The following is a 57,671-nucleotide window of genomic DNA, read 5'->3' as shown; positions in this document are numbered from 1 at the left end:
TTGCAAATGCTTCTAAAAATCCCACGCTATGATCAATAATTCTCCATGCCTCATCAACAATTAAGACAAATCTCTTGCTTCTATCTCCGCATAAAAATTGCATTGTTATTTGCATTAATATGATCCCTAAGATTACCGACAAAAATACCTCATCACCCTTGACTTCTTCAAATTCAAATACGGTTAGCGGCGAGTTGAATTTAGCATTCTTGCCTTGCTTAAAATACCGACCATGTACTCCGTTTGATGTATATGGATATAAAGATATTGCAAGATCTCTTCCGATGCCATTGTCCATCTCTTCTAAAACTTTGGCATATCTGTCTAAGTTTAACCCCTCTCCGTACTGCTTAATTCCTTCATTTAAACCTTTTTCAATAATGGCTTCTTTTGTATTATCTCCGCTAACTCCACACATCGTGCTAATAGTAGTTTTTGCATAAATAATCGCATCCTTTGTTACAAAATGCTCGCCAATCTTTAAAACCTCAATAGTCTCATTCTCTGCTATCTCTCTTGTCTCCTGATTCCCGGAAAATAATATTTCTAATCCTTCAGGAGTTAAGCCCGTACGCTGCATTATTTCTTCCCTGCTTCTACCTTCCCTCTTTAGCTTTTGTGCCTCTAAATATACCGCACCACTACCTATAATCCCGTGGAATGGATTAAGTGATAGATCATTAAGTGCATTGAATCTTAAAAATTCACTATTATCCATAGCTTCCGCAATATTTTGATAAGACGCACCTATATCAAGCACAAATACTTGTACATTCTGCACTACTAAACTTGTTGCCAGCTCCTGCAAGAAAAACGACTTTCCACTACCCGATGGTGCCATTACACATACATTATAGTTACCAGCTCCACCTACTCTATAAAATGGATGCCAGTTAAACATCTCACCTTTGCGACCAAGAAGTAATACTCCGCTCTTACTTATACCTTTCCACTCTCCATGAATCGGTAATTTTGCAACTACCTCACTTGCAGGCACATTTTTTACTAATTGAAAGAATTTTAAAGATTTCCAAAATGCCGCTTGCTGCATTGGAAAAATAGATAAAAGACCTACAAGATGTAGCTTGTCATTTCTGGCTAGCTGAAAATCTAAACTATTATAGTGGCTAAGTAATTTTTCTTCTGCTATTTCCATCGATACTCGCTTAGTTGTAATAAATACTTGGAAATTCTCAGTTAAAAATCTCTCGCCATTTTTGTTGCGATCAATTAATACTCTCCACCATTTAGCTTCATGCTGAAGACTCAAATCATGCCTTGTGTACCATTTCTCAGATGCATGAATACTGCGTAATCCTTCCGCAATAATTTTACCTTCATCTGCCTTGTTAATATTATTTGCTATGCTATAACTAATAACTAACCTTGCCGGAAAGCCTCCCTCAAGATCAGGTCCAAGAAGTGATACCATGTCGTTAATTGCAAAACTCTCAGGTAATCTTTTGATATAATATCCTCTTGTCACAAGATCAGTTTTTAAATGTTTAATCTCTTCTTCAGTGATACTTGCCTCATTAATCCCTTCAAGTACTTGATCTGATAATCGCTCTAATAAATCATGTTTGTTAGAGCTTTTTTGCGTATGACTTCCGCTATCTAAGCCCTTTGTGCCTACTTGTTCTTGCGGCGATAAAGGCGTTAACTGCATATTAATTAAGTCATTTGCAAGATACTTTAAATCAGCAGCATCACAGCTACGAGCATTGAGCTTAATTGATGCAAATTTCTTAAGCAGCTTTTCCTTAAACTTAACCAAAAGCTCTAATTTACTGTTATTGCCATCTACCCCTTTCATGCTACAGCTCACAAATGTTCGCCAGTCCCGGCATGTTCGTCCATCACTGCTACCTATATCCCTTGCCCTTTCTCTTAAAAAAGCTTCTCGATATTTTGTGATCCGCTCTAACATTCTATCATTATGTGATTTTCTGCCTTCCCGCCATAACCTTAATTTCTCTTCAATATTGTTACTGCCAACTACTAAAAACTGCATGTAAATACCTTCCGGTATCTCATTATTGAAAAATAAATTTAAGTTCTTCTCAAGTGACTCACTACTGCCTACTCTCATTGAGATTTCTGTTAAAAAGCCAGCAATACCATCATCATTAAAAAATATACCAATCCCCGGCACATAACTTTTATAATGCAGATAGTCCCGCAGTGGCACTGCTCCTAAAAAATTATTCTCGAGATGTGCATTTAAGCGTTTTCTTGATGTTTCTTTCATCTCACCTGATGCAAAACCGCAATAATCTTCTACTATCTCTATTAATCTTCCAAGCACCATCTCTTACCTTAAATTCTCTAACTTCAATTCCGGCTTCATATCATTTTGTCGCACATAACATTTACCGCCTCTACATCTCTTCTTTTGGTTTGTAACACTTTCAATCCTGCCACTATCTATTTGCTCGTTAACCATGCTTACCGGCATGCAGTTTAATCCTTTGCTATCCGGACAACCAAAATGACTACTATATGTACTGCATCCACTAATACTTACAGCGATAAGTAACATTGAACCTAGCTTGAATTGCTTTAAGAGTTTTTTAATATTCTTCATAATCCTCTTTTTGCACCTGCTTATTAATCTTGCGAGCTCTTGCAATCTTCTTTTGCATTCCAACTTCACCTAAGAAAAAACCTTTGGTAAACATCACATCCACCTTAACGCCGCCAGGCACAGTTAGTACCGGCGACATCTGCTCAGCAAGCCTTAAATAATAATCAGCTATCTTCTCACCAGCATTACTACTACCATTTAACAATCCCTGACCTGTTAAATCTTTAAAACCTTGGCGTTTTGTATTTACTGCTCCAAGAGATGTAAGAGTTAACCCTTCCACGCCTTTACTACTTGAGGCAAGACCACTTAACATACTGCCGATAAATGCATTTTTAATATGTCTATTACTTGTGGCAATGACCTTACCTTTGATACCATTCATACCATCATCACCGTGTACTACTCCAATCACATCACTTGTGGTGACTAGCTCCGTCTTTGGATCAATACAGATTAATTTCTCAGCCCGAATAATAACTCTTTCACTAGAGAGATCCCCGTAACTACTACCTTGTACCCTGCATTTACTAATATCTACATTGATATTTTTTGGTAAGTTACCTCTACTGCTTAATCTTATTACCACCGGCGTTGCATTCTCACTTGCCGTATTAATCCCAGTAGAGGTTACAATTCCACCTAAAGTATAACCACTCACAAAACTAGTCTCAGGGATAAACTCTCTTATATCTTTTGGTTTGTCCCACTGAACAAGGCTACCAAGCTTTATTGAGTTAATCTCCCCCCTTCTAATTACTGCTTCTTGTTCATATCTGTTACTTTCGGCAATATCACTAACTCTCTTGAGTTCAAGCGTAGCACTTCTTAATTCATCCTGGGCAAATTTTAATTGCTCAGCCATTTTTTGCAGTTCTTGCTCTCTATGCTTTCTTTCCTCTTCTTCTTTTGCCCGCATATCACGCATTAATACTGCTACCTTCTCTTGTAACTCCTGCTGATTGCTTCTTAGCTTGTCTTCAAAATGATTCTGCCATATTTTGTTCCCATCCGTATTATCAAATTGATAATGCTATATTACGCCCTTCATCAGTCACTGCTTCCTCATGCTTGATCTTGCTGCTGCCACCTTGTAACTTAATAACGATACCAAGCATTCCTAAAATAAACAGACAGACATATAACCATCTTCTCTCCTGTACTTTCCGAAACGTACTAACACTTGTGCTGGGGGTTGCCTCACCCTTAGGTGCTACTGCACCCGTTCTATTTTTTCTGATATTTTTAAATATTTCTTTTAAATTAATCATGCTCCACCTCCTTCAAGGCGATCCACACATTGCAATTACGTCCAGGACGTAATATGCTACAATCCTTCCTGATAATTATATTCTCGCCTTCAAATATCTGCTTTAAAATACAATCAGTAAGCTCTATATTTTTACCCTTTTTAAATATTCCTGATGAGATGTTAGCTATAGTTAATTTGGCTCCTATATAAGGACCATATCTATAAGATAACTCTTGCTTTATACTAAGACCTTGACCCTCTAATGTATTAATCTTTCTTTTATTTACATTTACAATATATTTATCAGACCTTCCTGAATGCATATATCTCATTAGTCTTGCTATTTCCTGATCATCTTGTACTAAAGAAGCATAATAATCTTTCTTCTCTTCTATGAAAATCAGCTGCCCTGGACTCCCTGCTACTCTTAAACTTAAATCAATTGTGTGACCGCCAGCTTCTATGACCGCCATCTCTATATCTTCACCAATAGCTGCCAGTGGAGTTACAAACAAATTCATAGAAGATGAGTCTTGCAGTATCTTGTATTTTGTACTATCGCCTATTACTTCAATAATAGCTTTGCCTGAAAACCATATTCTATTTAAATGATCTTTGCTAACGACCGCTTTAATTTTTTGTCCTTGCTTATAACAATATATCTGCTCTGCAAATGAGCCTTGGCTTATCAAAATAATGAATGCATATATACTAAATACTACTACCTTAATTATTCTCATAATTAGCTTTCCTCTTATTTAATTTCTCCTCTATCTTCTGCATCTTCTCCTCTTCAACCTTCAATTCTTCTTCTTTTTTCTTAATATCTGCCTCACTTTCAATATGACGAAACTCCTTTAATCTCAAGTTACTACCTGCTAAGTCAAAACTCATAAAATATGATACCTCTTTAACGTCAATTCCGTGATCTCCAAACTTCGTAGTTAGTATTCCTTTGGCAATCACGCTATTATCTGATGTATTAACTTCTAAAGACTTAACTGAAAAATATGTAGATAAACCAAACTTCTTATATTGCTCCTTCGCATGCGAAAAATACTGTCTAATCGCTTTCATATATTTGGCACTACTATGACTGATATATTTGCTGATTAATGCTTCCTTGTAACCTATGACATCTTTATTTAAATCAAGCAGCATTGATAGATACATTAAACTTATCTCCTCTATATAACTCTCTGATACTTTGCCCTGGCTTAACCATACTTCTTGAGCAAGTCCCGGTACTAATATTGTCTTATCCCGAGTAGTTATTAACTTTAATGTTAAACCGCAACAAATAAACCCAAACATTAGAGTTAAAATTAAAAATAAACCTCTTTGCTTAGTTAATATCTTCACTTGATCACTTAATATTTTTTCCTGCATGATATTATTTGTTTGCTTATTACTTTTACTGTTAATATTTTTTTATTTACTCTTAGCTCTTAAGCTTTTTTAAAATATTCTTCGCTGGTATGATGAAGGTATATGCCCCCCAAGCAAAAAACTTGCTCCTAGCCATTTCCAATATAAATTCTTTTGAATATTACCCCCCATATACTCCTTCATCAAAAAACTTCCCAATACCGCACCCACAACGCTCGCTGCCACACCAAAAAGTAAATTCTTTAATACCCAAACAGTAACACCTGTCACACAACTACCAAGAATTACGCCAATCGAGATGTTGAAAAATCTCATCTCTTTGTTTAAACATTCATTAAATCTTACTTTTGTCATAGCTTATGCTCCTTCATATTGTCATATCATCTCTATATGCCGCTCATGGCTTTGATGACTTCGATTACACCGTAACCACCTAAGAAACCAATGCCTGCTACTTTTGATCTCTCTCTTAAATCTCCTTGTGTGCCGAGTGCTAAACCTCCTCCTGCTGCCATCCCGATAATAACAGATACCCAGTCTTTAAATGCTTTAGCTACAGGAGTTACTATACTATCTCCAAGCTGCTTACTTAAATCCCATGCCGCATTTGCATCAAAAGAGACTAATGCTATAAAACCTACAAATATTATATATTTTGCTATTTTCGTTGTTCTTTCTTCGCTACTTAACAATAATGCTCTATTATTTTCTTTTTTTAGCTTTACACACATAGATTATCCTCTTTTAATTGTATTTTATTAATTTAATAAGTATTAATATGTTAGATATACATACTTACTAATGTCAATAGTAATATCTATTATATTAATAATTATTGCTAATTAAATTAAACTATCATGACCTTACCTAAAAAAATACAACAATTTTTGTATAAAAAACTTTTTCAACTTAAATTAACACGCAAAGCTTTTGCTCAAGAATGTGGATTACCCTATACCTCACTTATTAATCTTATAAATGCTACACAAACTAATCCTGCTCTTAATTCTTTATTAAAAATTGCTAATTACCTTAATTGCTCTATTGATGAAATAGTGGGAAGAAAAAAATATGTGCTTAAAAAAGCTAATGAAATAATCCAATTCCAAAATTTAACTATTGATGATTACAATACAAATTTAAGAAACTTTATTTATAATAAAATGCAACAACATAATTTACCTGCCTATAAATTAGGTCTTAACATTGGATTTAGTGCTGCCGTTATTGATAATTTTGTTAACCAAAATCGCAAAAATATACAAACAAACTTAGGTATTGCTCCTATCGTAGCTCTTGCTGACTATTTTGCAATCTCAGTTGATGAAATGATTGGTAGAATATCCAGAAAACCCTAATTTGATACTTGCTATAGTACAAAATTATAGCTGATTCCACACAAAATACCCTGCAAAATATAAAATCACCTGAACAAGTTTCTGATCTACTCAAATCATACCCCAAATCTAATGTTGCAGATATTGACCAAGTTACCTCTAAAATTCCTAAAAAACCATAATACAGAACTTCTAACAGGCAATTTGCATTATCGTTTGAATAGCTAAATCTCGATTAACATAATATACTTCCTCACTAGGTTCTAACTTAATTGCTTGTACAAAATCTTTTAATGCTTCCTTATATCTTCCAAGATCATACAAAGCTAAACCACGATAGTGCAAAACCTTAGCATTACTCGCATTAAGTGCTATCGATATATCATACGACATCACAGCTTCCTCAAGCCTTCTCATGGTAGATAAAATATCACCTCGTCCACTATAAAAATCTGCATTCGTTGCATCTATTGCAATTGCTTTATTAAATGATTCTAATGCCTCCTTATATTTCCCAAGATCATCTAATAAATATCCTCGATAGTAATAAACATAACCATTATCCGGCATTAAATTTATTAACTTGCTGCATATAACAAGTCCCATATTTTGCTCCCGACATTGTGCGTGTTCTTGCAATAAGCTTTGAATTCCCTTACTAATCCCATCAACTATTCTTGGGTTAATATTGCTTTTTTGACTCTTCATGCCTTGCCTCCTACTTAAATCAAACTTCTCATTCTTATAATTTTATTACTTGTTAACTTATCTCACTTATTTTGATAGTTCTGTTTTGAATTGTTGCACATCTAATAATTTCTTTAATAAACACTTATTATCCTCCTTTTGTAGCTCTTTATATATTAATCTTACATACATTTGTGTCTCCTCTGCATGAAACTTCATATGCAAGATATAATTCTCTTTCTTACTACTTATCTCCGATAATTCCCTAATCTCCTGAAATAATTTCTTTACCTCTTCTCTGCTACTGCTAAATATTTCTGCAAATTCTTTACTAATCACATTGCTCCGGTGTAAATATTTTAGGGATATCAATACAACTACCAACTCTAAACTCATTAGTAAGGCTAGTATTATTTTGTATAACATTGTTCAATCTCTCTTTACCTTATTATTTGTATAAATCCTGTCTTTTGTTTTAGAGCGCTACTGCTAGCACTCCCAAGTAAATCCGGTATTGCTGGAGCAACAGGTGGCATTAAGAATGGGGCTGATGGTACTGGCGGATTTGATGGTATTAGATCAGGTAATGGAAACTGTGGCACTCCATCAGGTAGAGCATTACTTAAGCTAATTGTTTCAAATGCAGCTTCTTTCTTCCTACCTGATGAGGCTTTGCTTTTCGGTCTCTTGTCTCCTGCAAATACCTCTCCTGTAATCATTGATATTTTTATCAATGATACAGTAACCATTTGTTTGATCCTTGATTTGAACGATTTGTGACTAGAAAAATTAGTGCAATTCTTAGCAGTATTGCTTTGTACAGACGATACTACTTTGTTGCGGATATTATAAATATGTGTTAATGTCATTGTACTATAACCTCATCGTTTAGGTTTGGTAAGAAAAATAAACCGGTAAATACTCAAACTATTTTGCGATACTTTTTAGTATTTACTGGTTTTAATTTAAATAATATGAATCTATGTTCATATTCAAATCTAAAGAATATAATTCTTAGTGTCAAGTAAAATATTATCGATTTCGATAATATTTTTTATTAAAAAACTTGTAATGAAGGCATCCGAATAAAATATGGACGTAGCAAATAATATAAAAATTTTTCTTACAGAAAAGTTGCATCAATTCAAAATTAATAGAAAAGAATTTGCCGGATTAGTCGGAATTTCATATCATACTATTTGTCAGATTTTTCACAATCGTACTAACCCTAGTATTGTAACGATTATAAAAATAGCTAATTATTTTAATTGTTCTATTGATGAAATCATTGGTAGAAAAAATTATATATCACAAAATGAATATAGGACAATTGACGTGGTATTAGATAGTTGGAATATTTACCTCAAAGATTTTATCCAAAAAAAACTCAGTAATGATAATATAAATCCTTATAAATTTTCTGAGAATATTGGATTTGATCATGAGACTATTGTTAAATTTATAAATGATACTAGTCCTACTAGGACTTTAAATACAGCTATAATTATTGCAATATCTGATTATTTTAATATTTCTATGGATCAACTCATTGGTAGAACAAAATAAATGAGTATATGTCTATTTACTTATATACTCATTTATCCATATGAGTATTAACTCAGACATAGTAATATTATTTTGAACTGTCTTCAGTTTAAATTGTTTTAGTAGTGTATTAGGTAAGTTGACATTGAGTCTTACAATCTTGTCAGAAGTTACATCTTTGATTGCTTTTTCTTTATTAGTATTTAACCTATTACCAATCTTAATTTTTAATACCATTTAATAACTCTATTAACTCATTGATAATGTTATTAATTTCTGCTGACGCACTGTTCGGATGATTTGAGAATACAGTTAATCCATCACTTGCTGTACTAGGATATATTACTTTTTGTGTAGTATAAGAATTTAAAATAGGTAAATTATATTGTTGTAATGCATTTATTACTTCTTTACTTAATTTTGTATTCTTAATTGATCTGCTAATGATAAAAGCAGCTTTAGGTATACCATTAGTTACTTCTTGTCTTGCTTTTATTATATCAACTAGATCCTGTGTTGCCCAAATATCCCAAGGAGATGGTTGTACGGGAATTAATACAAGATCTGATATTTTTACAGCTGCAACAGATAATTTAGCTATTGACGGTGCACCGTCAATAATAATTATATCATAACCATTTTTTACTGCGTCAATATCTTTTGGTAAAGATTCACGATCCAGTCCTACTACAGGTAATATATGTCCATCATTAACCTCATTCCAATCACGTGCAGAGCCTTGAGGATCACTATCTACTAATAATACTTTATATCCCTGCTGCTGAAAAGCATGTGCAATATTTATAGAGATAGTAGTTTTCCCACAACCACCTTTTTGATTTAAGATTGCGATGATATGCATATTTTATTTAATCATATACTTATATGAGTATAAGTATACATATTCATATAAAGTTGTCAAAAGAATTTGTTGATATTGAAATGAAATGATATTGAAAAGATAACATGATCAGTTTGATCGAAATCGATAATATTTTACTTGACACTAAGAATTATATTCTTTAGATTTGAATATGAACATAGATTCATATTATTTAAATTAAAACCAGTAAATACTAAAAAGTATCGCAAAATAGTTTGAGTATTTACCGGTTTATTTTTCTTACCAAACCTAAACGACGAGGTTATAGTACAATGACACTAACACATGTCCCTCATAAAATCAAGCCCCTGTTATCTTTTAGGCATACAAAAATCTCAATAAATCACCTATTTCAGCAAAATTCAGACAATTTAGCATCTTTTACATCTAAATTACGTTCTTACTTACCATTGTTGCCTTTCATTTATCCTTTCGTTTGCTTGTGGCATTCTTTTCCGTTTCAAAGAGCAGGAGGGTATTAATATGAACTTTCCTGAAATCAACACCAAGTTACAGAATATAGAAAGCAGTATCCGTGCATTATCAGGTATGATGATGTCCTCCATGACTAGCAATGCTAATGATAACAGACGCTTTGAGACTTACTTAAGAATGATTGCTAAAACACAAATGGATATGAAAAAAGATATTGGACTCCTTTTAGCTAATATTGAGATCAGAAAAGCTTGGGATGAGGAAGAAGGATTGGATGATTTCTTTAACAATTTTAACAAGGAGTTCAAATAATGAACTTATTAAGTACTCAATTACCCATTTTACCAAATCATCCTGAAGCTTTTAGCAGTTTAGAGCAAAATAGCAAAAAGTTAACTACTCTCGATCATAAACAATATATCTCTATAATTCCTTGTTTATTTGAAGTGATCTTAAGGAAATACTCCAAAGAGCTCTCACCTCGGGACATAGTATTTTTCTCTCAAGTGTTAGCTTTGTATCAGTCGGCTTTAAGCAAAGGTAAAGAATCAATCGTCTATTCTTCAGAGAAAATAGCAGGACTTCTTGGATACAAAGCCAAGAATAAAAACAATATGCGTAGTATTGCTTTAAGAATAATAAAAAAACTTGAACAAATAGGACTTTTGCAAGTTACTAGAGGTAAGACCAAAAAAGGTACAGATAAAATCAACGAAATAATCCCAATGCTGCCTGATGATCTATATGAGTACATCAAATATGAACCTGATAAGCATAACGGAGACAGTAGCAGACTTGCTAATGAATCTAATCTTGAGCATATCCTGCGCACTAAACTTTATGTACCTATTACCATAGAATTTGCTAAATCTTTATTTAATAATCCAATGTCAAATAAATATAAACTCTTCTTCTTTAACTGCGTAATTACTGCTTATAAGAATTATAGGATTAATGGTAATTTATCTTTTGCTGCTACATCTTGCGAATTAATGCAAAAAAATAATATCAGTAAGCGTACTCTATTTAACATATTGCAATATATCAAAAACCAAGCTCCTGATTTTTTTATAACAGCAGAACACAAATATATAAATTCAGATGATATTGATAGCAATAGATATGATAAATCTATATTTACTATCTCTATTAATCCACTTGTAATACCTAATTGCCAAATTGAAGCTGCAGATTCTAAAAAATCTACTGAAAAACCTTATACTTATATAGGTTCTGAGACGGGAGTGCAAATTTGTAATCCTAGTAGTGCAAATTTGTACGCCATAATAAAAAAGAATAAAGAAAAAAGAATTAGTATTAAGAATATAGATAATATAAATGAGCAAATTGGTACAAATAATCTTAATAATCTAATCTTAATAATCCACCTACGCTAGAGCAAACATCAAATATTTGGCATTTAGAAAATGAGCAAAGCTCATTTTCATCTAAATTTTATAAAAATTCTATTAAGGATATTATAGATGCTTCACCTTCTTCATCCAACATTTACTCTGAGCCTGGTTCTAGAACCACCAATGATGACCCAGCAAAAGAAAGGAATAAAAGAAACAGAGTTTTCTACAATGATACAGACAAAACAAGAGACACAGCAATACGTACAGCAACAGAACCGGTTGGTACAGAAACAAATACCACAATAAAAAAAACCGCTACAGAAAGTAATGCAAAGGCAAATAGGGTAAAACGTTACGATCCAAATAGAATCCTGAAATGTTACTATCCTCTAACCAAAGGAGAAGTATGTTCTATTAATTGGGATTCTGGTAGGGAATTCTCTACCAATTTTGCTAACCAATTAATGCTGAAGCTTATCTCAAAATTCCCAGAGAATAAATTCCCAACGAGAACTCATATGAAAAAATACATGACCAAAGCTTTTAAATATGAATTACATCAAGGACCACTTGTTAACCACGAAACATTCAGACTTAGCTATAATTTGAATAATAATGCAACGAAAAGCAACAATGAGCCTGATCTTAAAACTATAGAAAAATTCCTAACTGAAGTAGAAAATAATTATGACACAAGTTATGAAATGCAACTAAAACGTAAAATAGCTGGTTTATTTGAAAATAGAAAAGCTTATGAAATTTTACTAAATAGTGGTTTTAGCTATTTAAACGGTGTTTTTAGCATTGAATTTCGTAACAAGCTAGTCCTTATAATAAGAGAAGAAGAAATACTTAAAAATGCTATCAAATCAGTTTATGGAGACGATATTGATATTCAGATTATACTAAGTAACGCGAGTATCTGTAATAAATCTAAAGCAGATCGGGTTCATAATAACTACTTTAAGCCCAAAAAAGAGTTAAGTGTAGGTGCAGAAGGGTATAAGTCATTAAGTAGTATAAATGAAACTACCTCCTGGTATTTTATAAGACAAGGATTAATAAAGGAGTTAGGTTATGAGATAGATAAGGCCTGGTTTTCTAAAGCAAGAGTTAAAGAGGATAAAGAGATGAAAACATTAACCCTCTCTATGCCCACTAAGTTTATGGCTGATTGGCTCAATAGTAGGTATGGTCATATAATTTACAGATTTGCAACTAGCTTAGGTTTTAAGTTTATAGAATATACTGATTAAAGGAGGATAGGGAGTATGACAGGGAGTAACGAGATGGAAGAGCAAGCACAGGAAGAGGAGATACTAAATGCTATTGATGTAGCTAAGTATTTCTCAATTTTAGTGGATAGAGAAGCAGGTGATTTAGTGACAGCAAAAAAGTTATATAAGCTAATGTATTTAGCCCAAGGCATTCATCTTGCGTTGTACGATAAACCACTTTTTAAGGAAGAAATAGAAGCATCTGAAGATGGACCAGTAGTAAAAGGATTAGATTTTGTAACAACCTAGTTGTTACAGTAAAAACATAATTAAATAGTGAATCACTCAAGCTAATAATAAATGTTACAAATTTTTATAGGTCTGTTAGACATTTTATGTAAGTATGATTTCTCCATTTGCTCTGTATAGACCTCCCCAATAATTTAAGAAAAAAATAACCTAAGGCATATTTTTAAAATTCTGAATTTTACTACCAATACCAAAAAAAGTAATGCATATCTAGTTGAAGCGGTGCAATTTTTGCAACATAATCTAAATAGTAATCATTACATAATAAAAAAACTCTTTAGCTAATAATGAAATTAGTTAATTGTTGCATAATTTCCTCAGTTACAAAAAATTAACAGTAATTTAATTAGTAACATTGTAATAAGGAAAATTATATGATTTACTTTCAGTAAATGAGTAAAAAAATAATTATTTACAACAAGTTGATATCGTTTTTAATGTAGGTATTTACAAATTAAAAGATAATTAAACTTAAGAATTTTATATTTATTAAATAAAACTAGGAGAATGCGAATGAAGAGAATAAGTATAGAGGATTTGAAAAAAGAACAAACAGCAAATAAGTTATACAAAGAAGCCAAACAGATATCGCGTGAAGCATGGGAATTTGCAAAGACTAAAAGTAAGTATAATAAGGAAGTTGAAGCAAAGTTTCAAGAATTTAGAAGTAAATTAGCTGAAGCAAATGCACTTATTCCTAGTAATAGCGAATATCAGAAGTGGACTATAGTCGAAAGGTTTTTAGCTAGTTCTGTAGCAGAGGATGATCCACATTGTGATGTAAAACGTTTTGAAATTAAAAAATGGTTTGAATATCATGCACGTTTTCTTAATAAACAAATCACACATCCAAGTGATTATAGGATTGAAACTATCTACAACATACTATCTGACAGTGAATGTTGGCATGGTTCTGAGCTTAATAGAACTGCTGTGGCAAAAAAATTAATGACATCTAAAATGTTAGATGGTAGAGAATTGGATAGTATTGAGCGTTACCACATTGCTTGTCAGTTTTGCTTAGAAGATGACATTAATAGTATATTTGATAGCAGAAAAGAAATAGGAACTATAGAAAGATTTGTACAAATTGTCCTTGGTTCTAATAAATTATTAGCTTTTTGGTGCTATTATGCAAATATTATTAATGTTGAAAACCCTAATCCAGAGATGGTTAGTAAGTTTAAGAAACTAGCAGGTGATATAGAAGATAAGCAAGTTTTGTATAGATATGGGATTGATTGTGCAGTAGCACGAGGCAGTAAGGAAGCGGTAGAATTTTTTTGGAATAAACTACCTAATAAGAATCTAGAGATTCTAATAGAGACAGCAATAAATACTAAAAGCAGTAGTTATGCCCCTAGTCATTCTTACATTGCAGCTTTTTGTGTTGAGCAACTAGATTCTTGTGGACAACCAGATATCTTTAGGAAACTTATGAAAGACGATTTGGTAAAGAATACTATATATCATGATAATTATTCTCATGTTATGGCTAGTTTAGAACAAAATTATTTTTATAAACATATAGAAAAAGTAATGAAGCATTTAAAGCCGAGTGATTTTCCTAAGAAAGAGTATGAGGAATTAACTTGGTTTACATGTAAGAATATAGTTTCTGGTCCTAGGGCTGTATTTGATCAAGCAGTACAGTTTTTAACTTGGCTGTGGGATTTACCAGGTTATGAAAGTCATCAACAACATTTTTATGACACTGTAGAGACAACATCTAGTATATTAGGTGATCTTATAAAAATTGGGGTATTAGAACCTGTTCATAAAATCCTTAATTCAATGGATAGTTTTCATACTAAATTATTTACTCTAACGTGCCAAGAAGGAAATAATGTTTGTTACAGTTTATACACTCAAAATGAAGGAAAGTTATTACAAAAACTTTTAAGTTCTATTAAAACTACTGTTAAAAAACCTACTAAAAAGTTTTTAGAAAAATTAGACCAAGATGTACTGCAAAAATTAGAGGGTGTGTTTGATAAGAAACTAGCTTCTTATAAAGGAGAAGGTGATAGTTGTGCAAGTGATGATGTTTCAGTTTCTTTGCAAGCATTTAATTTTTACAAGCAGTATGATAGGCAATCACTAGAAAAGCTATTATGTGATATACTTGGTGATGCTAAGGGAGGGAAAATTTTATATAAAATAGATCAGGCAATGTCAAATAAATTAAGTAATATGATTGCTAATACGCAGAAATCATATAAAGAGTCCCTATTTTATAACTCTAGTGATAGCGATCACCATGATGCTTCACAAGATGATAGTGGTTCATTGGATACTGAAGTATTAGTGATGGGAGAAGGATATAGTGCTGAATTTACTAACAGTTAATAGTTAATAGTAAATAGTTTTAATAATAAGCTTAGCACTGTTATCTCTTTTTTAAGTAGGTTGTGATTTTGTTTTCTTAACTTTAGTAAATATTTTTTTCTTAAAAAATTAAGTTGTACTTTTATAAAATTTATGTGACACTCTCATTAACAAGCAAAATTATTTTTGTTGCATAAAGGTGTGGAGGTAGTTATGAAGACCATGGAGAGTAGTAGCTGGAACAAAAAGTGGCATCTAAAGGAAGGAAACATTGTCAATGATAATAGGAAGTTATCATTAAATCCCACCACAAAAAATAATCTCAATAATGACTTAGAGTTTGCTGAGTCTCCGACACAAGAAAATCCACAAAATCTTATAAGGTATCGCCGTGCCAATGGTGATAACAATCAACCACCAAGCACATTTGTGCCTGTTGATGTACCAGGGGATGGTAGTTGTTTGTTCTGGGCTACTACTTTAGCTTATTTACTGCCAGTTGAAGATAATTCTACTGCTTTTTCAGAGAGGTTTAAAAGATTATTTGGAGAAGAAGAATCTGGGAACATAAAACATATAAGGGAGTTAATTAAAGAATATGATCCATTTTCAAATAATGTTCGTAGTGATAGAATTTTTAATAGGTTAGTGACAAGAGTATTACGTACTAGAATAGTTAATTATATATCGTCCCATGAAAATGATTTCAGAGCTTTTGTTGAAGGTGAAAGTGAACGTAGCTTTAATGAGTACCTGAATTATATGAGGGATCAAAACTCTTGGGGTGGTGAGCCTGAAATAGAAGCAATGGGTCGTATGTTTGGTGCAACCATTGAGGTAGATGCCGGTGGAACAACACATACTCGTGGGAATGGTGACATTCCAATAAGATTATATCATGTAAATGCAGCAAGAAGTGCGAGTCAAGGTAATGAACGTAATCATTATAATTTTGGTTTAGAAAGAAATCTTTATCAACAAATTACTAATGATGTTGTGCCTGAATTAGTGGATCACCTCTTTCAAATAGACGAAAATAATAATTTCAAACAAAGGTTTCAATCATTTTTAGATCAAATACCAAGACCAAGTGGTGTAGGTGCAGCACCAGCAAAGAAAGGATTTTATGTGAATTTTTTTGCTGGGATGTTTACTACTTTAAAAAATACAGAACTTTTTGATAGGTTAGGATTAGCGGAGCTTCATTTTAAGCTTTGTACTATAAGTGATGCTGATGAAGTGCCATTTTTAAAAGTTGTGGCTATTACTGAAGAACCTACTACTAAAAAATTAGAAGAATATGTTTTTGTTATTTCTGAGAAGAGATATAGCAGACAAATTATGGGAGCAATATTTAGTAGAGATGATAGGAGGTGGTTAGAAGAAAGTAGATTACTATTTAGTGAAGGAGATGATACGTATCATCTAAGATCCAGAGCTCACACAAGAGCTGATGAGATAGAATTTAAATCTGGTGCTGTAATAATAATCAGTAAAAGAAATAACAGAGATAGAGTGAATGTAAGAGCAGAACAACTGACAGATCAAGCACTTCCTGAAAGAATGAGAGTTAAATTTAGAAGAATAGAGAAACATCAAAAGCATAAAACAGGTGAGTATAAATCAAATCTTTTAGAAGATGTTATAAAGAATCTTAGTAAAGAGACTGTAAATAATCCTGTTAAAGATATAAAGATTGTACAAGCAATGGAAAGAGATGCTAAGAAACTGTTTGAGTATATATATGATATTAATAGAAAATATCACACAAGATTACCGAATATTCAAGGAGCATTAGAAGCAGCTGATCATGGGTTTACAGCTGGTGCTTTAATAAACTTTAAATATCGCTATAATTTAGAGTTATATTTAGAATTATTATTAGGAATAGAAGGATATATTGATATAGCTTTATTAGTACGTGGAAGTCAGCGTGTTAAGAAGGCTATGCCAATTCTTATGGAAATAAAAACTGGGCAGGAACAAGGTGGTAGGACAAATCCTCAGCAGGCGTTAAGAGAGGCTGAAAGCTATACGCAAGGTTTACGGCAGAATAATAGACCTTTTGTTACACTTGCTGATCGAGTAGTACGTGTTGGTTTTAATATGGATTATGCTAATCCTATTGAAATAAGCATGGCTGAGTTACAACCCCCAGCTCCTATTATTAGGACTATCTTTGAGAGCATCAATAATGGTGATGCTGATGTCATAAGAACGACTATCACAAATCAATTAAAGAAAATTTATAAATTATCACCAGGTGTGCAAGGTTCAAGCGAACCACAATATTTAAGTAGATTGTTTATTGGACATTCAATTCTAAACACGATTGAGAATGATGAAACTAGAATAGATAAGCATGTACTGACCTATAAGAAATTACAGCAAATAACTAGGGGAACACGTCGTAGCCATGATATTACTACATCCGTATTTGTTGAAAGAACAATAGCAGGAAGTAATACAGGAGATAGTAGAGTATTAGTTGTACATTTTCATGAAGGAGGACGTAGTAACGTTGATATTAATGATCCAACACTAAGAGTTCCTCTTAATGGAATAATAAACCAAGCTAATTGTAAGGAAGTAATAGAATTATATGTTGATGCTAGATCTGGCAATGATGGTTCTTTGAATTTTCTAACAGAGGATAATGGTGTAATAATTCAAGATTTTACTAATTCTGTAAATGATTATTTCCAGGCAAATGTTGCTAATCATTGGGAAATACACAATATGCCGGATTTTAATCAAGCTGGCAATCTAAAGAAAGCACTTGATGCAGGCATGAGTTATCAACCTCAAAGAGATCAGAACAATAAAGTAGATTTAGGGTCTTATGGTGATATGTTTGCTAATATAGGAAAAAATCTATTCTCTGTTAAGTCTTTAATTACAAGTGAAGCGTATTTTGCAGCAGTTTTATCTGGATTGCTTAACAGTTACAGTGATATTGAATTTGATCAAGGGGACTTTAAAATTAACGTAAGACCTGAATTTCAAGTAGGGGGTGGTGAGAGAATTGATTTATTCATCAATGTGATGAGCAAGAATCCTGTTGATAGTGATGTGTTAATTGGTTTAGAATTAAAATATGGTGACGGTAGAGCCACTGTAGATAGTATGGAGAGAACACTTGAAAAAGCTGAAAAAGTGCAACTAAGAAGATATGGGATAAGTCGTAATATAAGAGCGATAACTGAAGGAGCCAATTTTTTTATAACGTTACCTGTTGGCTTTGTTAGTCGTGCCGAAACTCCTAATGTTTTAGTAATGACAAGGGAACAATTTGTTGCTTATGATATTGAACGTAGTTTCATTGGTCAGGTTCATCAACTAGGCAGAAGCGTACAGCGAAGTAAACAAACTCTTGAAAGTGTGACGTTACAACAGAATCCTGATTACAGATATTGGTTATCAGATCAAGACATTAGAAGAATTGCTAATTTAGATAATACATATAGCAATATGTTTGATGTACATGCTATGAATAATAACTATGACACTAGTGGCAGAGGACTTGTTGTAGTTACAGATCGTGATCATGACATAAACACTGGAGAATTACGTGAACAGATACGTCAATTTATAGACAATGTTGCTAATAACAGAATAGCACAGCAACAAGGAACAACAGCAACACGAACATTTATTATTAACCAAGGTGGTGACCATTGGACTACTTTAGTTATTGCTCAGCAAAATGGACAATATCATGGATATTATGTGGACTCATTAGGTAGCCAGATACCAGATAATATTCGTCAAATTTTGCAACAAATCCAAGTATCTGATAATAATATCCATGATATTCGTATTCGTCAACAAATAGATGGTTACAATTGTGGTCTTTGGGCACTTGAGAATGCTAGAGACATTAACACTATGTTACGGGAGAATAGGGATTTAGTTTGGCTTAGAGCACAACTAGCTCCTGAAAGACTTAGTAGGAATAGTGAACAATATTTTATAGATAAGAGAAAAGGATTTTCACAAGTTCTACATGATAATCAAGCACAAATAGATAGTTCTCAGAGTAGAAGTACAGATTCTACATCAGACTCACAAGTATCTTCATCGCAATGCTTACATGGAAGCAGGGGTAAAAGAAGTGTTAATGGTTGTCTGTATTCATGGGATGATATAGATGAGTTTAATGTAGCAGAGCAGGAAGATAGGAGAAATAGAGGTAAGATTAAGATTAACAGTGAAAAATTCTTGAATCACATAAAAAATACAGAAGATAATGATAAACGCACTCAATTGGTTCAGTTTGCTGATGAAATAATTCATTCATCAAGTCATGGTGAAGAGAAAGTTGTAGGTAAATTCCAAAATTTAGTTAATAAACTAATTAATAATCATAAGGTTATCAATCATTTAGATAAAGTGGGAAGAATCTCAGGAATGACTATGTATGGAATGATGGGTAAACACGCTCTAGCTGATTTCTTTCAGGGAGACTATAAGGGAGTAGCGATTAACATAGGTTTTATTGCTGGTGGTCAAGGTTTAACTAAAGTTTCTGAAATTGTATCTATGCAAGGGTTAAAGTTAGTTTCAGGAGGAAAATTAATACTTGGAAAATCTCTAGGAGCAGCTGCACCATTTCTTGCTCGAGGAGCTTCAGCCTTTGTTGTATATGATTTAGTGAATCAAGTTAAAGAACTAAAAGCCGGTAGTAAAGATGCATTAGTTGGAGTAATAGGAGATAGTATTTACTTAACCATTGATGTAGCTGAAGTAGGAATAGAACTTGCTGAAGTCTTTGGAACATTAGAAGGACTTTCATCAGTTACTGGTCCTGCTGGAGCTGCAATAGGAGCTATAGTATTTGTTGGAACTGATATTTATCTTGCTGTGAAAAAAGTGGATAAGATTGATCAAGTAATCCATTTAACTGGATGGGAAAAAATTAAAGAAGGATGGCGTGCCTTTTTAGGTATGAATCCTGAAGGATATTTAGAAGAATTAATAGAAGAAAAAGAGGTAAATAACCGGCTTGTTAGACAAAAAATTGAATTTTTAAAACAACATCCTGATATTCAAAGGTACGTTTTCCCCACTGGAAAGTCAGTTACTGATTCTTGTCATGAAGTAACAGAAACAGAGAGACGTAGTGTATGCACTCGTGCAGCTTATTTACCTATTTGTGTTTCAAAAGAAGTAAAAGTTACACATGAAAAATGTACGACCAAGATTCAGGAATACTTAGATAATACAGTTTTATTTGATGAAAAAAGAACTGATATAAAGTGGAGTAGATCAAAACCTGATAATCCAAGTGGAGGGGAAATATTCTGTTATCCTGAAGGAGATTATGAACAAGTACCAAGTGCTGGTGCTTATAAATGCAAAAATGCTATTGGGGTAGCTTATTCAGAGAACAGAACAGGAAATTATACCCTTATTGATTTAGGAAAAGGTCATGATAGAGTAATAGGATTCCCAGATAGTCCTAATGTTTTTTTAGTGGAAGATGGATACAAACACTATACAGGAGGTTATAAAGATGACCTATTTGTCGTGGAATGTGATTATATAACTAGTACTCTTAATGGACGTAAAGGTTTTGATGCTATTCAGTTATCGGAAGAATCTTTTTCTAGCATAACTCCTCACATTAGTACGAGTGTTGGTATAGATAATTATCATTATGGATATATAACACCCGGATTTAATAATTTTACAATAGTTTTAACAATACGAGAAATAGAACATATTATTGGTCGGACTAAACCAGAGATAATAGACTGGTATGGAGGAGACGTCATAATAGATAGTAATGGAGGATGGCTTGATCAACCAGATAACATTACATTGCAAGCAGGGCAAGACAAAGATAGAGTAACTATAGTGATAAATGGATATACTAATGTATTGAATAAGGCATCGAGTGGCACTTTTGACTATAAGATCCTCAACAAGAGATTGGATGCTAGTGCTTTAGTCGACTTATCAGATAGTAATTTGTATAACACTAATCATACATTTTATTTTGGTTATGGGATCTTTGATGTTCAATATATTGAATTAAGAGTTAATAACCCTAATACAACAATAAAATTTGATTTGATAGAAATGGACTTTAGTATATCAGTTAATACTGATAGTGTTTTTAACAACCGCATCTTTTATTACTTAAATGATAGTACTGAGGTAAGGATAAATGGTACAAATTTATATGCAACACAAAGCAGCAATAAATCCATAGAGGAGATTATTCAAGAATATCCGGCTATAGCACATAGGTTAGAGATGTTTATGGTTGTAAGATCTTCTGTAAGTAATGAGACTGTGTCTATAGGACACGGAAACCATGAAGTAATTTCTAATGATGCTTTTCACAAAAGTCACTTAGTTGGTGGTAAAGGTGAAGATATATATGTTATTACTTCAGGTTATGGAAAACTTAATAGTACTGATGAACTAAGAATTCCTGAAACAACTATATATAGTTTTAATGGATCAAATCAAACAGATATCATAGATTTACGCCAACTGTCACAGCAAATAGAAAGAGATCTGGGAGATGAGTTATTACTAGAGGGTGTGCGTAAAGATGGAAGAGATGTACTAATAGAACTATTTATACCAGGCAATGATCTTCAAGATATGAAGTATGTGACAGCAATTAGATTAAAGGATGCATTTGAAAGCAAGTGGTATGAAAAATTACAAGTAATTTTGAATAGTGCACCTATGAAGATAAATTATAGTGAAGATAAATTATCTTTAATACCAGAACCTATAGTTTTTGGCAATGATACACAAATTATTGTTATTACAGAAAGAGACATAGATAGAAACACGGAATTAGTAATACCAAAGAAAATAGGTCAATATAGTTTTTTTTATATTGAAGATAATTCACATAATTTTGAGAATGATTTGGTTGTAACTAATGTTTTTGATTCTAATATAGAAAAAGAAAACTGGTACACTATCTTATTAAGTAATTTTTATGAGAAACCTGATAAGATGCAGACGCTGTACGTTAAATTTGTAGACAAAAGAATAGCATTAAAAGATGAACTCGAGAAAATAAATAATGCAACAGAATTTTTGGATCAGTTAGGTCAGTACGAGAGTGATATTTATAGTTCTATTTTTGATCAAATGGATAGTCAAATTGTTAATATTACGCCTGGTACTGCTGAATCTCATCATCATGGTGAAGGTAGTAATTACCGTCATTCTCGTGCAATAAGTGAAGGTAATGAAACTATTGCTCAATCTATGTCTTCTAGTGCATCTAGATTAGAATTTTGGCCGGTTAATTTAGTTAAAAGTATGTGGTCAACAGCGATAGATGCAGTGAACTATTTAAGTTCTAACTCTTCTGAAAAAGGAGCACAATCTTTATCCAACACTAATGATACAACAAAGTTAGGTAGCAGTTTTAAACCTTATCCAAGTAACATGGGGAATAACACAAGATCACAACATTCTAATAGCCATGAACATGCAACTCCACCATCTAGTACTAAAAATCAAGATGTATATTGTGTGCCTTATAGTTGGAATATTGAGAGTAAAAAATATGTTAAGGATACTATGAGTTGTACATCACTCAGTGGGCAAACTAAGGTCTTTAGTAACATTCATCAAAGCTCTAATTTTGTTCAAGATAAAGATTATTCTATAGGAGGTGATAGTTATAAAAATTGTCGTCCTGTTGAGTTTTATGGACGTCCATCAGTATATTGTAAAGGAAATCATACGAATCTAGTTTATACTCCAAATATTATACCTCCTAGTTTGGACCAGATAAATGCCCAATTAATGTTAGCTCGTACTTTTGGTATTGATAAGTTAATAGAGAAACTAGTAACTAGGGCTAAGGTATTATTAGGTTTAGAGGAGCTTCATGTTGCTAAAGAAGAGAATACGTATCTAAATTCAGATATTATTGAAATTACTTCTCAACAACGAAATGAGTGGCAAGTTAGTATTAAAAACATTGAGAATTTACTAAAAACTTTATCATCTGAGGTAAATGAGAAGGATATACGATGGGCTAAAAATATTTTCGAGGATCGTATAGAGGAAATAGACAAATTAAGTCAACAATCTACTGTTAACACTGAAATAATTACAGAACTTAAAGAGAACCTTAAAGTCCTACAAACAGAACTAGAAGAATCTATTGAATGTGTTTGTGATACTGGCCGCCAACTACAAGAATTTCAACAAACTGACAGTCAACAATGTAATTCAAGATATTCAGCCCATGCACATCTAGTACACTGCATGTCAGCGTTACATGTAGATAATAATATAGGATATTGTAGTACAACAAATTTAAATCATGTAATTGAACAATATCCTCAAATAGTTTCTAACTATACTTAAATGAGATTTTAAAATAAATTATGATAAAAAATATTAATAGAGAAAGGTAAGGCATTAAAAGAAAAAATTAATATAGTTATTTAATTAATGAATAACATGCAAGCATTTTCTGTTGGTCATATTTTAGATTCAGTGGTAATTAGATTTACTTAAGGTTTAGTAGAAGGTAGTTACATTTGACTTAATTTGCTAATGATTGATGTGGAGCTTTATGAAAAGGTAGTAAGTAATATACAGAGTGTTATAGCTTGTAGTCAGTTATTATTACAGATAGTGTCAATAAATAAGAAGTACTGATCTTATTAGGTAGGTAATAGTTATAACAAAATGCTGTCAATATAACTTATGATTTATGGGGGTATGACAGAAAATGTAAAAACAGCCATGGCATGTAGTAGGTTACTATTGCAGTTAGTGGGGATTAAGGTTACCGAGGATGTAATTCAGCACTCTAGTCAGAGTAGTGATTTGGGTTCTTCTCAGGCTATCAGCACTAGTTTGACAAAGCTGAGTAAGACTTACAATGTAAAGCTACGACAGAAGAGACTAGTTTATAATAAACTAACTATTAAAAATTTACCATTAGCATTTCTTGCTAATGATGGAGAGTATATAGTACTTGCTAAGATGGATCAAGATAATGCTTTAGTGCAACATCCATTTAAGTCTAATACTGAGTTGTGGTCTAAGGAGCAACTATGCCACCAATGGAGTGGTGCAGTAATTATCTTATCTACTCCATCACTTAAATTCAACATATCATGGTTTGTACCAGTTTTTTGGCAATATCGCTATATCTTAGCTGAAATACTGCTCTTTTCACTAGTATTACAGTTACTGGGATTGGTATTACCTTTATTCTTTCAAATAGTGATGGATAAGGTTTTAGCGTATCAAGTTACAGCTACACTAGATGTATTAGTGTTTGGTTTAGCAGTTACTAGTATTTTTGAGGTTTTATTAAAAGGATTACGAGAATATCAATATAATCATACAGCAAAACGTATTGATATTTTACTTGGTATTAAATTAGTAAAGCATCTGCTTGGACTCCCTTTAATTTATTTCAAAAATCGCTCAGTTGGTTCATTAGTAGCTCGCGTTCGTGAATTAGATAGTATCAGGGAATTTTTAAGTAGCTCACTATTTACTCTATTTGTTGATATTAGCTTTATGGGTGTATTTTTAGCAGTAATGTGGTTAATATCCCCGACATTAACTGTAATAGTACTTATTTCTATACCTTTTTATGTCATAGTAGCTTGGTGGTTTACTAAGCCATTGCAAGCAAAATTAGAGACTCAGTTTCGCTACAGTGCAGTTAATACTGCCTTTCTCACTGAAACTATAGCTGGAGCCGAAACAGTTAAAAGTTTAGCAATAGAGTCACGTTTAACGGGACGCTGGGAAGAGCAGACGCGAAACTTAGTAAGCACTAGTTATCAAACACAAATATTCTCTTCTTTATCTGAACATTTAGTTCAGGGAGTTGGTAAGGTAACAAGTACTCTAATTTTATGGTGTGGAGCTAGAGCAGTGATTAATCTGGAGATTACTCTTGGTCAATTAATTGCATTTAATATGCTATCGCAGCATTTTGCTCAGCCTTTAGCTAAATTAGTTGAGTTATGGCGTAAATTTATCCAAGCACGAGTAGCAATAGATATACTTGGTGACAGTTTGAATTTACCAGTAGAACAAGAATTTGCAGGTAAGAAAACTAATTTACAAGGTGAAATTACCCTAAGGCAAATTAGTTTCCGTTATCAACCAACAGCTCCGTTAGTACTACAAGACATTTCATTATATATTCCAGCTGGTGAGCAAATCGGTATAGTAGGTGAGTCAGGCTCTGGTAAAAGTACACTAGCTCATTTATTATTACGACTCTTTTTGCCAGAACAAGGGCAAATATTATTGGATAAAGAGTTATTAAATAATTTAGATGCATACCATTTACGAAAACAAATGGCAGTAGTACTGCAGGAAAATTACCTCTTTAATAGTACTGTTCGTGATAATATAGCAATATCACAGCCACAAACTCCTTTAGAGGCAGTAATTAGAGCTGCTAAACTTGCTGGAGCTCATGAGTTTATTTTACGTTTGCCACTTGGTTATGATACAGTTATTGCTGAAGGTGGTAGTTCGTTATCAGGAGGACAGCGTCAACGCATTGCCATTGCTAGAGCCTTATTGATTGAACCTAAAATACTAATTTTTGATGAAGCAACAAGTAGTTTGGATGATGAATCACAATCTGTAATCCAAGCTAATATGGCTAAAATAGCTTATGGTCGTACAGTAATTACTATTGCTCATCGCTTATCTACCGTACAACAATGTGATCGCATCATAGTATTACAACAAGGAAGAATTATCGAGCAGGGGACACATCAGGAGCTGTTAATATTAGGTGGTAAATATGCTTACTTGTGGCAGCTACAACAAGATTTACGACGGGCAGTTTGATGAATATAATAAAACAATTATTATGGTTAAAAAATTACTGTCAGCAAGCTAAACTAAATAATAAGCTTAAAAATATCACTAGCAAAATTAAATTTTGTTGGTACCGAGCTAGGTCTTATTTTCAGACTCATGATGTACAATATGAGTTTTTACCGTCTTATCTTGAGTTAATGGAATGTCCTCCTTCTGCTACTGCTAGAATTACAGCAATTGCAATAAGTATATTAGTATTATTAGCGTTTATTTGGGCTTATTTTGGTCAGTTAGATATTCATGCTACTGCTACAGGTAGATTAATTTTACCTAGTCGTTCTCAAACTATTCAGGTCTATGAATTAAGTGAGGTAGCAGAGATTCTGGTCAAGAATGGACAACATGTTAAGAGTGGTGATAAGTTGTTGGTGCTTAACATAGTAGGCATTACGCAAGAAATTCGTCGTCTTCAAGAACAAAGATCTTTTCAGCAACTAGAATTAGCCCGCTATCAGGCATTAATTAGTGATGAGCCATTAAATCTACTAACAATGCCGGATAATATTGAGGAGTCAGCTGCGATAAGGTCTAGAGCTCATCTTATTAGTATTTGGCAGGAACATCAAGCAATCTTAGCGAAATTTGATGCTGAAGTAGCAGCTAATCAATCTGAACAAGTTGCTAATCACGCTAGTATAGTTGGGCTACAAAAATTGCTACATAATATTCAACAACGCCTTGCTCCAAGTCGTGAGTTGTTAAAGTCTAAATTTGTATCTAAAACTGAGTTATTAGCGAAAGAAAAAGAAGCATTAGAGACTGAATTATCAATTACAGTTAAGCAGCAGGAATTGGAAGTATTACAGGCTCGTGCTAACACCATACGGGAGAATAAAGCTAGCTATATTGCTCAAAAATATCGTGAGTGGCATGATAATTTAAATAAAGCCCAATCTGTTCTGTTAATAACAGAACAAGAGCTAGCTAAAGCCAAGGAGCGAGATCGCTTACAAATCTTACGAGCACCAATGGATGGTATAGTACAACAACTAGCTGTTCATACTGTTGGTGGGATTGTGCAAGGTGCTCAGACATTAATGATGATTACGCCTCATGATGCACCGCAACAAGCAGAAGTTAATATTGCTAATAAAGATGTAGGTTTTATTAGTCCTGGGCAATCTGTAACAGTTAAAATTGAAGCATTTCCATATAGCCGTTATGGTACTATTAGCGGTCAAGTACAAAGTATCTCTCTTGATTCAGTTAAACTTAATGAGTCAAGTGCTGAGTTAGTATTTCCAGCTCAGATTGAATTAGCTCAAAATCATATCATGATAGATAATAGTTTAGTTACTTTAACCCCTGGTATGTCTGTTGTTGCTGAGATTAAAATTGGTAAACGCCGAATTATTGACTATTTATTGAGTCCAATTCGAGAATATAAATCAGAAGCTTGGAGAGAACCATAATGGGTCAAAAGATGATTACTGGCAAACATGGTATACCAGCAATTATTAGAGCTGCTAAACAGTTTCAAATATTAGTAACTGAAGGATCGTTACGTCATAAACTTGGTATAGATTGCCAAGAATTAACATGGATAGATGTTTGCCGAGCAGCTCGAGCAGTAGGATTGCGGACAAAATATTATGAAGAAATTAGTGGTGATCTGCAAACATTACCTGTGCCTATATTGGTTTGTTTAGCTAATCAATGGAGTGTGATTGAAAAAGTTGAAACAGAATATTGGTGGCGTTATGATGTAGCTACTGAAAAGCTTAATAAGGAGCTACTTCCTACAGCTAATAATAGTAAATATAACCTACCAATAATATTATTAGCAGAGCAAGAACTGCAAATTACAGATATTAAATTTGGCTTTAATTGGTTTTTGCCTTCGATATTGCGGCATATAAATCAGTTACGTGATGTATTAGCCTTATCATTAATGTTGCAGTTAATTGCTTTAGTAGGTCCTAAATTATTCCAAAATGTTATAGATCGAGTATTAGTTAGTCGTGGTATTTCAAGTTTAAAGGTCCTGGCTATTGCTATATTAGCACTTGCTTTAGCTGAGCCTTTATTTAGTTATTTACGTGGTAAAATCTTTAGCAATTTAGCTAGTAAGATTAACTCTGAACTTTCTGGTAAATTATATAGTCACTTGTTAACTTTACCACTAAGCTATTTTAGTATGCGACAAACTGGTCAGATTGTTGCTCGTGTGCGTGAAATGAACCAGATTCGTCAGTTTTTAACTGGTTCGGCTTTAATGTTGGTATTAGATATTATTTTTATTCTGATGTTTTTAGTAGTAATGTTTAGTTATGCTAAAATATTAACTTGGATAGTACTTGGATCCTTAGTGTTATATGTCGTGTTTTGGTTAAGTATTGGTCCAATATTAAGACAGCGAGTTACTAAAGAATATGACGCAAGTAGTCTTGCTACAGCTTATTTAACTGAAACTATTACTGGCATTGAAATATTAAAAACTACTGCTACAGAATCAGCTTTTTTAAAGCGTTGGCAGCAAGTTCTATCTTGTCAGTTAAGAGCGATATTTTCAGCTAAGAAGGTAGCGATTATTGCTAATCAGGGGATTAGCTTAATACAAAAATTAACTTCAGCCTTGTTATTATGGTTTGGTGTTAAGATTGTACTACAACATGAATTAACAGTTGGAGGATTAGTGGCTTTTAATATGCTTGCTAATCATATAACTCAGCCAATTCTAAGATTGGCACAAATATGGCAAGAGTTTCAGCATAGTTTAATAGCATTACGCCGTATTGGAGATATTTTAGATACTAAATCAGAAGCAGTTGGTAAAGGAGTTGCTACTATGCCAAAATTAACTGGAAAAGTAGAGTTTCAACATGTACGTTTTTGCTATCAAGCTGATACACCAGAAATATTAAGAGATTTATCCTTTATAATACAACCAGGAGAATTTATCGGCATTACTGGTCCATCTGGTTCAGGTAAAAGTACTTTAACTAGATTATTACAACGTCTCTATATTCCTCAGCATGGTCAGATTTTAGTAGATGGTATGGATATAGCCGTAGCTAATCCTACATCATTACGTTGCAATATGAGTGTGGTATTACAAGATAACATGTTATTTGCTGGATCAATATTAGAAAATATTAAGCTCTGTTGTCCAGGAGCTGGTGAAGAAGAAATTGTACAAGCAGCAAGGCTAGCTGGTGCAGATGATTTTATTAGACGATTACCGCAAGCTTATCAAACCATAATCGGTGAAAGAGGCAATGGTCTATCTGGCGGTCAACGTCAGCGAATAGCTATTGCTAGAGCTTTGTTAGTAAATCCAAGGATTTTAATTTTAGATGAAGCAACTTCAGCACTTGATTATGAATCTGAGGCAGCTATTATGGCTAATATGGATCAAATCTGCCGTAATCGTACAGTAATTAGTATTGCTCATAGATTGAATACTATTAAGTATGCTAATCGCATTCTGGTGCTAGATCAAGGCATGATTGTCCAACAAGGCAGTCACGCGGAACTATTACAGCAGCAAGGTATATATGCCAAGCTTTGGCACACTCAAACTAATAGTAAACCCATGGCATAGCCTTAGTGTGGTAGCTCATGCAGAAGTCGAAACTTCTACACATGATTAGCCCTTTTCTTCCTGTTTATTGGTAGTTAAGCTTACGAAGCGTTGGCCTGAAGTATCTAGGGCTCGGCACGCTATAGATTGTACTTGTTGTGTTGCATTATCAGCTTTGGCAGTTAGCTCTTGGATAGTATTTTCCTGCTTCTTGATTTTATCTTCAAGATAGATAATGCTTTGCTCCTTTAGCTGTAGTATACCATCATATTCTTTTTGTGTTAGTTGTTTTTCAAAATCATATTGCTGTAATAATTGGTTACGTAATAATTCTTCGGCAGAGTAGACTGCTTCTTTTATCTTATCTGCCATACCATCTACTTGCATTTTTAATGAAACATATTCCTGTTCTTTGGTGGTCAAATCAGCTTCTCGTTTTAGTAAATTATCTTTTAACTCTGACAACTCTTTTTCAATTAAGATACGTTTATTATTATACTCATCAAGTTCCTTACGACGTTTTAACTCTAAAGTATAATTATATTCTTCTTCCTCACGTTTTCTAGTTTTGCTAAGCAATTCTTTCTGTTCCTTATAGTCTTGTTCAAGTGCTGCTCGTTGTTGTTGCCAATGCAATTTCTGACTATTTATATCTTGTTCAAAATCTTGTTTTCTTTGACTCATCTCCTGCTCAAAACGTTCTTTTTGCTCAGCTTGTGCTTGTAATAAAGCTGACAAACTATTTGCTGTTTCATTAATTTGGTATAATTCCTGCAAATGTTGTTGCTCCAAAATAATAGCTTCTCGCAAATTAGCCAATTTTTCAAATTCGCTCAATAATTGTTCTGATAAATTATCAATCTGTTTGATAGTTTTAGATTTTAAGCTACTTAATTCAGTTAATATACTATCAGATGAATCAGTGCTGACCTTACTTACTAACTCTTGTTTCTCTTGCTGTTTTTTCTGTTCTTGAGGGGTAGCTGGCTGTTTATCATTTAACTTAGCTAACACCTCATTATAGGCAGTTAAAATTTGCTCCTTAGTACTTTTAACAGAAATTTCTGGCATAATTGATTTTTTGCTCATTATCTTTATAAGTTATTTTATTAATTTTTTTGGATGATTTGCCATAATATCTGGCTTTTAATAATATTAATTAGTTTTTAGCTACTCGTTCTCATTGATTAATTACTGATTTTAATGGTGATTATTGGAAATGAATATTTATCTAATATACAGCAGTCTATTAAACCATATTGGGTCATGCCATTCAATGCATTCTATACCAATATAGTTAACTGATTCTTAGTAATTCCAATGGCCGGTCTGTTATTTAAATATGCACTTACTTTATAGTTAACTCAACTTAAAATTTAATCATCTAATTCTTCAATTTGCTTTTTAGTTAAGCCAGTAGATTCAGATATTATCGTAATTGCTACTCTTGATCTTTTTAAGTTTCTTGCTATTGCTATTTTTTCTTCAGTTTTTCCGATCTGCATACCTCTAGCTTCGCCTCTAGCTTCGCCTCTAGCTTCAGCGGATTCAATCATGAAATCTTCGACAGCTTTGTTATCCATGATGCGTTTAATTTCCTGCTCATAAGCCAGGAGTTCTGCTTCATTCCAGTTAAACTGATTTAATGCTTCATAAGCACGCCCTACTACAAGATCGCTACCTATAATTTTCTGCAGGTCAGCTTCACTTGTGTTAGCAGCATATTTAAAAAAATAGCACCATTTTTCGGTAATAGTTTCTAAGTCTTCAATTTGATCTATATTAAATTTAGGTAGTTCAATAAAGCTAAAAGAGAAATCCTTTAAATCGTGTTCAAAAGTAATTTTATCTAGGATAACATGATGAGAGATATAATCAGCTTTATCAGGGAAGATAATATAATCACTAATAGCAATAAAGATGACTTCCTTAAGGTTAGCATAGAGACCATCTTGTTTTTGTCCTTGGGATAGTTGTCGAGAATAGGCTTTAGCAGCATAATATTGAGCTCTTTTCTCAAAGCCTTTAGAAGGGGAGACTTGCATTTCTACGATGATTTGCGTACCATTTTGAGCTTTACAAAGGACATCGACGAGAGATTGTTTTTTATAAGCAATATCAGGATCTTGGACAGGACTTAAGAAAGTAACATCCTGTATTTGTTCTGCATCTTTAAATTCCATGATGTCATTAATAAAATGAATAAGAATATCTTTGTTTTTTTCAGAACCAAAGATTTTCTTGAAGGCGACATCATTTTTAGGATCTAGGAACTTTGAAACTGCCATAATTAGTTACTAATATTTGTATATGCATTAACATATTATAGCACAAAATAGAAGATAAGTAAGTTATAAATTTGTTTTACATAATCTTGGGTGTTTATTATCATCAATGAATGTAAAGTGGTACAAGCAAGTATTAGAGGTTATTATCTCTGATACGCATAATGGTTTGCCTGCTTGTATTAAAATGTCTTGCAATAGATGTGATAGTTTTGCCTTCTTGTAGTTGCTGTATAACCTGTTTTTTTTGTAATTCTGCTAAAATTTGTGGTCGTCCGAGAGTTTTACCATGTGATTTAGCTCTCGCAAGCCCAGATTGAGTACGCTCTATTAACAAATCACGCTCAAATTGAGCAACAGCATTAATTACTCCCATAGTCATTTTTCCAGCTGAACTAGTAAGATCAACACCCCCAAGTGCAAGACAATGAACTTTAATTCCTATTTTCTCTAGTTTGTTAACTGTGATGCTGACATCAATAGCATCACGTCCTAATCGGTCTAATTTGGTAACAACTAGAACATCGCCATTTTCCATCTTATTTAACAGATGTGCAAAACCTTGACGCTTAGCTATAGGCATGGAACCAGAAACCGTTTCAGTAATTATTCGATATGGTGCAATGATAAATCTGGCTAATTCAATTTCTCTGATTTGATTTTCAGTGTCTTGTTGCATTTTGGAAACACGAACATAAGCAAAAGTACGAGACATAAAAGTGTAGTGTAAAATGTATTAAAAAGGTTGTCCTGAATATAAGGTCTGTACTAAAATAAGTCAATATAATTTATGGACATAGGAATAGAGGGTGTACGGAAACGTTCGTTTTTAGACAGATACAGAATTTTTCTTCTGTGTTGCTCTCTGCTTTTGCCTTTCTATATGACGTCCTACTATTTCGTTTAATTCCTCACGTCTTTTCTTATAATTAGAGGTAATATTCTTATCTGTTTTTGTATCTGTATTTTTGTCGATGAAGATAGCGTTATTGTATGAGCGTTGTGATTGCATATTTTAGATCCTAATAATTATTTATAATAAAATATAGATGAAAAGTAGTCTTGCTACTTTTCCAAAAGAATATCTGTCAAGTGATCAGACTATTTACGTAGATGATGATTTTTTAGGTTTAGAAAATTTGTTAGTTTTTGGTGGTACTTCTTCTTTAGTGACTAAAGTAGCAGGAGTTCCATCTAGGTTAAAGCGCCTAGCTCCTTCAATAAGGAGTTTTTTATATTTGTTATCAGAGCAATATCTTCTAAAGAATCTGTGAATTTGTTGTTTTGAGAAATTATTTTTTTCTGTCTCGATAATTTCCTTGTGAATACCTATGGCCAGTGGTTTGGCTGGAATAGAGAAACATAGAGGGTATTTTGTTTGCAATAATTTTAAAACTTGTTTGTATTCTTTTTTCCATCGTGCAAGTTTAGCTTTAAGGGCTTCTTTTTGTGCTGCGGCTAAAATCCTCGCTTTTTCTGCTTTAATTTTCTTTTTAGAAGCTTTACCTTCTTGAGATTTATCGTTACTAACATTAGGCTTAACAGCTACAGTCAATTTAGCATTAGTAGATTTGTTTTGTAATACCGGTTTCTCGATTACTACTACTTGTTTTTTAGGTAGAGGCGTCACAACGCTTATTGGTACTTTAAGCTTCAATGTAGATTTTGCAGTTTGCATAACGTTTTACTACTCATTTCTTAGTTTATTGATTTCATCAATAGAAAGACCAGTAGCAACAGATATAGTATTAATATCTATATTCTGAGCTAATAAGTTTTGAGCAACTAATCTCATAGCTTCATATTTTCCTTCAGCTTTACCTTTAGCTTCGCCGATCTGCATACCTTTTTGTACCCCTTGTTGTTCCCAGTGATGAGCAAGACTAGTCATAAGTTTTTCTCCTAGTTTATTATTTAAACGTGATTTAAGCATTTTCTCTAGCTCTATTTTATCACTTTTTTCAATTTTAATCAATGTATAGGATAGGATAAGTTCTAGATAATCAATACCAATATTTATTTGAGCGAACTGAGGTAACATATCGGCTATTTCATACCATCGTTTAAGCAAGTCTCGCTCATTAATATGTTTCATGAAGAACTGTAGTATGCCTGCCCAAGTTTTTTTCTTTAAATCATCATCAGGAATGTCATGAACGTTAATAAGCTGATGATTATTGGTCCATATATTTTGAACTAATTGCTTGTTTTTGAATAGATCCCAGAAGTTCCTTGGGGAATTATACTGCTTGGTACCATTGTAAAATACGAGAGGATAGACGAAAGGTAAATGTTTGGCATTGGGATTTAAAGTTAGATGTCGCTGTAGAATATCTAACATGTATTTAAAGAGTCTAAAAGACATGAAGTGATCAGGAGTACTTTGGTGTTCAAGTAAGATCCAAAAATACCCGGTATCATCATTGAACTTAGCAGAGAAGAGAATATCGGATATAGAGTTTTTAAGATTAGTCTCTACAAAGCTTTCTTTCTCCATTTTAAGAGTATGAGGTGAGAATAAAGCTTTAATCTCTTTTGGCAAATGCATATCAAAGAACTCTTTAGCAACTATAGGATTTTCAAAAGCCTTACGTATTAGCTCATCGTGCTTAGGTTTATTAGGTCTTGATTTTTCTAGGCTGCGTTTGTCATCGTGTTCTTTGTTTTGCATCTGTATAATTATTTTGGTTTAAAAGTAGTGTTTAATTCTAGTGGTGCGGCATTGATATAACAAAACTGGCAAGTTTTTGCGAAAATAACAAGGATAAACTGCCTATGATGGCTACCTGCAGCAGTATTATTGAAGAAAATCCGCTATAAAGATGATGAAGAATTTTTGCATATAGAAAAACCTAATAATTAGTAGTTAATTAATTACTTTATAAGGAGAGATTTTCCTTTCTCTTTCCATTTATCGATAATTTTAGGATTTAGTATCAATTGCTCTTTACAATCAAGAAGCATGCCATAGAGGATATGGGCATTATCAGGATGCAAATAGTCAAGGCCTGCTTTAACAAATAATCCGCCAAGCATAATCTTTTTTCTAGCGTCAGTTTTGCGATCAAAGGCGACAGTTTTTTGTAATTGCATACGACTATACCATAATTTCTTAACAATAGATTTAATCAGTTTTTGAGTCTTTGGATTTTGGTTTACTGGGCATTTTAGTTTTATTACCAAGCTCCTTAAATTCATTCAAGATAGGATGATTTTTATTATCGGGATTTTGTACAAACTTCAAGAAACCAATCAATAGTTTATCATCTATCGTTAAAGCTGAGTATCTCAAGAATAAATCAAATAATTCATCTTTACGTTTACTAAGGAGCTGTTTTTGTTGTAGTAGTAATTCCGCTTCTATTTTAGCAATGCGATCTTTTTTGAGTTGCTCTAAATTAGCAAGTTTAGTGCCAGTCGGAAGAGGTTTAGTTGCCATAAAAAACCTATCTTAAATATAAGAATAATCTTATAAGAGTTCAATCTCTTTATATTATTTAAGTACTAATATAATAATTAAAAATAGTAGTATTGTTTCAGAATAGCAATAAAATAACAGTTAGTTGAGGGGTTTTTAACTCCTCCTATTCCATCATCGAATACCGCTCCACCTTTTACTAGATTCTTTGCAGTCCATCCCTGCCCTATTCTATCTGCTTCACGTATATTTACTTCTTGTTGTGTGCCGCTGGCAGATTCTAGATTTGCCTCCTGCACAGCTTGGTATGTACCACTATTTTCATAATGCATCTTGTAGAACTGCCCTTTTAATTGCTGCTCTTTGTGACTTATATTCTCTTTCACTTGGTCATAATTAACGCCTTCCATCTCGTTATAGGCAACATTCTTAGCTGTAGCAAAATTTTGAGCAGATTGATTATTTACTTGCTGTTCATAATTACTACTTGCATCATTTAACCTTGAGGTGGCACTATTGCCTGTTACTCTGCTATGTCCTGCTGAGACTGATGCTAAAACATTTGCTGCTCTATGATTTATGCGGTTTTGCCATAGCTGTCTAAATCTTGGATCACCTCTCTCTATCATATCATGTGCTTCTTTAGATGATACGCCGTATGCTCTCTCTAAATCATGTTGTACTTCATGACGAACATCGTTATTGGCACTAGCTCCGTGCGTTCTTTGCCAATTCTCTGCCCTATGATATTGCTCCGTTTTATCCTGAGTGATAGCAAGTTGTTTTTCTGTTCGTTGTGCCTCCATAGATGCAGCATGTACGCCTTGACTTAGGCTTTGATCTAAGCCATGCTCACGCGACCAATTCTCATTTGAGGCAACTTTAACTAAGTTGTTATAATCTTCACTAGTACTTTGTCCTTTAGAATCACTTACACCATCCTGTAGAGATTGATTACTCTCATTTGATGCACTAATCGCACCTTCAGCCGTTACTGAAGCACTTGAGCCTGTAATTCCTGAGAGAGGCGTGCCAGCAGTTAAAGCTGCCCTCAATGCAGCGTTAGCAGCTTGGCGATTATCATACCCATAGGCCTTAGATAAGCTTTCCGCATGATCTATGATCTTTCTTGCAGATTGCCCTTGCTCTCCTAGCTCTTCAAAATTGAAGTTCTGGCCTTGTTGCCTTTTATCAAGCACACTCTTCGCCCAATCTTCGGTTCTAGAGATTTCAGTACTTTTAGCGGTATTATGACTACGTGTATCTGACTCAAGTATGCTATCCATGATTTGCGTGCCTTGACTTAGCTGCGTTTGAGTGTCATCTGCTTCGCTAAGCTTTCTATTACCTACTGACGCTGTGTAACCACTACCTCCTGAAAATACTTGCTCACCTGATTGCGTAATAAACTCACCCGTGCCATCTGCATATTGAGCTCTATTAGTGCCATCAAAATACTGCATGCCGGTATCTACTTTATTGGCACTCGTGTTTGCGTATTGCTGATTGCTGCTACTGTAATTATCAAAGCTCTTGTTGTTAGTAGCAACCTCTCCTCCAATCCCGCCTGATACAGACTGCACGCCTCCAACTATATTGCCTGCTAAATGCATAATGCCGTCGCCTCCAAGCTTAGTTAGCCAAAATGATAAAAATGGTACTAACATCTGAAGTGACGCGGCAATAGTTACTATTGTATCTATCTTCTTATACATTGTAGATACAGCGGCATAACTCATAACTTGCCTTGATCCTTCAGCTAAATCACTATAGGTCTCCATGATCATATTAAGTATTGCATTTAATGCCGGCCATAGCTGCAGCGATACAATAATGACTAAATACGTCATATATTTAGCAAAGCCGCCACTCATTAAAATCATCGGTACAACAAATATGAATGCTCCATATACAATGCATTTGAAGACTACAAGCATTAAAAATACTTGCCATATCACCCCCGATTAAACTACTACTTTCATGCTGCATACGTGCCCTTGCTACCGCATATGATCCGCTTTTAAAGTTTGATATAGCATTAATCATCATTTGCTGTTTTAACAAATCTTCAGCACTACCTACGCCATAAGCTTTTTTAATATTATTTTTGAAATAATGTTTAAGATATAAACTTGCTTCTAAATCAGGGTTTCTTGGTTGTCCCTTTTCGGCGTATGTAAAATACACCCCTTTGTCGTTTGCTTGGTTAAATATTCTATTAGAGAATTTAACTAATATTCTTTCTTCTTCTTTTGGAAATAAATGTCTTTCAAGATACGTTACCGCCTCTTTACAAGTCATTGATTCATATTTGCGAGTTGTTGGTTCAAATAACTCGACCCTTCTTAGTCCCCCTGCATTGTCTTTAATTAGCTTCCAAATATTATCTGTTGCGAACAGTTCTTCTTTAGTGAATCTGTAGCCAATCATCGCAGGTAGCACTACGCATCTTTTAACAAACTCACGCATATTATTGACATTTACTGGATCTTTAATACGGACATTTTTTACTTCTTGCTTTAATCGCTGTCCAAAAAGCAAACCATAATTGAAGTAATCAAAACTCTGATTGCTAAATGGTCTAAATGCTTGCTCAAAGCCTCTTGTTATGATATAGCCAAATTCTTCTAGAATCCCGACAGGAACTGCAAAAGCAAGCGGTATATGATCTACTTTTGCTGTATCTTTGGAAATATGATCTTTAATGATCATATGAGTGGATGGCAGTAATAGTCCGTTGACGATGATGCAAAGCCCGAGTACCTTATAAATATGACTTTTGAATTGACCAAGATGTGTGCTACCTGCAAGCTGAACAGCATAAAAACACCCCATACAAAACCACACTCCTTGCACTAAGTACCAGTAAGCATCACTTTGTTTAAACATTGCGATTGCTTGCATTGTGTTATACATCGCATCAATATAGCCGTATGTATGAATGGTTAAATCCATGATGTTGCCTTTATCTCAATAATTAATCTTTGTTTTAATTCTGTATTATTCCGCTAACTTGCTGTCTTGGTCGTATTCTTCAAACTGTACTTGAAAATAACTCTCATCTTGACGAAGCCGTACTTTCATTTGGCTAATTAGATCATAGCGTTTGTATGCTTCTGATTTGGCACTCGCTATAATTCTCATAATCTCCCTTGCATTATTTGAAAATTGCTCAAATATACCTGTATCAGATATTTGTACATATGATAGCTCTTCTACCGCGTCCGAGGTTTTCTTAAGTAATTTAGCAAGATGCGAGGTTACAACGTCATAACACAGATGAGTTATGAAATCGTGACTTTTAACACTGATATTCTGACTAGATTTAAAGATCGCAAGATCCATCTCTATTTTACGAATCAGAGGCAAACTAGAGAGATCTATTAAATCCATTTCTTCTTCAGTAAAACCTGGATTTTCTTTATCTTGCTGGATCTTTGTAGTGATTGATTCAAGTAATTTTGAGAGTTTAGAATGCAGCGTATCATTACTTGCAAAGGTTTTTTGCTGCTTACTTGGATTTAAGCAGTAGCGAGCCTCATCACAGCTATATAATGTAATCTGATCCGAACCTTTGCTACTTACTCCCAAATACTCCTCAATAAGTTCCTGCTGCGTAAGCGAACTATATACTTTTGGAGGTAAGCCTTTTTGTATGACGATTGTTCCTGAGATGCTCATTAGTAACTCTTTAAGTTCTGTAGTGCCTGTTTGAGATGCAGACTTACTAAGGGCCTTCCAAACTAAATTGAAATTCTCACCTAACTGAGTTTTAAGCTCGGGATTGTATTCTGCTGGGTCAGCATCACTATCTTTTTTGGCTCTTTGTACTATTTCTGCAGAATCTTTAGAGTTACCGCTTAAATATAAATCTGCTTGACGCTTTGCTTCAGCAGATTTAGCAAGCTTATCCATAGTGCCGGTAATTGGTGCCATCATACGCTCACAATTAACATTTAATATATCACTAACATTGCGCCCTACCCCTTCCATCCATGTCATTAAATTCTCACATTGCGGACACATGGTTTTAACAAGCATGATCCCGCCATATACTGAAGCATTTTGTGCCATTTGCTTCATACTATCCATCATCTCCTTACTGCTGATATATGAAAATGCTCCCATTCTTAAGTCAAAATGAGCATTACAAGGTAGACCTCCTAATTTGCAAGTTGGCGGTGTAAAGTGACCAAGCGATATATCATCAATACCGGGCGTTTTTACAATCATAGAACCACCAACTAAATGCCCTCCTAACTGATCTTTAATTAAAGCGGCTTTACTATTATTTGATAATGTTCCTGATGGCATTACGCTTTTCATTAATGTTTCAATACCGGCATGTGCTACAGATGATTGTAACAACGCAAAAATGATTAAAACCTTTATGATATTTGCCTTATAGAGTACTAATCTTGCTAAATTAGCTTGAATTTTCTTTAACCTATTAATCATTCTTGAATCTCACACTACTATTTGCTTCCTGCTCTACTATAACCTTTGGTCTAAGTTCTTGATCCTTTAATATTTCATGAGCCAGTAGCATTTTTTCTTCAAGATCACTGAAAGATACCGCACCTCTTGCTATCTCAAATCTTGTCTTGCCGTCTTTGGTTACCAAAATCAAACTAGGTACTGACTCTATTCCAAGCATATTTATTAGCTCCTGATTAAAATGTGTTTTAAAATATTGTGATTTTTCTCCATTAGTGCTAAGTGCCTCTGTCTCTATTTTGTATTTTTGGGCAAACTGATGAATAATAGGTGCTGCTTGCAGGCTATAAGGGCAGTTGCTGCTAAACACAAAAAATAATTCTATTTTGTGTGATAACTCTGATATTCTTTGTTCATTTTCTAATTCTTGTTCTTGCTGATGAATCTTGCGACCATAAAGATTTACTGGATTTTCTTTGTGGTTTATTTCATTTGGATGAAGTAAATTCACTAATCTGTATGAATGATCTAATTTTAATGCAGCATCTAACATCTCAGCTTCTTTCTTCTTATACGCATAGACATGATTAAGATTCTCAGGATATCTAATCATCATATATTTTAAGTCATCTAGCTCCCTGCTAAACGCCTCTACCTCCGCCCTTGCTTTGGCTCTTTCTTTCTTCTGCTTTGTTGCTTTTTCTAATTCTTTCTGCATTTCATCATCTAATTTTTGCTTCTCTTGCTCCTCAAACCATAACCAGCCTCTATATCTTTGATGCAAAAAATCATTAGCAGATAGCGAGCTAGCCTGCATGCAAATAAGTAAAATACAAAATATCTCCTTAATTCTTCTGCATCTCATCCTGATTCTCCTACTCGCCATCCGCTTGCATTGTTATCTTGATTTTGTACGTTCCCATCGAACTCTCTAATATCAGGCAAACTATTATTAATTCTCGCTTTTAAATCGCTACTTCTTGGCATCTTATATTTTAAAAAGAATTTAACCTTTAAATCCTCAATAAATTCGGTAAAATCAATCTCATCCCAGTTAATTCTCTGTATCTCTTCAAGTGTTAATCCCCGGCAATCCGGAGTCTTGCCACTACCAAAACTAAGACCTAACTGCTTTCTTGCTTGCACCTGGACTACTTTGTTAAGCAGTGTCCCAAAACAACAATAATGGTGCTTTACAAGAGTTGTAACTCCTGCCTTTTTGTTGCTTTCCTTACCTACATAAACACATAAATTCTTTTTTCTCTTCTCTATAAGCAGTTGTTCATTTTTGCTGCATTTTGCTCCAAGATTGCTGCCCCAACCTTTTAAACTAACAGTGCAGCAATTAGTGTAGCCCGTCGCCTTCTTACTACAATGCTCATTATTCCCTTTAAACAGACTAATATTTACTCCATCCCCTGCTTTCATCTCACTTACCGCATATAATTTAGAGATAGAATCCATCATCTCACCATTTGTTAAGAATCTATGATCTACACAATTGCCGTCAATACACGGGATGCCTTCACAAATTATTCCCTCCTGCCCTTCTTTCTCCTGAAATCTCACCCTTGCTTTAGTACTTTCTTTAACCACTGGTATCCATCGCTTACAGGAATATTCCTCCTTTCTATTAACACAATTACCAAGGCTGTCAGTGAGTAAGCACTCTCTAAGAGAAACGAAATAACAATGTGAATATTTACCGCAATCATCTTTACTTGGATAATCACAGATTTTTTCACACGCATACTCCCAGCAATCACGCTCCACCTCAAAACCGTCTATTGTGCGTTTGCCGCTTGTAAGACATTTCTTTTGTACATCGCGACACGGATAATGAGATGCAAAAATATCTGCTACTCCTTTAGCCGGGGTAAAAATAAAAAAACTATTATGACAATGTTTAATATTTTTGTTGAAAGTTTGGTCATTTGTTTAATTTCGGAGCTTACATATCTCATTCCATCTCTCCTGCCACTGCACACATATCCTATGCCAATCCCGGTATCGATATTTAAAATGATAACTATCCCATTTCACTTCATGCCTCCTACACTCAGTTAAAGCACCCTCACCCCTAGCTGAAATACCTACGGCTTCTCCTATTTGCTCAAGCTCTACCGATAGCTTCTCTGCTATTACTCTTCTAACATCCTGCTGCGTTGCAACGTCTCCTTTCATATGCATACCATAACGTTTTTTCTTCCAAAATACTGCTCTTAGCCAAGTGTAGTGCTGCCTGCATATCTCTTCTCCAGATATATCAATGTCTTGATCCTGCCACTGCCCCCATTGTCTTCCTTCTAACACGCACTTCATACTAAGATTTCTAGAGCAGGAATAACGATTTCTTAATCTCTCGCAGAAATACTGATCGTAAATAGTATCTTTGCTTTCACTATCTACTTCTTTTTTAAATTCCATAAAATATTCAGGATCTCTCTCGATATTGCCTTTAACTGTCTTGCAATCCACTCCTATATCTTTGAGATTAGCAATAATACCCTCTATCATCTTAGAACTGCCTTTTGCTATTTTCTTTGTGTCCTCTAAATGTGCCTGCATGCCCGGTCTACTTAAATCAATAAACATCTCATTATGAAATGGATCTCTTGCAAATTCCTCTCGAGCGATGCTATCTAATTCCAATACATCTAAACTTTCTAACCTTGCTCTCTCATTTGCAATCTTTCCTGAATCAGCTATAGGCGGCATCATGTTATCACCAATTTTCGCTACCACCCCTTGCTTATCCTGCTCTAGCTCGTTTTTGAACTCTTCGAGATTTGGAACGCTTCGCTCAAATAATGGATCAACTTTATTGATATTAGTCTCAAACTGCTCATCCAAATACTGACCCATAGCAACATTGGTAATAATTTGTATTACTACCAATAACAGCGTTAATACAGTAATAGTTTTTACTTTCATCTTGCTAGCCTTTGCTCTGCTGCTTCTTTCAAGTCTCCATGAATAGCAAATTCCTCTAGAGCGTACTTAACTGATACAGCTCCTTGCATAGAGTCGTATTTAGGGGGAGTGCCCCCCCCGTTAAAAAAACTATCTGCTTCTTGACTCAATACTATCATTGGCACTTGCGTAGCTTTAAAATCGCTAAATGCTTCATCATCAATCTCAATACCCCCAATCTCGCTACCTCCTACTATCTCTTGTGCTAACTTTAATAATTCTTTAAAACTCCCATTAGGTAGACCGTTAAACACTAAATGACCACCATATCGTTGTGCTTCCTTATAATAGCTACGTAGTAAATTTAAACTCATAGAACTACTGACTAAAATTCTGAGTTTCGTGCTATCCTCTTCTATAACTCCTGGTGTATCTGCATCTAAAGTTTTTTTATTGAGAGTAAATTCTGCCTCTTTGGATAGTTGCTCAAATTCTTGATATTTTTCTTTAAGCCCCTTACCTACTGTTTTGTGCAATTTTTCCTGAAGCTTTTCGGCAAACTCAATATCCTTCTCAGATATCACAAAAAAACTTCCCAAAACGGTCATACTAAAAACTGATAAAATTATTAAAATTAAAATGCGCAGCAATTCTTTTTCCTCCATATCAAATAACCAAAATCTTGCCCTTTATACGGATATTCTCGGAAGCTACTATAGGCAGTATCAGTAAGACCAACTGGCCAACAACCAATATCTTTGCCACCGGTTGTTGCCTTTGGATTTACCATTTGTAGTTTGTACTGGCTCTTTTTAATCTTTAAATCTTTAGACTTGCGGCATATCTTGCCGTTTACCTTAGAGCTGCTTGTTGAAGTTACATCCGCAAACCCTAGTCTATGCTGCTTTGCAAGGACTCTTAAAGTCAGTAAACTACTAGACTGCACACCTCCCTCATGATCAGCATTGCTACCTGAAAACGGATACATATTGCCAAGACAGCCGGCACACCAAAACATGCTATCTATCGGTAATTTAAGACTTGCAGCAGCACAATCCATACTACATGCTGCTTGTGCTATAGGACTGCCAAATAACAAGCTTTCCGGATTTAATAAGTTTTGTAATTTTGGGTCGTTCCAAGTAACATCAAACTCGGACATATAAGCAACATCAAAGCTACCCCGCTCTAAACACATGAAATCCGTGATTAACTCCAACCAGTAAATTAATGGATATGCGTAATAATGCACGTGATAGAAACTATCGTGCCTATAGCTGTTATCCGCATAACTCCTATTAAAACTACTGATTTTCTTATTATCGCTACTAAGCGAAATACCACCTAAATTAGTCATACAATATGGCGTTCTTGTCACATCTACTAAACGCACTGGCTCCCAAAACCCTATCGAGATCCCAGGCGTTGGTATGTTAGCTTTGTTGCACATACAAATAGGACTATTTGGATTCTTAGTATCTCTCTTTTTAGGAGCAACGCCCCCACCTATATTGATGCCGCCTATTGAAATCGGTAATATGCATGACCAACATATATCAGTTATCGGATTGACAAATCGTCCCTGACATGTAATATTTGCAGATACTGAAAAAGGCATTAAAATAGCCATTATCAGTATGATTAAACTTTTAGTCATCTGACCTTGAAGAGATTGCTTGCCGGCTTGCTTCAAGGTCAACCAACATTTTTGGTCTTCCATATTAAATTCTTTTCTTTATTTAATTATGATGTCCATATTAATGCCCTAAAAATTCCCTCTTTGGATTTTGTACTCCCCGATCTAAACTAGATCATCCATCTTATTTTACTGCCCTCTATTTAATCTTCATTTTTAGTTTCTTTGATTTTTAAATCTTTAGACAATTCTTCTTCTAATTCCTCAATAGTTGGTAATAACGTTCTTATATTTTCAGGTAGTGCTTCTGTAAAACGATATTCTGCTAGGCCTATAGGCTTACTCATATCACGTAAGGCATATTCTACTTTTATCCTTTCTCCTTTGTCTCGGCATAAAATTAATCCTATAGAGGGGTTATCCGTAGGGTGTTTTAATGTATCGTCCACAGCTGATAAATAAAAATTCATTTTGCCAACATATTCTGCTTTAAATTTACCCGCTTTTAGTTCTACAACAATAAATGAACGTAATTTTATATGATAAAAAAGTAAATCTATATAAAAGTCTTCTGTACCAATTTGAATAGGATACTGACGACCTAAAAAAGCAAATCCCTCACCTAATTGAAGTAAAAATTTTTCTATATGAGTAATTAACGCATTTTCAATTTCACGCTCATGAGCTTCATTACTTAAACTTAAAAAATCAAATACATATGGATTACGTAACGTTTGTTGTGCTAGATCAGATTGAGGAGATGGAAGTCTATCATTAAAATTTGTAATAGCCTTACCTTCTCTTTCATATAAATTTGTTTCTATCTGCATAGATAGAATATTACGAGACCAATTATACTCTAAACTTTTTTGTATATACCATTGTCTCTTTTGTTTATCACTTACCATATACATCAAAATGATATTGTGCCCCCAAGGTAATCGGTTAACAAGCTGTTGACCAATTTCATCAAATGTATATATTTCAGCAAAGCGTTTCATATATTTTAAGTTCTGAGGACTAAATCCTTTTAAATTTTGAAACTCTGCCCTTAAATCTTTACTTAACTTATCTATTACTTTAGAACCCCAACCATATCTCTTTTGACGATCTAAAATCTCAGTACCAATATAATGGTAAAGTGTTATTAGCTCCGTATTAATAGCTCTTGCCGCCTTATACCTACTTGTGGCAACTCGATCCTTTAATTGCTCTAAAAACTCCGCATATCCTTGAATATTAATGTTTGTTCCATCACCTGTGCTATATTTCTTTATGCCCATAATTACCTTATATCTTAATTTCTGTTATCTTAAGCCTCGTGCCATCCTGTACCACTAACGCCGGTACTTGCTCAATACCAAACTTAGTGGTTAACACCGCACCTTGGTCAAAATATAGTGTTCTACCGATATCTTCTTGTAATTCTAGTATCTTCCCGCCTACAAGGATAATTCGAATCTCTAATTTGTTACATGGTTCTTTGCGTTCTTGTGTACTATACTCTTGCGTATTATTATCTGCTTCATTCTTTTGTTTGTTCATCTTTAATCGCTGCTTGAGCCACTCTATTTGCTCCGAGCTTCTGCCATCGATGAATATTAATTCCCGATCAAAATCCATATGATCCAGCGGATTCACTTTAGTTCCTGCCTTATGTAGTACTTTACCGTCCGGCAACTTAATATCCTCAGTAACTAGCAAACTTGGATCATACCAAAATTCTCTTGGCTCATTTGTAGCTCTTATGCCAAGAACAGGCTCCGGCTCTAGCACTTTCTTTGTTGCAATAGTTCGCATCTCTTCTTGATATTGCTGCAGATCAATAGCGGCTAAACGACTCTTGACCATCGCAACAAATCCTTCCTCTGCTACCTCATATGTCGCTGCTTGCTTGCCAAAATCTACCCCTAGCACCGAGCTACTCAATACTAATATTACAAATCCAAATATTAATCTCACTTTTGCCTTCAGTAATTAAACATATTACCTACTATTGCCCTTGATAATTATCGTTTTTACTAACAGTAGAAATACAAAGATACTGCTCGGTACTAACAACCACATTACGCCGTAGTGCACCACTGCCCACAAACCTATAGATTTACATAATAATAGACTCATCATTGACAATAACATGCTTGCAGCACCACATATTCCTACCTGATCTAATGCTTCTTGTTTTTGCTTCACATAACTTGCGATGACACTGCCACCACTAAAAAACATAATATAAGAAAACATACTACTTGCTCGGTCATATCCTGTATTTGCAAACGGTACATAACAAAATATGTACCATATTATTACAGTAAGTAGTATTAGACTGAAGTTATATGGAGTATTTAATATCTTATTCATAATTTGACATTGTTTGTTTTCTTGCATTTGTTTTACCTCCTAATTGACTCATTACTTTTACATATACTATTTTACTAATAGATTTAGTATTTTTGCCTTCTACATAATTATCACCGACAAATATTAAACGATGATAATCATCTTCATAATTAAAAGCTTCCTTGCGAATTAAATCAATTGCTTTGTTAATCTTGCCAAAAAACATTCTACCTTCAGGATCTTGTTCCCGCTCAAGTCTTGCTTTTTCTAAATCCATTATTTCACTGCGAGATACATACACAACTTGCATTCTATCTAAGTCATTCCCAAACACATGCGTACTAAAGTAACCAGTGCAGCAACCTATTAGGAATATCGATAATAATATTGCAATCATTATAACATTAACTTGACGTTTATCTTCTGCTGTGCTTAATAATTCTACTTGCGGTGCTACCTTAAATTCGTTCTGTAATCTCTGATCCTGACTCATGTTAAAATTATCTCCTCTCTACCGCTTTTGTGCTCTATGCCACTACTTCCTACTTTAAATGCCGGTAGCTTCTTACCTTTTCTTTTTATTAACTCTCTAATTGCCGTATCCTTATCTAAACCTCTGATTCTACATTGATGCAAAAACCCATAATCCTCATTCTCGGTCGAATACAAACACTCACTATACGGATCTACCACCAGCCTTCCAACAACACGCAAGTTACTGCCCATAATCATAATCTCTGAATATTTATTCTCGGCATCTTTAGTTAGCGTCTCTATTAATGGCACGCAGTGCTTGAATTTCTCAGAATTTCTCATTTGACCAATGCCACTAGGTTCTTGACGCAGCACGGCCGTCCAGCTACTGTTATTTAATATCGCTTGATGCTTTGGTCCATTATCTAAATCTTTGAACTCTTGAACGCATGTTATTAAACTACCGCCATATTTCCGGACGGTTCTTGCAAATGCTTCTAAAAATCCCACGCTATGATCAATAATTCTCCATGCCTCATCAACAATTAAGACAAATCTCTTGCTTCTATCTCCGCATAAAAATTGCATTGTTATTTGCATTAATATGATCCCTAAGATTACCGACAAAAATACCTCATCACCCTTGACTTCTTCAAATTCAAATACGGTTAGCGGCGAGTTGAATTTAGCATTCTTGCCTTGCTTAAAATACCGACCATGTACTCCGTTTGATGTATATGGATATAAAGATATTGCAAGATCTCTTCCGATGCCATTGTCCATCTCTTCTAAAACTTTGGCATATCTGTCTAAGTTTAACCCCTCTCCGTACTGCTTAATTCCTTCATTTAAACCTTTTTCAATAATGGCTTCTTTTGTATTATCTCCGCTAACTCCACACATCGTGCTAATAGTAGTTTTTGCATAAATAATCGCATCCTTTGTTACAAAATGCTCGCCAATCTTTAAAACCTCAATAGTCTCATTCTCTGCTATCTCTCTTGTCTCCTGATTCCCGGAAAATAATATTTCTAATCCTTCAGGAGTTAAGCCCGTACGCTGCATTATTTCTTCCCTGCTTCTACCTTCCCTCTTTAGCTTTTGTGCCTCTAAATATACCGCACCACTACCTATAATCCCGTGGAATGGATTAAGTGATAGATCATTAAGTGCATTGAATCTTAAAAATTCACTATTATCCATAGCTTCCGCAATATTTTGATAAGACGCACCTATATCAAGCACAAATACTTGTACATTCTGCACTACTAAACTTGTTGCCAGCTCCTGCAAGAAAAACGACTTTCCACTACCCGATGGTGCCATTACACATACATTATAGTTACCAGCTCCACCTACTCTATAAAATGGATGCCAGTTAAACATCTCACCTTTGCGACCAAGAAGTAATACTCCGCTCTTACTTATACCTTTCCACTCTCCATGAATCGGTAATTTTGCAACTACCTCACTTGCAGGCACATTTTTTACTAATTGAAAGAATTTTAAAGATTTCCAAAATGCCGCTTGCTGCATTGGAAAAATAGATAAAAGACCTACAAGATGTAGCTTGTCATTTCTGGCTAGCTGAAAATCTAAACTATTATAGTGGCTAAGTAATTTTTCTTCTGCTATTTCCATCGATACTCGCTTAGTTGTAATAAATACTTGGAAATTCTCAGTTAAAAATCTCTCGCCATTTTTGTTGCGATCAATTAATACTCTCCACCATTTAGCTTCATGCTGAAGACTCAAATCATGCCTTGTGTACCATTTCTCAGATGCATGAATACTGCGTAATCCTTCCGCAATAATTTTACCTTCATCTGCCTTGTTAATATTATTTGCTATGCTATAACTAATAACTAACCTTGCCGGAAAGCCTCCCTCAAGATCAGGTCCAAGAAGTGATACCATGTCGTTAATTGCAAAACTCTCAGGTAATCTTTTGATATAATATCCTCTTGTCACAAGATCAGTTTTTAAATGTTTAATCTCTTCTTCAGTGATACTTGCCTCATTAATCCCTTCAAGTACTTGATCTGATAATCGCTCTAATAAATCATGTTTGTTAGAGCTTTTTTGCGTATGACTTCCGCTATCTAAGCCCTTTGTGCCTACTTGTTCTTGCGGCGATAAAGGCGTTAACTGCATATTAATTAAGTCATTTGCAAGATACTTTAAATCAGCAGCATCACAGCTACGAGCATTGAGCTTAATTGATGCAAATTTCTTAAGCAGCTTTTCCTTAAACTTAACCAAAAGCTCTAATTTACTGTTATTGCCATCTACCCCTTTCATGCTACAGCTCACAAATGTTCGCCAGTCCCGGCATGTTCGTCCATCACTGCTACCTATATCCCTTGCCCTTTCTCTTAAAAAAGCTTCTCGATATTTTGTGATCCGCTCTAACATTCTATCATTATGTGATTTTCTGCCTTCCCGCCATAACCTTAATTTCTCTTCAATATTGTTACTGCCAACTACTAAAAACTGCATGTAAATACCTTCCGGTATCTCATTATTGAAAAATAAATTTAAGTTCTTCTCAAGTGACTCACTACTGCCTACTCTCATTGAGATTTCTGTTAAAAAGCCAGCAATACCATCATCATTAAAAAATATACCAATCCCCGGCACATAACTTTTATAATGCAGATAGTCCCGCAGTGGCACTGCTCCTAAAAAATTATTCTCGAGATGTGCATTTAAGCGTTTTCTTGATGTTTCTTTCATCTCACCTGATGCAAAACCGCAATAATCTTCTACTATCTCTATTAATCTTCCAAGCACCATCTCTTACCTTAAATTCTCTAACTTCAATTCCGGCTTCATATCATTTTGTCGCACATAACATTTACCGCCTCTACATCTCTTCTTTTGGTTTGTAACACTTTCAATCCTGCCACTATCTATTTGCTCGTTAACCATGCTTACCGGCATGCAGTTTAATCCTTTGCTATCCGGACAACCAAAATGACTACTATATGTACTGCATCCACTAATACTTACAGCGATAAGTAACATTGAACCTAGCTTGAATTGCTTTAAGAGTTTTTTAATATTCTTCATAATCCTCTTTTTGCACCTGCTTATTAATCTTGCGAGCTCTTGCAATCTTCTTTTGCATTCCAACTTCACCTAAGAAAAAACCTTTGGTAAACATCACATCCACCTTAACGCCGCCAGGCACAGTTAGTACCGGCGACATCTGCTCAGCAAGCCTTAAATAATAATCAGCTATCTTCTCACCAGCATTACTACTACCATTTAACAATCCCTGACCTGTTAAATCTTTAAAACCTTGGCGTTTTGTATTTACTGCTCCAAGAGATGTAAGAGTTAACCCTTCCACGCCTTTACTACTTGAGGCAAGACCACTTAACATACTGCCGATAAATGCATTTTTAATATGTCTATTACTTGTGGCAATGACCTTACCTTTGATACCATTCATACCATCATCACCGTGTACTACTCCAATCACATCACTTGTGGTGACTAGCTCCGTCTTTGGATCAATACAGATTAATTTCTCAGCCCGAATAATAACTCTTTCACTAGAGAGATCCCCGTAACTACTACCTTGTACCCTGCATTTACTAATATCTACATTGATATTTTTTGGTAAGTTACCTCTACTGCTTAATCTTATTACCACCGGCGTTGCATTCTCACTTGCCGTATTAATCCCAGTAGAGGTTACAATTCCACCTAAAGTATAACCACTCACAAAACTAGTCTCAGGGATAAACTCTCTTATATCTTTTGGTTTGTCCCACTGAACAAGGCTACCAAGCTTTATTGAGTTAATCTCCCCCCTTCTAATTACTGCTTCTTGTTCATATCTGTTACTTTCGGCAATATCACTAACTCTCTTGAGTTCAAGCGTAGCACTTCTTAATTCATCCTGGGCAAATTTTAATTGCTCAGCCATTTTTTGCAGTTCTTGCTCTCTATGCTTTCTTTCCTCTTCTTCTTTTGCCCGCATATCACGCATTAATACTGCTACCTTCTCTTGTAACTCCTGCTGATTGCTTCTTAGCTTGTCTTCAAAATGATTCTGCCATATTTTGTTCCCATCCGTATTATCAAATGATAATGCTATATTACGCCCTTCATCAGTCACTGCTTCCTCATGCTTGATCTTGCTGCTGCCACCTTGTAACTTAATAACGATACCAAGCATTCCTAAAATAAACAGACAGACATATAACCATCTTCTCTCCTGTACTTTCCGAAACGTACTAACACTTGTGCTGGGGGTTGCCTCACCCTTAGGTGCTACTGCACCCGTTCTATTTTTTCTGATATTTTTAAATATTTCTTTTAAATTAATCATGCTCCACCTCCTTCAAGGCGATCCACACATTGCAATTACGTCCAGGACGTAATATGCTACAATCCTTCCTGATAATTATATTCTCGCCTTCAAATATCTGCTTTAAAATACAATCAGTAAGCTCTATATCTTGCCCCTTTTTAAATATGCCCGATAAAATATTAGTGATAGTTAATTTAGCTCCAATATAAGGACCATATCTATAAGACATATCTTGTCTTATTTTTAGTCCTTGGGACTCTAATTTATTAATCTGTCTCTTACTTGTATCTACAATGTATTTATCAGCCTTGCCTGAATGCATATATCGCATTAATCTTGCTATTTCCCCCTTATCTGCACTCTTAGAATAGCAATCCTTTTTCTCTTCTATGAAAATTAACTGCCCTTTGCTATCTGCTACCCTTAAACTTAGATCAACAGTAGTACCGCCAGCCTCTATAACCGACATTTCTATATCTTCACCAACAGCTGCAAGAGGCGTTATAAATAAGTTCTTACCTACAGCATCTTGTAATATCTTGTATTTTGCAGCATCCCCTATTACTTCAATAATATGTTTGCCTGAAAACCATATTCTGTTTAAATAATCCTTGCTGATTACCGCCTTGATTCTGCTGCCTTGCTTATAACAGTATGTTTGTTCTGCAAATGCACCGTGACTTGTTAGAATAATAAAGGCTATACCAAGTATTAGTGATTTAACTATTCTCATAATGTCCCTGTCTCTTATTGACTGTTTCTTCTATCTTCTTCATATTCTCCTCTTCTTCCTTCAGTGCCGCCTCTTTTTTCTTAAGCTCCTCTTCGCTTTCAAGATGGTAAAACTCCTTTAATCTAAGCGTGCTTCCTGCTAAATCAAAGTTCATAAAATATGATGCCTCTTTAACGTCAATACCATGATCCCCAAACTTTGTAGTTAGCACCCCTTTGGCAATCACACTATTATCTGATGCATTTACTTCTAAAGATTTAACCGAAAAATATGTAGATAAGCCAAACTGCTTATATTGCTCCTTAACATGCGAAAAATACTGTCTAATCGCTTTCATATATTTGGTGCTCCTATGGCTTATATATTTACTGATTAATGCTTCCTTATAACCGATAACATCTTTGTTTAAATCAAGCAGCATAGACAAATACATTAAACTTAGCTCCTGCATGTAACTCTCTGATATCTTCCCTTGTCCTAGCCATACTTCTTGTGCAAGCCCAGGTACTAATATTGTTTTATCCCGAGTAGTAATCAGCTTTAATGTTAAACCGCAGCAAATAAAACTAAGCATTAAAGTTAATATTAAAAATAAACCTCTTTGCTTAGTTAATATCCTTACTTGATCACTTAATATTTTTTCCTGCATGATTATTATTTATTTGCTTATTACTTTTACTGTTAATATTTTTTTATTTACTCTTAGCTCTTAAGCTTTTTTAAAATATTCTTCGCTGGTATGACGAAGGTATATGCCCCCCAAGTAAAAAACTTGAACCAAGCCACTTCCAATATAAATTCTTTTGAATATTGCCCCTCATATACTCCTTCATCAAAAAACTTCCGACAACCGCACCAACAACGCTTGCTGCTACACCAAAAAGTAAGTTCTTTAACGCCCAAACAGTAACACCTGTCACACCACTACCAATAATTACTCCAATCGATATGTTGAAAAATCGTGTCTCTTTGTTTAAACATTCATTAAATCTTACTTTTGGTCGGGTAGAAACCATAACATTTACTCCATATTTTAATTAAATTAGTTCCATGCTATGGTAACCCCCACAGAACCGTGCTTGCGATTTTCCCGCACACGGCTCCTCAATGAAACATTTACTATAAAGCTAGAATTAATACATTGCATTACATATCCTCGGTGTTGGTAGTGGATTCCACTGTAGATAATTTTGATACTCTTTGACATTCATACTCTTTTTCTGACTGCGACGATTTATCCACTTGAATACTATCCAAAAGATCGACTTATAAAATTTATAGAGACAGCGATAATTACCACTCACTCCAAAATAATTATAATGGCCCGTTAATTTAGATTTAAGTACTGGCCACCATGCTTTAAGACACAATTTATTACGTATATTCTTTAACCATTCCTTAGTTTCCTTAAGCTTCTGACAAAGATTCTCCTTACTCGTCTTATGACCCATAACGAAATACCCTTGTCTACTCTTACCGCAATAATGCGTAAACCCAAGAAAGGTAAAAGTTTCTACTTTTTCTTTACTTCCCTGAGCATGTTTCCAAACTTTTCGTCCAAATTTAAGAACTCTAGTCTTATCTTCTGATACCTGTAGACCAAACTTTTCTAACCTTACATGTAGCAGATCTAGAAAATTCTTTGCATCTTTCTCACTTTCACAACATACTACAAAGTCATCACAGTAGCGTATTAGCTCCATGTGTCCTTTTGCTTGTGATTTAACTTTCTTAAACCATAAGTCTAGTACATAATGAAGATAGATGTTTGCAAGTAATGGACTAATCACTCCTCCTTGAGGAGTGCCTACCTCCGTTACTAACTGCTTTCCATCCTCAACTACTCCAGCTTTTAAGAATTTTCTTACTAACCACAATAAATTACGATCAACAATTTTCTCCTCTAAGCAACGTTGTAGCCAATAGTGATTAACATTATCAAAGAACCCTTTAATATCTACTTCCACAATGTAATTAATTGGCTTAGTCATAACCGTTTTGTGTAATGCTCTTATTGCATCGTGACAGCTTAACTTAGGTCTGAATCCATAAGACATATCCAAAAACTCAGCTTCATAAATCTGTTCTAAGATTTGCTTTAGCATAATTTGAACTAACTTATCTTCAACTGATGGTATACCAAGGCCACGCTTCTCATTCTTACCAGCTTTTGGGATATATACCCTCTTTACTGGTTTAGGACGATATTGCTTCAACTTTATCGATTCCACTAATTGATTAAGCCTATCTTCTAGATTAATACCGTATGCTTCCACTGTCTCACCATCAATCCCACAAGCTTTATTACGCTTGAGCACTTGATAGCATTCTGCAAGATTAGCCTCATTAACATGATGTATTAATGATGTGAATTTTAGCCTTTTATCTTGCTTCGCTCTTTTAGCTATTTGATTGAGTTTAACCTGCATCACTATAATAACCTCAGCGTGTTATCTTGAACGGTACTCAACCAAGCTTTCCATTGCTGACCGCTTCCCCATGTACATAGCTTTCCTATACTCCGAGTACTATCAGTCAGTCCGACTTCTTCTGTATCATTTGTCAGTTCTTGCCTATTTTGACTTGTCCCAACATACTCTTTCGAGAATACAGAAGATCTCCCAAGTTTACGTAAACTCCATCTCATACCATGCCACCGGACTCCGACCCCGATAGAGTGAGTTGTGACTTACCATTACGTCACCCTTCATGCTGCCTTCCGCACTATGAAAAACGTCGGCCTCTATAATGTTGGATATTTCGGGGCTCAACACCTTCACTTGCGTTGCAGCCTGGTATGTCGCTTCTACTGGCTTCATCACATTTGTCGCCTCCTGTAATGCAATAGTTGCTTCTATGCTGTTGGTTAGACTTTGCATAGGTGGGATTTTCACCAACTGATTTTTACGCACTTTCCTTGGCGCACTCATACTTTTCCTCTTCTTTAGTCAGTATATTCTATGTATTTAAAACCAAGAACTCCTGATATTCTAGATATAGCATAGCCATAACGACTCTTGATCCAATCAGTCATGAATTTTGTTGGCATGGTAAGTGTTAGCGTGCTAGTTTCTTTACACTCCACAGCTACAGCTTTAGAAAACCAAGCTGTATATATAGCTTCCCCTAACTCCTCTATCAATCCTGCTCTGATTTGATGCCATACGGTGTTTGTTGGGATAGCTCTTAATGGCACTCCTGTTGATATTTTGGGAAAAGTTTGTATATTCCTCAGCTCTTTTATTTTTGTGTGCTTATCTTCAGCTGAATTATTGCTTGTTTCTTCACCTACTTCCAATCTTTCTTGCACATCTTCAACGCCCACTTCTTTCTTATCTTCTACTATTTCTACATAACTGCTATTTATGCCATATACTGCTTCTAGTTGCTGGCTTAATATTTCTATTTGTCTCTCACTTAAAGCTAAACTGCTTGGAATTAATGCGGTTATTAAGCTATTGTGGGCGTTTGTCTTAAATTCTACTTGAGTCAGTATTTCATATGCTGTTTTTGTACCAAATCGCCCTGCTATTTTCTTTTTTACCAGCATTTCTTTGCTGGTATCAAAGGAATTCTCTATTTGGATTAAGTATTTCTCATATTCAAGTAGGTTTTTCTCCTCGGCGTTAATGTTACAGCTAAACCTAAATGTTGTATGATTAACTAAGGGTCCTTGATGCTTCTCGTTCTTTAATGCTTTTACCATGTAGTCTAAAAATGTGAATTTATTTTTAAAGCTCTTTTCAGGATATTTGATATATAGCTTGAGGAGTAACTGATTTACAAAATTATTACTGAATTCTCTATTTGTTCTGAAGTTAAGTGTATCTACATCTTTCGATGACAATGGGTAAAAATGTCTTAGTTCTTTATTTTGCTTGTCATTACTTGTTTTAGAGTGTGATACTGTTTTCTTTGGAATGATAGCATTAAAATTGTTTGTAATGTTTATTTTATTTTTTCTTTCAGATATATCCTTGATGCCTCTAGAGGCATCTTCGACAGTAACATTGGTTGGATACGGTAAAGCATCTATAAAATCCTTAATAGAATTTTTTAAAGATTTAGATGAAAGTGAGCTTTGCTCACTTTCCAAATGCTCTGAATTTGAAGTTTGTAGAAATGCTTGTGGATTTATCTGATTATTTCCGTCTAGTTCAGCTAGTTCTTTATTTTTTTTATCTATATTTTTGTTATCTTTTATTATTATATCTTTATTATTATGGGCTTCCAAATTTGCACTGCCAGGCTTCCATTTTTGCACTCCCGCCTGAAAATCAGCATAAGTATCAGGTTGTAAGGTTTTATCATCTGCAACTAAAGATGTATTATTAATATCTACATATTCTACTTTTTCTTCTACTGTCTTTGTTTGCTCTATTTCTTCTTTGACTGTTAAATTGTTTTTGTTGAGGAAAGACTTAGGAATAACAATAGGATTAATAGATATGACAAAAGTAGATTTATCATAGCGGTTAGAATCAATATCATCTGACTTAGCATAACCATGCTTTACTTCTATGAAGTAATTAGGATATTGGTTTTTGATGAAATCGAATATATTAAATAATGTACGCTTACTTATATTATTTTTGCTCATTAATTCTTTTGCAGTAGCGGAAAAAGATAATTCACCTGTAGTATGATAATTCTTATAAGCAGTAATAATACAGTTTAAAAGGAAGAGTTTATGTGTAGCTGGTATAGTAGCATCGTCAAATAAGCTTTTAATGAATTCAAGATCCATAGGAGTAAATAACTTGGTACGTAAAATATGCTGAATATTAGATTCATTATCAAGTCTTCTGCTATCTACATTAAAATTAGATGGTTCATATTTGATTTTGTCATATAAGCTATCCGGCAGTATTGGTACTATCTCGTTTACTTCATCTGAGCCTCTTTTGTTTTTATGTCTAGTAACGCTTAAGAAATCTAATTGCTCAAGTTTTTTAACTCTTCTTAAGACAATGCTACGCATATTGTTTTTTTCTTTAGCATTATATCCAAGCAGTTTAGCTAGTGTATCAGAAGCATAAACAATAGAAGCATTACCTTTACGTAGTTCTAGCTGATACAATGAAACAATCTGTAAGAAAAATAATATGTTTCGTGGTGATAATGAGGAGTCCAAAGAGGAAGATTTGTGAGTACCACCTCCTAAATCACCTAAGAAATGTGCAATATTTGTATGAGTGTTGCGTTTATGCAACGAGAAACTCAATAATTCTTGTACTAAAGCAGGATATAGTAGAGTATAATAATTATTATGAGTAGTTGAGGACTTAATACTATCATGACTAGCAGCACTTTTGCTTTGATTATGAGCTAGATTCCCTATGTGTTGTAGGGATGAGTGATTATTGTTGTGTTTTTGTTCGATATGTGGTATATTCAT

The 57,671-nt window shown here is 34.3% G+C and carries 52 protein-coding genes (1 of these 52 running past the window's edge); 11 read left to right on the top strand and 41 right to left on the bottom strand.

Annotated features, from left to right (window positions below):
- From ACIAS7_RS07415 to ACIAS7_RS07380, 8 genes are all read right to left on the bottom strand, one after another.
- Positions 1-2,311, bottom strand: partial view of a TraC family protein gene (locus tag ACIAS7_RS07415; protein WP_172686793.1) — the 5' portion only. It extends 470 nt beyond the left edge of the window; 2,311 of the gene's 2,781 nt are visible here — the first part of the coding sequence; it begins with the start codon at positions 2,309-2,311; its stop codon lies beyond the left edge, outside the window.
- Positions 2,312-2,314: 3 nt separating this feature from the next.
- Positions 2,315-2,587 carry a hypothetical protein gene (locus ACIAS7_RS07410; RefSeq protein ID WP_473199462.1) on the bottom strand — a complete coding sequence of 91 codons (273 nt, stop codon included), beginning with the start codon at positions 2,585-2,587 and terminating at the stop codon, positions 2,315-2,317.
- Positions 2,574-3,515, bottom strand: coding sequence for a TraB/VirB10 family protein (locus tag ACIAS7_RS07405; RefSeq protein ID WP_473199461.1), 942 nt, complete (start codon positions 3,513-3,515; stop codon positions 2,574-2,576). Before ACIAS7_RS07405 ends, ACIAS7_RS07410 begins: the two co-directional genes overlap by 14 nt.
- 91 nt (positions 3,516-3,606) lie before the next feature.
- Entirely contained in the window at positions 3,607-3,858 is a 252-nt protein-coding gene (locus ACIAS7_RS07400; RefSeq protein WP_473199460.1) for a hypothetical protein, read from the bottom strand.
- Positions 3,851-4,579, bottom strand: a complete 729-nt coding sequence (locus ACIAS7_RS07395) for a TraK domain-containing protein (protein WP_172686791.1) — start codon at positions 4,577-4,579, stop codon at positions 3,851-3,853. The genes ACIAS7_RS07400 and ACIAS7_RS07395 overlap by 8 nt, the downstream gene beginning before the upstream one ends.
- The gene (locus ACIAS7_RS07390; protein WP_172686790.1) at positions 4,566-5,228 is read right to left on the bottom strand and encodes a TraE/TraK family type IV conjugative transfer system protein; all 663 of its coding nucleotides are present in this window, start codon (positions 5,226-5,228) and stop codon (positions 4,566-4,568) included. Before ACIAS7_RS07390 ends, ACIAS7_RS07395 begins: the two co-directional genes overlap by 14 nt.
- A 69-nt stretch (positions 5,229-5,297) precedes the next feature.
- Entirely contained in the window at positions 5,298-5,582 is a 285-nt protein-coding gene (locus ACIAS7_RS07385) for a hypothetical protein (RefSeq protein ID WP_172686789.1), read from the bottom strand.
- Between the two features lie 32 nt (positions 5,583-5,614).
- Entirely contained in the window at positions 5,615-5,959 is a 345-nt protein-coding gene (locus tag ACIAS7_RS07380) for a hypothetical protein (RefSeq protein ID WP_254170328.1), read from the bottom strand.
- Between the two features lie 126 nt (positions 5,960-6,085).
- Between ACIAS7_RS07380 and ACIAS7_RS07375 the strand changes: the two genes are divergently transcribed.
- Positions 6,086-6,586 (top strand): helix-turn-helix domain-containing protein, encoded by a 501-nt coding sequence (locus tag ACIAS7_RS07375; RefSeq protein WP_172686788.1) that lies wholly within the window; start codon positions 6,086-6,088, stop codon positions 6,584-6,586.
- A gap of 171 nt (positions 6,587-6,757) precedes the next feature.
- Here the strand turns inward: ACIAS7_RS07375 and ACIAS7_RS07370 are convergent, their stop codons facing one another.
- The 3 genes from ACIAS7_RS07370 to ACIAS7_RS07360 all read right to left on the bottom strand — a co-directional run bounded on the left by ACIAS7_RS07370 (position 6,758) and on the right by ACIAS7_RS07360 (position 8,121).
- Positions 6,758-7,273, bottom strand: a complete 516-nt coding sequence (locus ACIAS7_RS07370) for a tetratricopeptide repeat protein (RefSeq protein ID WP_052691128.1) — start codon at positions 7,271-7,273, stop codon at positions 6,758-6,760.
- Positions 7,274-7,339: 66 nt separating this feature from the next.
- Positions 7,340-7,678 (bottom strand): hypothetical protein, encoded by a 339-nt coding sequence (locus ACIAS7_RS07365; protein WP_045804423.1) that lies wholly within the window; start codon positions 7,676-7,678, stop codon positions 7,340-7,342.
- A 14-nt stretch (positions 7,679-7,692) separates the two neighbouring features.
- Positions 7,693-8,121 (bottom strand): hypothetical protein, encoded by a 429-nt coding sequence (locus tag ACIAS7_RS07360; protein WP_156147507.1) that lies wholly within the window; start codon positions 8,119-8,121, stop codon positions 7,693-7,695.
- 223 nt (positions 8,122-8,344) lie between these two features.
- Here ACIAS7_RS07360 and ACIAS7_RS07355 point away from each other — a divergent pair, with 223 nt between their 5' ends.
- The gene (locus ACIAS7_RS07355) at positions 8,345-8,818 is read left to right on the top strand and encodes a helix-turn-helix transcriptional regulator (protein ID WP_082068334.1); all 474 of its coding nucleotides are present in this window, start codon (positions 8,345-8,347) and stop codon (positions 8,816-8,818) included.
- 199 nt (positions 8,819-9,017) lie between these two features.
- Here the strand turns inward: ACIAS7_RS07355 and parA are convergent, their stop codons facing one another.
- Positions 9,018-9,659: a ParA family partition ATPase gene (gene parA, locus ACIAS7_RS07350; RefSeq protein ID WP_473199521.1), complete on the bottom strand. Its 642-nt coding sequence runs from the start codon at positions 9,657-9,659 to the stop codon at positions 9,018-9,020.
- 504 nt (positions 9,660-10,163) lie between these two features.
- Between parA and ACIAS7_RS07345 the strand changes: the two genes are divergently transcribed.
- From ACIAS7_RS07345 to ACIAS7_RS07305, 9 genes are all read left to right on the top strand, one after another.
- The gene (locus ACIAS7_RS07345; RefSeq protein ID WP_473199520.1) at positions 10,164-10,427 is read left to right on the top strand and encodes a hypothetical protein; all 264 of its coding nucleotides are present in this window, start codon (positions 10,164-10,166) and stop codon (positions 10,425-10,427) included.
- Positions 10,427-11,512: a hypothetical protein gene (locus tag ACIAS7_RS07340; protein ID WP_473199519.1), complete on the top strand. Its 1,086-nt coding sequence runs from the start codon at positions 10,427-10,429 to the stop codon at positions 11,510-11,512. The genes ACIAS7_RS07345 and ACIAS7_RS07340 overlap by 1 nt, the downstream gene beginning before the upstream one ends.
- Before the next feature lie 479 nt (positions 11,513-11,991).
- The gene (locus ACIAS7_RS07335) at positions 11,992-12,729 is read left to right on the top strand and encodes a DnaA N-terminal domain-containing protein (protein WP_473199518.1); all 738 of its coding nucleotides are present in this window, start codon (positions 11,992-11,994) and stop codon (positions 12,727-12,729) included.
- Positions 12,730-12,744: 15 nt separating this feature from the next.
- A complete protein-coding gene (locus ACIAS7_RS07330; protein WP_473199517.1) occupies positions 12,745-12,999 on the top strand; it encodes a Panacea domain-containing protein in 255 nt (84 codons plus the stop codon).
- A 513-nt stretch (positions 13,000-13,512) separates the two neighbouring features.
- Positions 13,513-15,348 (top strand): hypothetical protein, encoded by a 1,836-nt coding sequence (locus ACIAS7_RS07325; protein WP_473199516.1) that lies wholly within the window; start codon positions 13,513-13,515, stop codon positions 15,346-15,348.
- A 201-nt stretch (positions 15,349-15,549) separates the two neighbouring features.
- A complete protein-coding gene (locus ACIAS7_RS07320; RefSeq protein WP_473199515.1) occupies positions 15,550-23,685 on the top strand; it encodes a hypothetical protein in 8,136 nt (2,711 codons plus the stop codon).
- Between the two features lie 360 nt (positions 23,686-24,045).
- Complete coding sequence (locus tag ACIAS7_RS07315; protein ID WP_473199514.1) at positions 24,046-26,157, top strand: peptidase domain-containing ABC transporter; 2,112 nt, start codon at positions 24,046-24,048, stop codon at positions 26,155-26,157.
- Entirely contained in the window at positions 26,121-27,602 is a 1,482-nt protein-coding gene (locus ACIAS7_RS07310) for an HlyD family type I secretion periplasmic adaptor subunit (protein ID WP_473199513.1), read from the top strand. Before ACIAS7_RS07315 ends, ACIAS7_RS07310 begins: the two co-directional genes overlap by 37 nt.
- Before the next feature lie 11 nt (positions 27,603-27,613).
- Positions 27,614-29,734, top strand: coding sequence for a type I secretion system permease/ATPase (locus tag ACIAS7_RS07305; RefSeq protein ID WP_473199512.1), 2,121 nt, complete (start codon positions 27,614-27,616; stop codon positions 29,732-29,734).
- 45 nt (positions 29,735-29,779) lie between these two features.
- Here ACIAS7_RS07305 and ACIAS7_RS07300 read toward each other — a convergent pair whose 3' ends face one another.
- From ACIAS7_RS07300 to ACIAS7_RS07160, 29 genes are all read right to left on the bottom strand, one after another.
- Positions 29,780-30,802 (bottom strand): hypothetical protein, encoded by a 1,023-nt coding sequence (locus ACIAS7_RS07300; protein WP_473199511.1) that lies wholly within the window; start codon positions 30,800-30,802, stop codon positions 29,780-29,782.
- Positions 30,803-31,089: 287 nt separating this feature from the next.
- A complete protein-coding gene (locus ACIAS7_RS07295) occupies positions 31,090-32,001 on the bottom strand; it encodes an Rpn family recombination-promoting nuclease/putative transposase (RefSeq protein ID WP_473199510.1) in 912 nt (303 codons plus the stop codon).
- Positions 32,002-32,134: 133 nt separating this feature from the next.
- A complete protein-coding gene (locus ACIAS7_RS07290) occupies positions 32,135-32,713 on the bottom strand; it encodes a recombinase family protein (RefSeq protein ID WP_473199509.1) in 579 nt (192 codons plus the stop codon).
- A gap of 114 nt (positions 32,714-32,827) precedes the next feature.
- Entirely contained in the window at positions 32,828-33,010 is a 183-nt protein-coding gene (locus ACIAS7_RS07285) for a hypothetical protein (RefSeq protein WP_473199508.1), read from the bottom strand.
- 93 nt (positions 33,011-33,103) lie between these two features.
- Positions 33,104-33,676 (bottom strand): ProQ/FINO family protein, encoded by a 573-nt coding sequence (locus ACIAS7_RS07280; protein ID WP_473199507.1) that lies wholly within the window; start codon positions 33,674-33,676, stop codon positions 33,104-33,106.
- Positions 33,677-33,685: 9 nt separating this feature from the next.
- A complete protein-coding gene (locus ACIAS7_RS07275; protein WP_473199506.1) occupies positions 33,686-34,669 on the bottom strand; it encodes an Rpn family recombination-promoting nuclease/putative transposase in 984 nt (327 codons plus the stop codon).
- Positions 34,670-34,872: 203 nt separating this feature from the next.
- Positions 34,873-35,091: a conjugal transfer protein TraD gene (locus ACIAS7_RS07270; protein ID WP_473199505.1), complete on the bottom strand. Its 219-nt coding sequence runs from the start codon at positions 35,089-35,091 to the stop codon at positions 34,873-34,875.
- Between the two features lie 31 nt (positions 35,092-35,122).
- On the bottom strand, positions 35,123-35,437 hold the full coding sequence (locus ACIAS7_RS07265) for a hypothetical protein (RefSeq protein ID WP_473199504.1): 315 nt from the start codon (positions 35,435-35,437) through the stop codon (positions 35,123-35,125).
- Between the two features lie 77 nt (positions 35,438-35,514).
- Entirely contained in the window at positions 35,515-37,353 is a 1,839-nt protein-coding gene (locus tag ACIAS7_RS07260) for a conjugal transfer protein TraG N-terminal domain-containing protein (RefSeq protein ID WP_473199503.1), read from the bottom strand.
- The gene (locus ACIAS7_RS07255) at positions 37,271-38,371 is read right to left on the bottom strand and encodes a conjugal transfer protein TraG N-terminal domain-containing protein (RefSeq protein ID WP_473199502.1); all 1,101 of its coding nucleotides are present in this window, start codon (positions 38,369-38,371) and stop codon (positions 37,271-37,273) included. The genes ACIAS7_RS07260 and ACIAS7_RS07255 overlap by 83 nt, the downstream gene beginning before the upstream one ends.
- Before the next feature lie 45 nt (positions 38,372-38,416).
- On the bottom strand, positions 38,417-39,874 hold the full coding sequence (locus ACIAS7_RS07250; RefSeq protein WP_473199501.1) for a conjugal transfer protein TraH: 1,458 nt from the start codon (positions 39,872-39,874) through the stop codon (positions 38,417-38,419).
- Positions 39,867-40,718 (bottom strand): conjugal transfer protein TraF, encoded by an 852-nt coding sequence (gene traF, locus ACIAS7_RS07245; RefSeq protein WP_473199500.1) that lies wholly within the window; start codon positions 40,716-40,718, stop codon positions 39,867-39,869. Before traF ends, ACIAS7_RS07250 begins: the two co-directional genes overlap by 8 nt.
- Entirely contained in the window at positions 40,715-41,707 is a 993-nt protein-coding gene (gene traN, locus ACIAS7_RS07240; RefSeq protein WP_473199522.1) for a conjugal transfer protein TraN, read from the bottom strand. Before traN ends, traF begins: the two co-directional genes overlap by 4 nt.
- 84 nt (positions 41,708-41,791) lie before the next feature.
- Entirely contained in the window at positions 41,792-42,787 is a 996-nt protein-coding gene (locus ACIAS7_RS07235; protein WP_473199499.1) for a hypothetical protein, read from the bottom strand.
- A complete protein-coding gene (trbC, locus tag ACIAS7_RS07230; RefSeq protein WP_473199498.1) occupies positions 42,784-43,350 on the bottom strand; it encodes a type-F conjugative transfer system pilin assembly protein TrbC in 567 nt (188 codons plus the stop codon). The genes ACIAS7_RS07235 and trbC overlap by 4 nt, the downstream gene beginning before the upstream one ends.
- Before the next feature lie 50 nt (positions 43,351-43,400).
- Positions 43,401-44,486: a conjugal transfer pilus assembly protein TraU gene (traU, locus tag ACIAS7_RS07225; protein WP_473199497.1), complete on the bottom strand. Its 1,086-nt coding sequence runs from the start codon at positions 44,484-44,486 to the stop codon at positions 43,401-43,403.
- Between the two features lie 119 nt (positions 44,487-44,605).
- Entirely contained in the window at positions 44,606-45,685 is a 1,080-nt protein-coding gene (locus ACIAS7_RS07220; protein WP_473199496.1) for a PDDEXK nuclease domain-containing protein, read from the bottom strand.
- A gap of 7 nt (positions 45,686-45,692) precedes the next feature.
- Complete coding sequence (locus tag ACIAS7_RS07215) at positions 45,693-46,319, bottom strand: conjugal transfer protein TraW (RefSeq protein ID WP_473199495.1); 627 nt, start codon at positions 46,317-46,319, stop codon at positions 45,693-45,695.
- Positions 46,320-46,388: 69 nt separating this feature from the next.
- Positions 46,389-46,790 (bottom strand): hypothetical protein, encoded by a 402-nt coding sequence (locus ACIAS7_RS07210; protein WP_473199463.1) that lies wholly within the window; start codon positions 46,788-46,790, stop codon positions 46,389-46,391.
- Positions 46,756-47,235, bottom strand: coding sequence for a hypothetical protein (locus ACIAS7_RS07205; protein WP_172686794.1), 480 nt, complete (start codon positions 47,233-47,235; stop codon positions 46,756-46,758). The genes ACIAS7_RS07210 and ACIAS7_RS07205 overlap by 35 nt, the downstream gene beginning before the upstream one ends.
- Complete coding sequence (locus tag ACIAS7_RS07200) at positions 47,232-50,012, bottom strand: TraC family protein (protein WP_172686793.1); 2,781 nt, start codon at positions 50,010-50,012, stop codon at positions 47,232-47,234. Before ACIAS7_RS07200 ends, ACIAS7_RS07205 begins: the two co-directional genes overlap by 4 nt.
- Positions 50,013-50,015: 3 nt before the next feature.
- Positions 50,016-50,288 carry a hypothetical protein gene (locus ACIAS7_RS07195; RefSeq protein ID WP_473199462.1) on the bottom strand — a complete coding sequence of 91 codons (273 nt, stop codon included), beginning with the start codon at positions 50,286-50,288 and terminating at the stop codon, positions 50,016-50,018.
- Entirely contained in the window at positions 50,275-51,558 is a 1,284-nt protein-coding gene (locus tag ACIAS7_RS07190; RefSeq protein ID WP_172686792.1) for a TraB/VirB10 family protein, read from the bottom strand. The genes ACIAS7_RS07195 and ACIAS7_RS07190 overlap by 14 nt, the downstream gene beginning before the upstream one ends.
- Positions 51,551-52,273 (bottom strand): TraK domain-containing protein, encoded by a 723-nt coding sequence (locus tag ACIAS7_RS07185; protein ID WP_473199494.1) that lies wholly within the window; start codon positions 52,271-52,273, stop codon positions 51,551-51,553. The genes ACIAS7_RS07190 and ACIAS7_RS07185 overlap by 8 nt, the downstream gene beginning before the upstream one ends.
- Complete coding sequence (locus tag ACIAS7_RS07180; RefSeq protein WP_473199493.1) at positions 52,260-52,922, bottom strand: TraE/TraK family type IV conjugative transfer system protein; 663 nt, start codon at positions 52,920-52,922, stop codon at positions 52,260-52,262. Before ACIAS7_RS07180 ends, ACIAS7_RS07185 begins: the two co-directional genes overlap by 14 nt.
- A gap of 70 nt (positions 52,923-52,992) precedes the next feature.
- Positions 52,993-53,289: a hypothetical protein gene (locus tag ACIAS7_RS07175; RefSeq protein ID WP_473199492.1), complete on the bottom strand. Its 297-nt coding sequence runs from the start codon at positions 53,287-53,289 to the stop codon at positions 52,993-52,995.
- A gap of 117 nt (positions 53,290-53,406) precedes the next feature.
- Entirely contained in the window at positions 53,407-54,702 is a 1,296-nt protein-coding gene (gene ltrA / locus ACIAS7_RS07170) for a group II intron reverse transcriptase/maturase (RefSeq protein ID WP_473198444.1), read from the bottom strand.
- Between the two features lie 2 nt (positions 54,703-54,704).
- Positions 54,705-54,920 (bottom strand): hypothetical protein, encoded by a 216-nt coding sequence (locus tag ACIAS7_RS07165; protein WP_473198443.1) that lies wholly within the window; start codon positions 54,918-54,920, stop codon positions 54,705-54,707.
- Positions 54,921-55,217: 297 nt separating this feature from the next.
- A complete protein-coding gene (locus ACIAS7_RS07160) occupies positions 55,218-57,671 on the bottom strand; it encodes a DnaA N-terminal domain-containing protein (protein WP_473199491.1) in 2,454 nt (817 codons plus the stop codon).

This window comes from Rickettsia sp. 109562A South Dakota (genome assembly GCF_055791265.1).
Note: the sequence above shows the minus strand (reverse complement) of the source record. Positions and strands in the feature narration are given on the sequence as shown.

Coding starts and splice junctions, on each gene's coding strand:
- ACIAS7_RS07410 (WP_473199462.1), bottom strand. CDS start 2,587: ATGAAGAATATTAAAAAACTCTTAAAGCAATTCAAGCTAGGTTCAATG.
- ACIAS7_RS07405 (WP_473199461.1), bottom strand. CDS start 3,515: ATGCGTGATATGCGGGCAAAAGAAGAAGAGGAAAGAAAGCATAGAGAG.
- ACIAS7_RS07400 (WP_473199460.1), bottom strand. CDS start 3,858: ATGATTAATTTAAAAGAAATATTTAAAAATATCAGAAAAAATAGAACG.
- ACIAS7_RS07395 (WP_172686791.1), bottom strand. CDS start 4,579: ATGAGAATAATTAAGGTAGTAGTATTTAGTATATATGCATTCATTATT.
- ACIAS7_RS07390 (WP_172686790.1), bottom strand. CDS start 5,228: ATGCAGGAAAAAATATTAAGTGATCAAGTGAAGATATTAACTAAGCAA.
- ACIAS7_RS07385 (WP_172686789.1), bottom strand. CDS start 5,582: ATGACAAAAGTAAGATTTAATGAATGTTTAAACAAAGAGATGAGATTT.
- ACIAS7_RS07380 (WP_254170328.1), bottom strand. CDS start 5,959: ATGTGTGTAAAGCTAAAAAAAGAAAATAATAGAGCATTATTGTTAAGT.
- ACIAS7_RS07375 (WP_172686788.1), top strand. CDS start 6,086: ATGACCTTACCTAAAAAAATACAACAATTTTTGTATAAAAAACTTTTT.
- ACIAS7_RS07370 (WP_052691128.1), bottom strand. CDS start 7,273: ATGAAGAGTCAAAAAAGCAATATTAACCCAAGAATAGTTGATGGGATT.
- ACIAS7_RS07365 (WP_045804423.1), bottom strand. CDS start 7,678: ATGTTATACAAAATAATACTAGCCTTACTAATGAGTTTAGAGTTGGTA.
- ACIAS7_RS07360 (WP_156147507.1), bottom strand. CDS start 8,121: ATGACATTAACACATATTTATAATATCCGCAACAAAGTAGTATCGTCT.
- ACIAS7_RS07355 (WP_082068334.1), top strand. CDS start 8,345: ATGGACGTAGCAAATAATATAAAAATTTTTCTTACAGAAAAGTTGCAT.
- parA (WP_473199521.1), bottom strand. CDS start 9,659: ATGCATATCATCGCAATCTTAAATCAAAAAGGTGGTTGTGGGAAAACT.
- ACIAS7_RS07345 (WP_473199520.1), top strand. CDS start 10,164: ATGAACTTTCCTGAAATCAACACCAAGTTACAGAATATAGAAAGCAGT.
- ACIAS7_RS07340 (WP_473199519.1), top strand. CDS start 10,427: ATGAACTTATTAAGTACTCAATTACCCATTTTACCAAATCATCCTGAA.
- ACIAS7_RS07335 (WP_473199518.1), top strand. CDS start 11,992: ATGAAAAAATACATGACCAAAGCTTTTAAATATGAATTACATCAAGGA.
- ACIAS7_RS07330 (WP_473199517.1), top strand. CDS start 12,745: ATGACAGGGAGTAACGAGATGGAAGAGCAAGCACAGGAAGAGGAGATA.
- ACIAS7_RS07325 (WP_473199516.1), top strand. CDS start 13,513: ATGAAGAGAATAAGTATAGAGGATTTGAAAAAAGAACAAACAGCAAAT.
- ACIAS7_RS07320 (WP_473199515.1), top strand. CDS start 15,550: ATGGAGAGTAGTAGCTGGAACAAAAAGTGGCATCTAAAGGAAGGAAAC.
- ACIAS7_RS07315 (WP_473199514.1), top strand. CDS start 24,046: ATGACAGAAAATGTAAAAACAGCCATGGCATGTAGTAGGTTACTATTG.
- ACIAS7_RS07305 (WP_473199512.1), top strand. CDS start 27,614: ATGATTACTGGCAAACATGGTATACCAGCAATTATTAGAGCTGCTAAA.
- ACIAS7_RS07300 (WP_473199511.1), bottom strand. CDS start 30,802: ATGAGCAAAAAATCAATTATGCCAGAAATTTCTGTTAAAAGTACTAAG.
- ACIAS7_RS07295 (WP_473199510.1), bottom strand. CDS start 32,001: ATGGCAGTTTCAAAGTTCCTAGATCCTAAAAATGATGTCGCCTTCAAG.
- ACIAS7_RS07290 (WP_473199509.1), bottom strand. CDS start 32,713: ATGTCTCGTACTTTTGCTTATGTTCGTGTTTCCAAAATGCAACAAGAC.
- ACIAS7_RS07285 (WP_473199508.1), bottom strand. CDS start 33,010: ATGCAATCACAACGCTCATACAATAACGCTATCTTCATCGACAAAAAT.
- ACIAS7_RS07280 (WP_473199507.1), bottom strand. CDS start 33,676: ATGCAAACTGCAAAATCTACATTGAAGCTTAAAGTACCAATAAGCGTT.
- ACIAS7_RS07275 (WP_473199506.1), bottom strand. CDS start 34,669: ATGCAAAACAAAGAACACGATGACAAACGCAGCCTAGAAAAATCAAGA.
- ACIAS7_RS07270 (WP_473199505.1), bottom strand. CDS start 35,091: ATGCAATTACAAAAAACTGTCGCCTTTGATCGCAAAACTGACGCTAGA.
- ACIAS7_RS07265 (WP_473199504.1), bottom strand. CDS start 35,437: ATGGCAACTAAACCTCTTCCGACTGGCACTAAACTTGCTAATTTAGAG.
- ACIAS7_RS07260 (WP_473199503.1), bottom strand. CDS start 37,353: ATGCTTGTAGTCTTCAAATGCATTGTATATGGAGCATTCATATTTGTT.
- ACIAS7_RS07255 (WP_473199502.1), bottom strand. CDS start 38,371: ATGGATTTAACCATTCATACATACGGCTATATTGATGCGATGTATAAC.
- ACIAS7_RS07250 (WP_473199501.1), bottom strand. CDS start 39,874: ATGATTAATAGGTTAAAGAAAATTCAAGCTAATTTAGCAAGATTAGTA.
- traF (WP_473199500.1), bottom strand. CDS start 40,718: ATGAGATGCAGAAGAATTAAGGAGATATTTTGTATTTTACTTATTTGC.
- ACIAS7_RS07235 (WP_473199499.1), bottom strand. CDS start 42,787: ATGAAAGTAAAAACTATTACTGTATTAACGCTGTTATTGGTAGTAATA.
- traU (WP_473199497.1), bottom strand. CDS start 44,486: ATGGAAGACCAAAAATGTTGGTTGACCTTGAAGCAAGCCGGCAAGCAA.
- ACIAS7_RS07220 (WP_473199496.1), bottom strand. CDS start 45,685: ATGGGCATAAAGAAATATAGCACAGGTGATGGAACAAACATTAATATT.
- ACIAS7_RS07210 (WP_473199463.1), bottom strand. CDS start 46,790: ATGCAAGAAAACAAACAATGTCAAATTATGAATAAGATATTAAATACT.
- ACIAS7_RS07205 (WP_172686794.1), bottom strand. CDS start 47,235: ATGAGTCAGGATCAGAGATTACAGAACGAATTTAAGGTAGCACCGCAA.
- ACIAS7_RS07200 (WP_172686793.1), bottom strand. CDS start 50,012: ATGGTGCTTGGAAGATTAATAGAGATAGTAGAAGATTATTGCGGTTTT.
- ACIAS7_RS07195 (WP_473199462.1), bottom strand. CDS start 50,288: ATGAAGAATATTAAAAAACTCTTAAAGCAATTCAAGCTAGGTTCAATG.
- ACIAS7_RS07190 (WP_172686792.1), bottom strand. CDS start 51,558: ATGATTAATTTAAAAGAAATATTTAAAAATATCAGAAAAAATAGAACG.
- ACIAS7_RS07185 (WP_473199494.1), bottom strand. CDS start 52,273: ATGAGAATAGTTAAATCACTAATACTTGGTATAGCCTTTATTATTCTA.
- ACIAS7_RS07180 (WP_473199493.1), bottom strand. CDS start 52,922: ATGCAGGAAAAAATATTAAGTGATCAAGTAAGGATATTAACTAAGCAA.
- ACIAS7_RS07175 (WP_473199492.1), bottom strand. CDS start 53,289: ATGGTTTCTACCCGACCAAAAGTAAGATTTAATGAATGTTTAAACAAA.
- ltrA (WP_473198444.1), bottom strand. CDS start 54,702: ATGCAGGTTAAACTCAATCAAATAGCTAAAAGAGCGAAGCAAGATAAA.
- ACIAS7_RS07165 (WP_473198443.1), bottom strand. CDS start 54,920: ATGAGATGGAGTTTACGTAAACTTGGGAGATCTTCTGTATTCTCGAAA.
- ACIAS7_RS07160 (WP_473199491.1), bottom strand. CDS start 57,671: ATGAATATACCACATATCGAACAAAAACACAACAATAATCACTCATCC.